The 57,671-nt window shown below is 39.3% G+C and carries 50 protein-coding genes (1 of these 50 running past the window's edge); 22 read left to right on the top strand and 28 right to left on the bottom strand.

The window, feature by feature from the left end:
* Positions 1 to 517, top strand: partial view of a glycoside hydrolase family 2 TIM barrel-domain containing protein gene (locus RMX69_RS00250; RefSeq protein WP_322636086.1) — the final stretch only. 611 nt of this gene lie to the left of the window's left edge; the window shows 517 of its 1,128 coding nt (coding positions 612–1,128); the start codon falls outside the window, past its left edge; its stop codon occupies positions 515 to 517.
* Positions 518 to 920: 403 nt separating this feature from the next.
* Here the strand turns inward: RMX69_RS00250 and RMX69_RS00245 are convergent, their stop codons facing one another.
* The 15 genes from RMX69_RS00245 to RMX69_RS00175 form a co-directional block, all read right to left on the bottom strand.
* Positions 921 to 1,796 (bottom strand): glycosyltransferase, encoded by an 876-nt coding sequence (locus tag RMX69_RS00245; protein WP_289794825.1) that lies wholly within the window; start codon positions 1,794 to 1,796, stop codon positions 921 to 923.
* 42 nt (positions 1,797 to 1,838) lie between these two features.
* Positions 1,839 to 2,819 carry a glycosyltransferase gene (locus RMX69_RS00240; protein WP_289794826.1) on the bottom strand — a complete coding sequence of 327 codons (981 nt, stop codon included), beginning with the start codon at positions 2,817 to 2,819 and terminating at the stop codon, positions 1,839 to 1,841.
* 176 nt (positions 2,820 to 2,995) lie between these two features.
* A complete protein-coding gene (locus RMX69_RS00235) occupies positions 2,996 to 3,733 on the bottom strand; it encodes a glycosyltransferase family 2 protein (RefSeq protein ID WP_289794827.1) in 738 nt (245 codons plus the stop codon).
* A gap of 25 nt (positions 3,734 to 3,758) precedes the next feature.
* The gene (locus RMX69_RS00230; protein ID WP_322636084.1) at positions 3,759 to 5,117 is read right to left on the bottom strand and encodes a hypothetical protein; all 1,359 of its coding nucleotides are present in this window, start codon (positions 5,115 to 5,117) and stop codon (positions 3,759 to 3,761) included.
* Between the two features lie 161 nt (positions 5,118 to 5,278).
* Positions 5,279 to 6,541 carry a glycosyltransferase family 4 protein gene (locus RMX69_RS00225; protein WP_322636083.1) on the bottom strand — a complete coding sequence of 421 codons (1,263 nt, stop codon included), beginning with the start codon at positions 6,539 to 6,541 and terminating at the stop codon, positions 5,279 to 5,281.
* A 38-nt stretch (positions 6,542 to 6,579) separates the two neighbouring features.
* Positions 6,580 to 7,497 carry a glycosyltransferase family 2 protein gene (locus tag RMX69_RS00220; RefSeq protein ID WP_322636082.1) on the bottom strand — a complete coding sequence of 306 codons (918 nt, stop codon included), beginning with the start codon at positions 7,495 to 7,497 and terminating at the stop codon, positions 6,580 to 6,582.
* Positions 7,498 to 7,655: 158 nt separating this feature from the next.
* A complete protein-coding gene (locus RMX69_RS00215) occupies positions 7,656 to 8,669 on the bottom strand; it encodes a glycosyltransferase family 2 protein (protein WP_322636081.1) in 1,014 nt (337 codons plus the stop codon).
* Between the two features lie 137 nt (positions 8,670 to 8,806).
* Positions 8,807 to 9,745 carry a glycosyltransferase family A protein gene (locus tag RMX69_RS00210; RefSeq protein ID WP_322636080.1) on the bottom strand — a complete coding sequence of 313 codons (939 nt, stop codon included), beginning with the start codon at positions 9,743 to 9,745 and terminating at the stop codon, positions 8,807 to 8,809.
* A complete protein-coding gene (locus RMX69_RS00205; protein WP_322636078.1) occupies positions 9,738 to 10,775 on the bottom strand; it encodes a polysaccharide deacetylase family protein in 1,038 nt (345 codons plus the stop codon). The genes RMX69_RS00210 and RMX69_RS00205 overlap by 8 nt, the downstream gene beginning before the upstream one ends.
* Before the next feature lie 4 nt (positions 10,776 to 10,779).
* A complete protein-coding gene (locus RMX69_RS00200; protein WP_322636077.1) occupies positions 10,780 to 11,508 on the bottom strand; it encodes a methyltransferase domain-containing protein in 729 nt (242 codons plus the stop codon).
* Between the two features lie 42 nt (positions 11,509 to 11,550).
* A complete protein-coding gene (locus RMX69_RS00195; protein ID WP_289794834.1) occupies positions 11,551 to 12,486 on the bottom strand; it encodes an NAD-dependent epimerase/dehydratase family protein in 936 nt (311 codons plus the stop codon).
* A 92-nt stretch (positions 12,487 to 12,578) separates the two neighbouring features.
* Positions 12,579 to 13,814, bottom strand: a complete 1,236-nt coding sequence (locus RMX69_RS00190; protein WP_322636076.1) for a glycosyltransferase family 4 protein — start codon at positions 13,812 to 13,814, stop codon at positions 12,579 to 12,581.
* Between the two features lie 92 nt (positions 13,815 to 13,906).
* Positions 13,907 to 15,232 (bottom strand): ABC transporter ATP-binding protein, encoded by a 1,326-nt coding sequence (locus RMX69_RS00185; protein ID WP_322636075.1) that lies wholly within the window; start codon positions 15,230 to 15,232, stop codon positions 13,907 to 13,909.
* Between the two features lie 38 nt (positions 15,233 to 15,270).
* Positions 15,271 to 16,113: an ABC transporter permease gene (locus tag RMX69_RS00180; protein ID WP_289799868.1), complete on the bottom strand. Its 843-nt coding sequence runs from the start codon at positions 16,111 to 16,113 to the stop codon at positions 15,271 to 15,273.
* 55 nt (positions 16,114 to 16,168) lie between these two features.
* Entirely contained in the window at positions 16,169 to 18,352 is a 2,184-nt protein-coding gene (locus RMX69_RS00175; RefSeq protein WP_322636073.1) for a GumC family protein, read from the bottom strand.
* Between the two features lie 836 nt (positions 18,353 to 19,188).
* Between RMX69_RS00175 and RMX69_RS00170 the strand changes: the two genes are divergently transcribed.
* Positions 19,189 to 20,601: a sugar transferase gene (locus RMX69_RS00170; RefSeq protein ID WP_322636072.1), complete on the top strand. Its 1,413-nt coding sequence runs from the start codon at positions 19,189 to 19,191 to the stop codon at positions 20,599 to 20,601.
* A 10-nt stretch (positions 20,602 to 20,611) separates the two neighbouring features.
* Positions 20,612 to 21,628, top strand: a complete 1,017-nt coding sequence (gene galE / locus RMX69_RS00165; RefSeq protein ID WP_322636071.1) for a UDP-glucose 4-epimerase GalE — start codon at positions 20,612 to 20,614, stop codon at positions 21,626 to 21,628.
* Positions 21,629 to 21,793: 165 nt separating this feature from the next.
* Here galE and RMX69_RS00160 read toward each other — a convergent pair whose 3' ends face one another.
* The gene (locus RMX69_RS00160; protein WP_322636070.1) at positions 21,794 to 22,576 is read right to left on the bottom strand and encodes a 2-phosphosulfolactate phosphatase; all 783 of its coding nucleotides are present in this window, start codon (positions 22,574 to 22,576) and stop codon (positions 21,794 to 21,796) included.
* Between the two features lie 142 nt (positions 22,577 to 22,718).
* Here RMX69_RS00160 and RMX69_RS00155 point away from each other — a divergent pair, with 142 nt between their 5' ends.
* The 3 genes from RMX69_RS00155 to RMX69_RS00145 are packed head-to-tail and all read left to right on the top strand — an operon-like array spanning position 22,719 to position 23,693.
* A complete protein-coding gene (locus RMX69_RS00155; protein ID WP_289794840.1) occupies positions 22,719 to 23,060 on the top strand; it encodes a type II toxin-antitoxin system HicB family antitoxin in 342 nt (113 codons plus the stop codon).
* A 5-nt stretch (positions 23,061 to 23,065) separates the two neighbouring features.
* Positions 23,066 to 23,494, top strand: a complete 429-nt coding sequence (locus RMX69_RS00150) for a type II toxin-antitoxin system VapC family toxin (RefSeq protein WP_289794841.1) — start codon at positions 23,066 to 23,068, stop codon at positions 23,492 to 23,494.
* Between the two features lie 4 nt (positions 23,495 to 23,498).
* Complete coding sequence (locus RMX69_RS00145; RefSeq protein WP_322636069.1) at positions 23,499 to 23,693, top strand: type II toxin-antitoxin system VapC family toxin; 195 nt, start codon at positions 23,499 to 23,501, stop codon at positions 23,691 to 23,693.
* Between the two features lie 87 nt (positions 23,694 to 23,780).
* Here the strand turns inward: RMX69_RS00145 and RMX69_RS00140 are convergent, their stop codons facing one another.
* Complete coding sequence (locus RMX69_RS00140) at positions 23,781 to 24,035, bottom strand: tetratricopeptide repeat protein (RefSeq protein ID WP_322636068.1); 255 nt, start codon at positions 24,033 to 24,035, stop codon at positions 23,781 to 23,783.
* Between the two features lie 106 nt (positions 24,036 to 24,141).
* On the opposite strand from RMX69_RS00140, the gene RMX69_RS00135 reads away from it, so the two are divergent.
* Positions 24,142 to 25,323: a class I SAM-dependent methyltransferase gene (locus tag RMX69_RS00135; protein WP_322636067.1), complete on the top strand. Its 1,182-nt coding sequence runs from the start codon at positions 24,142 to 24,144 to the stop codon at positions 25,321 to 25,323.
* Between the two features lie 201 nt (positions 25,324 to 25,524).
* Here RMX69_RS00135 and bioB read toward each other — a convergent pair whose 3' ends face one another.
* Positions 25,525 to 26,532 (bottom strand): biotin synthase BioB, encoded by a 1,008-nt coding sequence (gene bioB / locus RMX69_RS00130; protein WP_322636066.1) that lies wholly within the window; start codon positions 26,530 to 26,532, stop codon positions 25,525 to 25,527.
* A gap of 652 nt (positions 26,533 to 27,184) precedes the next feature.
* On the opposite strand from bioB, the gene RMX69_RS00125 reads away from it, so the two are divergent.
* The 5 genes from RMX69_RS00125 (at position 27,185) to RMX69_RS00105 (ending at position 31,616) form a co-directional block, all read left to right on the top strand.
* The gene (locus tag RMX69_RS00125; RefSeq protein WP_322636065.1) at positions 27,185 to 27,757 is read left to right on the top strand and encodes a GNAT family N-acetyltransferase; all 573 of its coding nucleotides are present in this window, start codon (positions 27,185 to 27,187) and stop codon (positions 27,755 to 27,757) included.
* A 197-nt stretch (positions 27,758 to 27,954) separates the two neighbouring features.
* Positions 27,955 to 28,410: a hypothetical protein gene (locus tag RMX69_RS00120; RefSeq protein WP_322636064.1), complete on the top strand. Its 456-nt coding sequence runs from the start codon at positions 27,955 to 27,957 to the stop codon at positions 28,408 to 28,410.
* Between the two features lie 145 nt (positions 28,411 to 28,555).
* The gene (locus RMX69_RS00115; protein WP_289794848.1) at positions 28,556 to 28,696 is read left to right on the top strand and encodes a hypothetical protein; all 141 of its coding nucleotides are present in this window, start codon (positions 28,556 to 28,558) and stop codon (positions 28,694 to 28,696) included.
* Positions 28,697 to 28,707: 11 nt separating this feature from the next.
* Entirely contained in the window at positions 28,708 to 30,165 is a 1,458-nt protein-coding gene (locus RMX69_RS00110) for a protein adenylyltransferase SelO (RefSeq protein WP_322636063.1), read from the top strand.
* Positions 30,166 to 30,437: 272 nt separating this feature from the next.
* Positions 30,438 to 31,616 (top strand): toll/interleukin-1 receptor domain-containing protein, encoded by a 1,179-nt coding sequence (locus tag RMX69_RS00105; protein ID WP_322636062.1) that lies wholly within the window; start codon positions 30,438 to 30,440, stop codon positions 31,614 to 31,616.
* A 170-nt stretch (positions 31,617 to 31,786) separates the two neighbouring features.
* Here the strand turns inward: RMX69_RS00105 and RMX69_RS00100 are convergent, their stop codons facing one another.
* Positions 31,787 to 33,511, bottom strand: coding sequence for an ABC transporter ATP-binding protein (locus RMX69_RS00100; protein WP_289794851.1), 1,725 nt, complete (start codon positions 33,509 to 33,511; stop codon positions 31,787 to 31,789).
* A gap of 447 nt (positions 33,512 to 33,958) precedes the next feature.
* On the opposite strand from RMX69_RS00100, the gene RMX69_RS00095 reads away from it, so the two are divergent.
* Entirely contained in the window at positions 33,959 to 34,195 is a 237-nt protein-coding gene (locus RMX69_RS00095) for a type II toxin-antitoxin system Phd/YefM family antitoxin (protein ID WP_289794852.1), read from the top strand.
* A complete protein-coding gene (locus RMX69_RS00090) occupies positions 34,192 to 34,569 on the top strand; it encodes a type II toxin-antitoxin system VapC family toxin (protein ID WP_322636061.1) in 378 nt (125 codons plus the stop codon). Before RMX69_RS00095 ends, RMX69_RS00090 begins: the two co-directional genes overlap by 4 nt.
* Positions 34,570 to 34,794: 225 nt before the next feature.
* On the opposite strand, the gene RMX69_RS00085 is transcribed toward RMX69_RS00090, so the two are convergent.
* Complete coding sequence (locus RMX69_RS00085) at positions 34,795 to 35,793, bottom strand: PRC-barrel domain-containing protein (protein ID WP_322636060.1); 999 nt, start codon at positions 35,791 to 35,793, stop codon at positions 34,795 to 34,797.
* A gap of 200 nt (positions 35,794 to 35,993) precedes the next feature.
* The gene (smc, locus tag RMX69_RS00080) at positions 35,994 to 39,632 is read right to left on the bottom strand and encodes a chromosome segregation protein SMC (RefSeq protein WP_322636059.1); all 3,639 of its coding nucleotides are present in this window, start codon (positions 39,630 to 39,632) and stop codon (positions 35,994 to 35,996) included.
* Positions 39,633 to 40,130: 498 nt separating this feature from the next.
* Between smc and RMX69_RS00075 the strand changes: the two genes are divergently transcribed.
* The gene (locus RMX69_RS00075; RefSeq protein ID WP_322636058.1) at positions 40,131 to 40,952 is read left to right on the top strand and encodes a carbonic anhydrase; all 822 of its coding nucleotides are present in this window, start codon (positions 40,131 to 40,133) and stop codon (positions 40,950 to 40,952) included.
* A 287-nt stretch (positions 40,953 to 41,239) separates the two neighbouring features.
* On the opposite strand, the gene RMX69_RS00070 is transcribed toward RMX69_RS00075, so the two are convergent.
* Positions 41,240 to 41,698, bottom strand: a complete 459-nt coding sequence (locus tag RMX69_RS00070) for a BON domain-containing protein (protein ID WP_322636057.1) — start codon at positions 41,696 to 41,698, stop codon at positions 41,240 to 41,242.
* A gap of 467 nt (positions 41,699 to 42,165) precedes the next feature.
* Between RMX69_RS00070 and RMX69_RS00065 the strand changes: the two genes are divergently transcribed.
* On the top strand, positions 42,166 to 43,086 hold the full coding sequence (locus RMX69_RS00065) for a ribonuclease D (RefSeq protein WP_289794858.1): 921 nt from the start codon (positions 42,166 to 42,168) through the stop codon (positions 43,084 to 43,086).
* Positions 43,087 to 43,295: 209 nt separating this feature from the next.
* A complete protein-coding gene (locus tag RMX69_RS00060) occupies positions 43,296 to 44,138 on the top strand; it encodes a tetratricopeptide repeat protein (protein ID WP_289794859.1) in 843 nt (280 codons plus the stop codon).
* A gap of 122 nt (positions 44,139 to 44,260) precedes the next feature.
* On the opposite strand, the gene RMX69_RS00055 is transcribed toward RMX69_RS00060, so the two are convergent.
* Both RMX69_RS00055 and RMX69_RS00050 read right to left on the bottom strand, forming a co-directional pair.
* Entirely contained in the window at positions 44,261 to 45,916 is a 1,656-nt protein-coding gene (locus tag RMX69_RS00055; RefSeq protein ID WP_322636056.1) for a sodium:solute symporter family protein, read from the bottom strand.
* Between the two features lie 9 nt (positions 45,917 to 45,925).
* Positions 45,926 to 46,180 carry a DUF4212 domain-containing protein gene (locus tag RMX69_RS00050; protein WP_289794861.1) on the bottom strand — a complete coding sequence of 85 codons (255 nt, stop codon included), beginning with the start codon at positions 46,178 to 46,180 and terminating at the stop codon, positions 45,926 to 45,928.
* A 799-nt stretch (positions 46,181 to 46,979) separates the two neighbouring features.
* On the opposite strand from RMX69_RS00050, the gene RMX69_RS00045 reads away from it, so the two are divergent.
* Positions 46,980 to 47,603 (top strand): site-2 protease family protein, encoded by a 624-nt coding sequence (locus tag RMX69_RS00045; RefSeq protein ID WP_322636341.1) that lies wholly within the window; start codon positions 46,980 to 46,982, stop codon positions 47,601 to 47,603.
* A gap of 96 nt (positions 47,604 to 47,699) precedes the next feature.
* Here RMX69_RS00045 and RMX69_RS00040 read toward each other — a convergent pair whose 3' ends face one another.
* The 4 genes from RMX69_RS00040 to RMX69_RS00025 all read right to left on the bottom strand — a co-directional run bounded on the left by RMX69_RS00040 (position 47,700) and on the right by RMX69_RS00025 (position 53,400).
* Complete coding sequence (locus RMX69_RS00040) at positions 47,700 to 49,091, bottom strand: hypothetical protein (RefSeq protein ID WP_322636055.1); 1,392 nt, start codon at positions 49,089 to 49,091, stop codon at positions 47,700 to 47,702.
* A 427-nt stretch (positions 49,092 to 49,518) separates the two neighbouring features.
* Complete coding sequence (locus RMX69_RS00035; RefSeq protein WP_322636054.1) at positions 49,519 to 51,189, bottom strand: phosphatidylglycerol lysyltransferase domain-containing protein; 1,671 nt, start codon at positions 51,187 to 51,189, stop codon at positions 49,519 to 49,521.
* A gap of 58 nt (positions 51,190 to 51,247) precedes the next feature.
* Complete coding sequence (locus tag RMX69_RS00030) at positions 51,248 to 52,156, bottom strand: alpha/beta hydrolase (protein WP_322636053.1); 909 nt, start codon at positions 52,154 to 52,156, stop codon at positions 51,248 to 51,250.
* 254 nt (positions 52,157 to 52,410) lie between these two features.
* Complete coding sequence (locus tag RMX69_RS00025; protein ID WP_322636052.1) at positions 52,411 to 53,400, bottom strand: alpha/beta hydrolase; 990 nt, start codon at positions 53,398 to 53,400, stop codon at positions 52,411 to 52,413.
* Between the two features lie 147 nt (positions 53,401 to 53,547).
* Between RMX69_RS00025 and RMX69_RS00020 the strand changes: the two genes are divergently transcribed.
* The 4 genes from RMX69_RS00020 to RMX69_RS00005 all read left to right on the top strand — a co-directional run bounded on the left by RMX69_RS00020 (position 53,548) and on the right by RMX69_RS00005 (position 57,653).
* Positions 53,548 to 54,489, top strand: a complete 942-nt coding sequence (locus RMX69_RS00020) for a lysylphosphatidylglycerol synthase domain-containing protein (protein WP_322636340.1) — start codon at positions 53,548 to 53,550, stop codon at positions 54,487 to 54,489.
* A 708-nt stretch (positions 54,490 to 55,197) separates the two neighbouring features.
* Entirely contained in the window at positions 55,198 to 55,587 is a 390-nt protein-coding gene (locus tag RMX69_RS00015; RefSeq protein ID WP_322636051.1) for an agenet domain-containing protein, read from the top strand.
* Between the two features lie 160 nt (positions 55,588 to 55,747).
* On the top strand, positions 55,748 to 56,200 hold the full coding sequence (locus RMX69_RS00010) for a hypothetical protein (RefSeq protein ID WP_322636050.1): 453 nt from the start codon (positions 55,748 to 55,750) through the stop codon (positions 56,198 to 56,200).
* 4 nt (positions 56,201 to 56,204) lie between these two features.
* Positions 56,205 to 57,653 carry an NB-ARC domain-containing protein gene (locus tag RMX69_RS00005; protein WP_322636049.1) on the top strand — a complete coding sequence of 483 codons (1,449 nt, stop codon included), beginning with the start codon at positions 56,205 to 56,207 and terminating at the stop codon, positions 57,651 to 57,653.
* Positions 57,654 to 57,671: the final 18 nt, after the last annotated feature.

Raw genomic sequence — 57,671 nt, 5'->3', positions numbered from 1 at the left:
ACTCTACGAAGTCATTTCCCTTGCTGATGTTAAAAATAAAAAATTTTTGAACGTAATACAAGCTTATAGAGGAAATCAGACCGATTTTCGATTACCAACAAAGTTAGAATTTCGCTATATGTTTTATTTATCAGTCCTTGCAGGAGCTGATGGGCTGTTATTTTGGATACACTATCTCTCTTCACCTTCCTGGAATGAGTCAGTTTTGTATCCTACTATTAAAGAATTCCGAAATTACATTCCTGCAATTGTTAGAGGAGAAGATTTAAGTAATCCAGTACAAGTAAACAACCCAAATATAGAAGTTAAATTATTTCCTATTCCTAATACTACAAAGTTTTTAATTATAGCTGTTAATCACACTTCGACTAAAATAAACTTCGTAGTAAAACTGACTCAGAGTTTAGCTGGTAAAATAGTTACTTTGAATGAAAAAACTATTAATAACCTATTTCATAATGCAAGTTTCAGTACTCGTTTAAATCCTTATGAAGTAAAGTTGTATCAAGTAAGATAAGTTAATGATCTTAGTAATTAAATATAAAACCTCTAAATTCTCAAAACTTCTTATCCCATATTTCTTAACTCCGAGAAGTGGGGATAAAGAAGTTTGAGCTATGTGGCGTAGTACTGTACTGTATTGCATAATAGCTGGAAGTGCTTTAACCCAAGTTTTTCTAGTCCTCTTCTAGAGGACTTGCACCATTAGACAGGGAATTCTATTCCCTGGCTAGCGGTCTGTATTGCATAATAGCTGGAAGTGCTGTAATTACGTTGTCCCACTTAGAGATACAGTATGATAAATATTTTTTTGCTGGAGATTAACTAGACTAGATATGATATTACACCGATTTTTATGATAATAATTAATACCTGTAGTTTGAATATTTTGAATATATTTAATTATAAATCTTGGATTTCTATTTAACTAAAAATTCACGAGCATCTTGGTGAAAATTTCTCTCTTTTTTAAACTTTTTGTATCCCCAAACTTGCATTTGATAGGGAAGAATACGAAATAGTAAAGACATTACTTTGAGAATATTTAATTTTAGTGAAAGAGTATTGTATTGATATCGTGCTTTAATTTGCTGTCCTAAAGCCGCAGACCGTCTACTGATAACGCCTGTATTTCTATAATAAAGTAAAGGTTCAGATAAATTTGAAATACCAACTCTCAATTTCAATGCTCTTGCCCACAATTCTAAATCACATTCAGAACGAAATTCCATGTTATAAAGTCCTGTTTTAGCAAAAACGCTACTTCTAAACATCACAGATGGATGTATCAAGGGATTTTGATAATGAAACAGTGCATGTATCTCCTGATTACATACAGGCATTATCCTAATTGAGCAATTTTCTCTTGGAAATTCATCCTCAAAGACAAAAGCCCAAGTACCCAAGATATCAATATCTAAATTACTTTCTAAAAAACCTATTTGTTTACTGAATCGCTCTGGATGTGCAATGTCATCAGAGTCCATTCTTGCGTAGTATTTAGATGACGAGTTTAATATGGATATATTAAGCGCATGAGCTAAACCCATGTTTTGAGAAATTAATAGGTGTTTTATATGGGGATAAGTTGCAGTATATTCATTAACAGTTTCCTCCAAATTTTTTGGAATCAAACCATCCTGAATTAAATGAATTTCCTTTGCTGGTACACTTTGCCATAGGATAGAGTCAATAGCAGCACGAAGATGTGCAATATTGCTACCTTGGTAAAAAGGAATACCCACTGTAATGCTTGCTTGTATGTTGCTAGAAACTGTAGGTACTGTATTCGACATGGATGTATTTCACCTGTATATATTTCAAAGACAAAAATGTACTTATAAAATTTCTTGCAAGGTTTTTGAAAGATAAGCTTCTGAATGATTTTCTTGGAAGTATCTTATTGCTTCCCAATAGCGTTTTTCATAATCATTTATGTCCATACTAAATAAATCATGGATACATTTTGACATTGAGCTTTCGTCATTAAAATCAGTAAAAAAGACAAAACTTAGACCTTTTAAATATGAGAAAGTAGGAATATCATTAATAATTAAAAGCTTTCCATAACTCAAAGCCTCTGTCACCACACCACTTTGAGTTGAGAATGAGTAGGGAATCACAACAAAGTGGCTTAAACCAAGTAGGAAACTTTTAGCGCTATTTGAAATGAAGCCAGGAAATCTAATTATTAGTTTGTCGTCGTAGTTTACTTGTATATTTCTCTCACTTCCACCCCGAATAAATCTCGCTTGCTTTGGGTAATCTTTGTTAATTATATTTGCTAGAGATAAAAATCCTTGAGGATTTTTATCTCTATCTGCTCGACCTAACAATAAGAAACTTTTTTCATTATCCCAACTAAACTTAAGTTGCGCTAAATTATTTTGTAAAATATCTTTTGGGAGAGAAAGAAATGATAAATTTAACTTGTAAAGTTTATCATTATTAACGAAGTCTTGTGCTTTCAAAAACGCTTCATTGCTAGGCAATAATATCTTATCTCCTATATAGCCAAAAACGAAATGATATAAAAATACAATATATGCTTTTAAAGGGTTAATCCTTCCTTTTTCAAATTTAGGTTCATGCATCAAATAAGAAATTTCTAAGTTTTTATTTAAAAGTTTACTAATTGTTTTTAAAATTAAAGCTAATACTAAATAATCTAACTGGATTAAAAAGAAAAATACTGATATTTCTTCTTGCTTATTTAGACTCACTAAATGTTTGATTAATAACCAACTTTCTCGTAAAGTGACGGAATACAAGTATTTTACAGAATAACTAGTTATATCAGAACCATTATTTAGTGTCATTGCTTTGTAAAAAGATTCTGAGCAATGATGCACTCTAGGATTTTTCGGTCTAAAAAGATATATTATATGCATGATTCACAACGGTATAGAGGGATAGAAATAAGGTTAATCCTCAAAAAAATATTTAATATGACTGAAGTCTTAGTAAATATTCGCTAATGTAATATTTAATTTATTCATTTTTTGAATGCAAAAGGTGAGTCAATTTTGAGATAATTCTTTAGCATAATCAATGTATTTAAAATACTAATTATAAATTTTTCATGTATTTTATTCGCGTAGATAAAACGTATTTGTGAATGCTCAATAATTCTCTTTTGAGTTTGGCTAGAAATCCCTCCAGGTTCGCGTATTGATATTACTGTAGGCAAATAAAATATTGTTATATTTTTAAGCATTCGCAGAAATAATTCGTAATCCATAGAAATTTTAAGAGACTCATTGTATTTGTAATTTTTATGTAGGGAAGTTTCACAGAAAAAACCCTGGTGCGGTAAAAACATAAAGTATTTTAGAAACTTCGATGAAAGTTGCGGCGGACGATAAAATATAGTTTCTCCAGCAAAACTTGTAGTGACAGTGACACCGATAGCACATTTCCATTTATGTTGCATATAGCTTTGCACAACTTCAGAAATCACTGTTTTGGAAAAGAATACATCTCCAGAGTTTAAGAAGAAAATTAAATCCCCATTACTTTTTTCTAAACCTTTATTAAATGCACTAGATATACCATTATCTAGTTCTGATAAATAAAGATACCTTTTAGAATGGTTATATGACTCTAAAAACTCTTTACTTCCATCATCAGAATCTCCGTCAATAACAATATGCTCTATTATTTTATAGTCTTGTTCTTTAACTGATTGTAAGGTTTTTTCTAATCCTTGGTAATTATTTTTGGATATCGTCACTATTGAGACTTGGCAATTATTCATATTAGTTATGATTAATTAGGTTTAACGCAAACTGATAAAAAAGGTAAAAATATTCACTGATTGGTGTAGTTAGCGGTTCACCATTCCAAAAAGTTAGGTAGCTTTGAGGAACTGTGAGACTAACAAAAAAGTAAATCATCCTGAAAACAATTGCCAATATAAATATAAGAGTATCATAGCTATAGGCATCATCAAGTTTGTCGGAAGAGAGAGCGATAATATAAAAAAAACCAGGTATGCAAAAAAACATACTGGTAATTCTCAAGTTAAATCCATATGTCAAAGACCCAAAATAAAGTAAGAAAAGCAAAAAGAATGTTGTAATCCATCTTATATATCTTCTATTGGTTTTGCTATATACTCTATTTATTTTGCTTAGATCAGTTCTCAAGATAAATATAGAGATAATAATATAATCAAGAATAGGACGTATTTGATTTTTAATCTTATCTCCAAAACTGTAGTCATCACCGCCACCGCCATAAATATCGATTCTCTGAGATACAGAACCATCAAAAGATGACAATAAACTTGTCAAATCTAGCAGTGATTTCATTATTACTGATGAAAATAAAAGTATCGAGCCAAAACAAATAATAATACTAAATCTGTTATTCAAATATTTAGAAAACGATTTTAATGGATTTAATACATTAATCAATTTATATTTGAATAGTCCAGGTAATATGCCAAAAATATACATTAAAGAAGATTTGTGTGTCCAATAGCCAACATATATACAAAGACAAGCAATCAAAAAATTATCAACATAGATAGCAGGTATTATAAATATCCATGAATAAATTTGTCTCATCCAAAATAGTTGAAAATAGTATCCTTGAGTGGTTACATTAATTAATATGATTAAGGGATAAAAATCGGGCATGAATAGCATAGGAAAAACGGTGAAAGCCGTATTCATGCTCAAAGATTGAAAGAATAAAAAACTTAGTTGACTAGGCCCTATTAATACACTCAAATATTTAGGCAAAATGAAAGAGACTGGTTCTAGTTCGATATCTGGAATAGTCAACCCTGTTTCTTTCTGAAGCCAAGAATAAATATCAAGATATACAATTGTATCTTGAAATGGCTCAAAGCTGGCTATATATGTAGTAATTGTAAATAAAACTAGTAAGATTGGAAATATATTAAGTATACGTTTTTGGTTTCCTAGTATTTGATTTTGGGAAATATTAATTTGGCAATATGCAAGTATAAAAACTACACCTAATAAGGGAATAATAGCCCAAATAGCTAGACCAAATATCAAAATAAAATTTTTAAAATTGCCAAACAAAGAAAAAAGTTTATGTATTGAATGGATTTTATCTTTTTCTGGGATGAATTTAAGAAGCATAATTTTTATATATTATAAGTGCAACATTATCACGTCTATAAACTCAAAACCCTTGCACTTTCTCTGGGAGGTTGCTAAACGAATTTGATGATACTCGGTTACGAAGCTAGTATTTATCAAGCTGTGTGGATTCTAAATCCACTGTGGGGGATTTTTCAGCATTACTTTTTTTGTCTATTCATTGCTTCCTTATAAACCGCAACGTACTGCTGTGCGATCCGAACTGGGTCAAACATATATTCTGCATGACGACGGGCTGCTAAACTAAGAGATTTACTTTCCTTTTGTTGTTGTAGAACCCATTGAATTCCTGTTGCTAAATCTTCTGCTTCGTATGGTTGTGCCAAATAACCTGACACCTTATGCTGAATTAAATCAGGCATTCCTCCAATTTTGAAGGCAACAGTAGGAGTGCCGCAGGCTATTGCTTCAACAACTGTATTCGGTAAATTATCTTGTCTAGAAGGTGCAACAAAAACATCAGCGGCAGAATAGAGTAGAGCCAGAGAAATATCATCAGCAAGATGTCCTGTGTATCGAATTGGAAAACCCAATTTAGGAACTTGTGGCGGACGTGACTGCCCAAAAATTACTATTTCAATTTCTATATCTTTTGACTTTTGATTTTCCAGAAAACTGGTAGCTTGTAATAATAAATCAATACCTTTGCGAGGATCATTTGTTCCGCCCAAGGCACCAAATAAAATTAACGATCGCTGTTGAGGTAAATTCAAAAGCTGTCGTGCTAATGTTTTTTCAATCGGACGAAAGCTATCTAAATCTAAGGGATATGGTATTACTGAGACGGGACAATCTGCCATCAATGCACTATTGCGAACGCAATCTGCTAGCCAGTTACTAGGACAAACAATATGGAAAGGATATTTCCAGTTACGTTGCTTGCGTTCCCAAGTCCAACGATTTAAATCGAAACCAGACTCGTCTTGTGGACGGTTGTCTGCTCGATAACCCTCACGCCAGCGAGCATTAAGTCCATCGTTTGTATAGTGCTCTGCTCCACAAAATGCCCACATATCGTGAAACGTCCACACTATCGGTTTCCGAATCTGACCAATTTCACTAATGGATAAAGTCTCTGCACCTACCCAATGAAGATTTATCACATCTGCATCAGAGGCATGGAAAGATTTTACCCAATTAGAAGGAAGAAGTCCAGCCGAATAACGCGTTGGATCAGAACTTTTGATGGTTTTTTTGGCTAATAAACCAATCCCTGTGCGAATTTCTGTTGTTATTCTTCCGATTTTTAATGAATTACCTCTAACTGTTGGATCGTCAGAAGTCTTTGACAAAACTTGCATCCGAGAGTCTATTTCTGCCTGTAACAGACAACGATGAATCCGGTAAGCTGCACGAGCAGCACCTCCAGATAAATCAGAATAACTAGTATGAATAATTTGCATAAGTAGATTCAATGGTTAAACATTAATAGATCGACAAATTATTTTAAATTTTTGAATGTTTTTCTGAGCTTTCTCTGCACACGTTTCAAGAGACTTGGCATATAAACATTTTCTCTTGTGAAGCGATCGGCTTGGCGATCTGGGATCATGAAAGGCGGATGTTGTAATGGAAATTGCACGGCTTGTGTCGGAACATTGGAGCGTGGATCGCCTCGATCTGTTGTATTGGTTCCATCCAGATCGAATCCCAGATTGCTAATCAAATTAACTGTAGGGATAATACTCAAGGCATTTTGTAACCAGGAACAGAGCATCCATTGATAGTCCCAAGTATCAAAACCATCATAGGTAGATTGAAATTGATTTTGCCAAAATTGGACTTCTCTGGAATCTCTGAGAATGTCTTTTAGCCAACCCTCGTCGCGAATGGTTGACCACTTTTTCATTTCTAGATCGTAATGTTGCCATGCCCTACGCCAGGTTGCCCATCCCCATGTTCGGGTATAAATCGAAAAGTAATAGCTATCCTGAATCTGCCGATTTCTAGGATTGCCCAAGGGGGTATTATCTCCAGAAATTGTCATAACCCGCTCATCATGACGGTAATACCTCAATAATTCTTCGCAATAGGGAAAAAATGTCGGATGAGGTAAACAGTCGTCTTCCAGAAGAATAGCTTCTTCAACGATGTCAAATACCCAAGAAAAAGCAGTCGCTTCCCGCTGCTTCATCCCCATATTGATGTCAGAATAATTGGTTAAGACTTCGCAGGGCCAGTCTACGCGATCGATAATCGATCGCGTTTCAGCACATTTTTCGGTCTCTCCTATTCGATTTACACGAGGCCCATCTGCTGCAACTAGGAGTATAGGTGGACGTGCTTGGCGAATTGCCTCAAACACTTTTGCGGTTCTATCTGGGCGATTGAAAATGATGAACGCAACTGGAGTTTGCATTTTGACAATACCTTTCTTTCTGAAAGTTAATACACTAGATAATGCGTTTGTACAGTGCGTAAGTCTTAAAGTCGTAAAACAATAAACAAGCCTGGAAGCACTTCAATGACTGGAGGAACTATCTCATTAGTTTCCACAATTGGTATTATTTAGTTTATTTAACTTCGATAAAATGACAGGGAACGTTTCAATCCAGCTTGAGTAGTAAAGTAAATAAAATATGCCATAACCTTTGGTGAAATGCTGCATTTAAATGCCTCTTTAATTTGTGCGATCGCAGCAGGTAAATCGCCAATCATCAGCATATTTTGGGCTGTTCTGAGAGCGCAGATTGCCGAGTGTTTTTTATTGGCATTGATCAGGCGATCGACTGTTGATTGTGGCAGATAAGCAGGCAAATAAGACTGTACAATTTCCAACCCACGGCGTACCTCTTGGATATTTTTGCCTGTACGCACAGTTTGTCCAGTATTAGATACAGAATGTAGCCGATAAATAGCTAGTGGCTCAACTTCGTACCATACAGGGTATTGTGCGGCAATTCGCACCCACATTTCCCAGTCTTCATAATAAAAACAAAACCGATGGTCAAAACTACCTAACTTTTCATATACTTGTCGGCGAACGACAATAGAGGGAGTTTGAATATATTGTTTGACTATAATTTTTTCCAACCAATTATCAATTGTGCCGCTTTGAGGTTGTAATATCTCAGAAAAGTGTCGCCAGTGCCCTTTCTCATCCATAAAGATGTGACGACAGAAAGCGGCTCCTATTTCCGGCTGGGTATCAAATGTTTGTTGCATCTTGGGATAAAAGCCTTCCCGAACGCAATCGTCACCATGCAAAAGATGGATGAGTTTGCCACGCGATCGCTGTAGACAGGTGGTAAAGTTCTTAACATGTCCAACATTTTCTGGCTGGCGATAAAAACTAACGCGATCGCCTGCTAATTCTTTAACAATAGCTTCAGGATCGTCCTTGGTGGAGTGGTCATCAACCACCTCTATTTGCATTATCTCTGGTCCTGGGTCTTGTGATAACACGCTTGCTAATGTTTCCCGCAGATAGTTTGCACAGTTGTAGGTGGGAATCATCACTGACCATAAAGGTCGTGGTTCTCCATCGGGCACAGGTTGAATAACAGATCGAAAAGGGTATAGGTCATTCATAATAATTGGCTTTTCATTAGTTAATTTGTTTTTTTATTGCTGTAATTAAATATTTTTTCAAGTCATTGTGAAAAACTATCCGTCAATTAGTTTTGGCAGACCGCTAGGTTTATGCTGAGTATGTCTAAATATGAATTTCACAATTTTTTTATCCTCCTCGTAAGAGACTGAGTAACATCTTGAAAAAATTGCAACAAGTAGAACATTCGTGGGTGCTGATAAGGCCATAATGCTTTATTTAAAGCTTGCAAAATCTCAGTATCCTGGTATCCTTGTTCGCACAAATATTTCTCTAACCAGGTTAAGAAAGTTAAGTGGGTAGAATTTGGTTTGAGTGGATTGTATTGTGCTGAAGCTTGTGCAACATAACAGGAGCTTTTTGGGTGTTGTCGATACATATCCCAACAGCCACTTTCTACAAAGACAGATGCTTTGACACAGACTTTGGCAAAGAAAGCTTGATCTTCAAACATTCCTCGGAAGGACTCCTCAAAGCCACCGACATCTTGAACGAGTTTGCGACGTATGAGGACGCTACAGGTGCCTGGTGTTTCGGCTTTGCCTTTCAAAAACAACTTGAGCAGTGTTGGCGGTTTTAGTAGGGTATCAGGTTTTACACCCAGAGTTCGTTGGCGATCGCGCTTCGCATCTTCAGGATTACCCGTCCAGCTAAACCACATCAGAGTGGAGCCATAAACCATACCTGCTTCGGGGTGAGCTTCTAATATTGCTACCTGCTTCTCCAGTTTTTGTGGCAACCAGATATCATCTGCATCTAGTAAAGCAATATATTCACCTTTTGCATGGCGAATTCCCAGATTGCGCGTTGCACTCATACCGCGATTTTGATGACCTTCATGCTCCAAATAGCGCACTTTGTCAGGGTGTTGTTGGGCATATCGCAACGCAATAGCTGTACTCTCGTCGGTTGAGCCGTCATCTGCTAACGAAAGTTCCCAATTGTCATAGGTTTGAGCCAAAATGCTTTCTATTGCTTCTATAAAGAACTTTTCAATACCGTTCAAAAAGATGATGATGCAAGAAACTAACGGTTTGTTATTTATCTGTTCAACCATGAAACCACCTCGCTAATTGCTTGGCAAATTCTTCCCCATTCCAGTTTTCAATCCCGAAGCGAGGCAATTGAAAACTGTTGCTCTGTCGCCATACAATGTCTTCAGTTGTAGTGCAAGCACAATCAAATCCAATAGTTCGAGTCAGTTCCAGGGTTTCTGGAGTGTAATTACCAAATGGATAGGAAAAACTTGTCACGGGACAATTGAGCATCTCCTCTAAAGCAGCTTTGCTTTGCTGGATTTCATGCCTTTGTAATTCTGTTGATTGTGCTGAAAGAAATGGATGGGTAACTGTGTGAGCGCCAATTTCTACTAATTGCTCTTGTCCTAAAGCACACACCTCTTCCGGTAAAAGGGAGCGGTGAGTCTTGCGTACCGTAGATTCGGCATTAGCCCAAATTACTAACTCGTTTAGAGCTTTTAAACATTCCCGTTCCGCTAAAGGTAGTAATACTTGCCAAATTGAGTAATAGAAAGACATTCGAGAACCGGGTTTAGCTTGCCAAGCTTTAGAAGTGCGATCGCTTTGATAGTCTTGTTCAGTGTAATTGGCTGCTTGCCCTAGCTCCCAGTGACAAAGGCTACCATTAATATTCAGAGAAAGTTTCTCAGGTAATGTGCCTGGTTGCAAAAGTAGCCTTTCTAACTCGTCCCACCAAAACTCACGCTCTTTCCCTATGTAGCCAGTACTTACGAAAACCGTGGCTGGAATGCTATAGCGCTCAAGTATTGGTTTGGCATAATGGAGATTGTCTGCATAACCATCGTCAAATGTGACAACTACTGCCCGATCTGGAATATTGCCATCTCGATGCGCTTGCGCGAATTGCTTGAGGCTAAGGGGTTGGTAATATTTTTGCAAAACTTCTAGTTGTTCGGCGAAGTTTTGGGGAGTTACGCACAGACTCCAGGGGTCTAATTTTACCTCAGCGACGCGATGGTACATCAAAATCAGCCCCTTAGAGGATGCTAAATTTTTCTGGAGTCGTCGAATTGTTCGCTGCAATTTGTCACTTCCAGGTATTTTCATTCCATCACCTCATATCAGGTTTCACTGCTCTGACGGTGATAGTTACCTCGTACCTAGGGTCATGATAATCTAGCTTTCCCTTGGGTATATCTTGAACTACCAATCCTTGAAGAAAAGCTGTGGCTGCCAAAGCATTTCCGTGGGTTTCGACTTGAATATTCTCTTTAGGAAAAACCTCCTCAAATAGCCGCTGTGCAGATAGGGCTGTAAAATTCCAACACCAGCAATTGTTCCATTCCTGATCTTTGAGTGGTGTGATTCCCGGAAATGTAGCCAGAACAACACCTCCTGGTTTCATAATTCTGTAGGTTGTTAAGAGCGCTAGTCGCACTTCGTAAATTAGCTGAAGCGTCTGAACCAGTATAAAGCTGTCAAATGTATTTGATGGTATGTGTTCTGCATCTGTTAAATCTGCGATGATTGTTGCATTGGGGTTATCTTGAACGTGCAATACATCGCTTTTAGTAACGCGATCGCCTCCAAATTGCTGAGTATAATAGTTATCTCCAATTTCTAATACGTGACCATGAATATCATTTGAATGGCGACCCAAAAAATTCTCAATATAGTAGCGGTCAATTGGTTTTCCTTGTTCAAAACCCCAACTTGAATTTATAGGTTTTAAGCTTTGCAGACTACCCAGTCGTACCTTATTATATTGAGACTTTAGCCAGTGGTGGGTAGGAGATGGTAATATCTTTTGGACGATTAGTTTTAACTGTTCTGTGTTCATGAAAAAAATTATTTTAATGAGTATGGCTTTTTTAAAGAAGAATTATATGCCCAACAGTTCTGCATAACTCCAATTTGCATAAACACGGACACCCCGTTCTAAAGATAAAAAATCGGTTATTCCTAGACTTCCTAATTTTGTAACATCAGCTTGCCAATTAATGGGGGTTCCAACAGGAACGATTCCATCAAATTCAACACTACCTTTGTAGTCTAAGGATTTAAACACCATCTCCGCTAGTTCTGAAATTGTAACTTCTCTTCCACTTGCAAAATTATATGTTTCTCCTTGCATTGGTGCAGAAGTTGCTACTACTAATAAAGCTTTGGCAATGTCGAGTACATGAATAAAATCACGGCTTTCTTTGCCAGTTCCTTGTAACTTAACTAGGGGTTGATAAATTGCTTGTCGGCAAATATCCCAAAGGACTTGACGGCGTAAACCCGGGCCATAAGCAGAAAAAATTCGGACACTTGCAGTTGGTAAATCATAAACTTTGCTAAATTCTAAACATAGTTGCTCACTTTGTAACTTATGAAATCCATACGGAGAAATGGGGTTACAGCGTTGAGTTTCTCCAATAGGTAATGACTCTGGATTTCCATAAATAGCTGCACTAGAAAGAAAAATAAATCGACATCTAGGCGCATTAATTCGCAACGCATTTAAAATTGCAAAAGTTAAAGCTGTGTTAGATTGAAAGTCAATATCTGGTTCTACAATCGATAAGCCAACAGAGGCACGCCCTGCACAATGAATGCAAACTTTAGGAGAATATTCCTTTAATAAGTTATTTAAAGAGGGGTCGGGTAATTTGAGACGATGATAGACTGTTAAGTTGTGAAGGGGAGCATTTTCAGGAGGCGAATTATCAACGCCTATTACCGACCAACCTTGCTCTGAGAAATACCGAGCAACGTAACGACCAATAAATCCCGCTACTCCAGTAACTAAAACTGATTGATGGAAAGTAGTCATTTTGGTTATGTTGTAATAACTAGTATTTGATGATTGTTGTCAATTGAGATAAATGAATTCTGATAATTATCTCAATATTTAAAGTTAAATATTTACATATCTAAAACAGTTTTTGTCCACCAATCTTTTCGAGTATTAGCAAAATTAAAAGCATCTTCTAAGATTCGGTGACTTAATTGCTCTAAGACTTCTTTTCTCGATAAAGTATCACAAATATAAGCTGCTGCTTCGTCAGGGCTATTAATATCTAAAATTGGTAAGCCAGATAAATATGGTAATGCTTTAAGACAAGGCTCAGTTGCAAAGAAAGGCATTCCATAAGAAACACATTCGACTAATTTCATTTTCACTGAAAAATCATTATCAATAGGACATATAAAAATATCGGAAGTCTCAAACAAATCCTCAAGCTGTTTTTTAGGAATAAAACCAGGAATATGAACGTTATTTTCTATAGTCCAATCTTTGGGTATATTATGAAAATCTGTACCAGTGATCACAATTTTTATTGTATTATTTAGTCTTAATAATCTCGGAGATAATTCATAAATTAACCATTTTACAGCTAAAAAATTGAAATAAAAATTAATATTACCAGCAAAGAAAATTGTCTTTGAATTTGTATAACGCCAGCCGCCGATTTTAGGCGGAAGTATTTGTGAATTGATCGATACTTTTTGATTAGCTAGTAAATATTTGGGAATATCTGCTTCGGACATAAATATACATTTATCAGCCAATTTACAGACTTTTTTTTCAAAATTCTTAAGTCTTAAATAACTAATAAAAATGCTAAATTGGGATTTGTAATTGAACCAATTATGGGGAGCAAGAGCCTTAAAAAATTCTGCCTCTTTATCAGTTGCAAGGTATATCTTTTTTTGTTTAAGTTTCAGGAAATTTTTAAACCATAAAATACTATATAGTTGTTCAACAATAACAACTTGAATCGAGAGTTGTTCGCAGAGTTCAGTTAAATATTCAGAAACATATTTTGCTCGATCAAAATTGTAGTACGTTACATTCTGAAAGCTAAAAGTAGATCGTATCTTATACACTAATCTTTTATATATTTTTACTACTTCTTTTAAGAAATTTTCTTTTTTTTCAGAAGGAGTTAATCGAGTAGTTAAGTAATATTTAACTTTCAGCTTTTCTAATTGTATTTTGGTTTCTAATTGATTACTTTCGTTACAAGTAACAGCAACATAAAGGTTGATGTCTTCTATCTGAGATAATTGATAAATATCATTTAAAAGTGCCATTCCACAACCATTATTAGAGTCTAAAGGATAACTTGTGAAATAAAGAACATTTTGCTTTTCCATGCCTTCTCTCTTATCTATCTTGTATCAAAAGGGATGTTTTTTGTATTAAATAAACATCAGGCTATCTCTAGAAGTCTCTCAGTGAATTATTTCTAGGTTTTTAAATTTAGATTTGAATCGGCGATTGGCTTTGAGAATACTTGAAAGTTACAGGTTACTAACCCGTCACATGTTATACCAAACTCTTCGGATGGAAGTTCAACCACCTCTATTTCAAATGCCGACTCAATATAATCAAAGATAGTATGAAATGAAGAATCGGAAAGCCAAAGACCAATGACATAATTACCTGATTTTAAATGTAGTTTTTCAATGTTTAATTGAACTATATTTTCTCCCTGCTGAAGGGATATTATTTGTCCAAGTGATACAATATCTGCATTTACCAACTTGATGCCAAAATGGTTATACACAACAACTGCAAGACTTCCAATATTTCTTGAAGAATCTGATTCAATATTCAGTAAAAATTCAAGTTCACCATTGGAATAAGCATTAAAAGAAATATCTTTTTTTGAACTCCTATATTGAGCAGCAATAAAACGAGCTTGTCCATTGCCATTGCGAGTTACATTACTTAAATTTATCCACTCGTTGGGTAAAGCTTGATAAGAATAAGAGTTACTAGATAAATATTGAGTTATGACGCTGTTTGTATTCTCGTAACTAATTAGCTGCCCCTTATTTAGTAACAAACATTTAGAACATAGCCGTTGAATTGCTTCAATATTATGACTTACAAATATAACTGTTCGAGCTTGATCGTTGGATACTTCCTGCATTTTGCCAAGACATTTTTTCTGAAAATTTGCATCTCCAACTGCTAAAACTTCATCCACAATCAAAACATCTGGCTCTAAATGTGCTGCAACCGAAAATGCGAGGCGTACATACATCCCAGAAGAGTAGCGTTTAACAGGCGTATCTAAAAATTTTTCAATCTCTGCAAAATCAACAATTTCATCAAACTTGCGTTTGATCTGTTGCCGCTCCATGCCCAAAATCGCGCCATTGAGGTAAATATTTTCCCGCCCTGTCAACTCAGGATGAAAACCTGTCCCCACCTCTAGCAAACTCGCCACTCGCCCCGTAATCTCAATACTGCCATGAGTAGGTTCCGTGATCCGGCTCAAAAGCTTCAGTAATGTCGATTTGCCCGCTCCATTCCGCCCAAGAATTCCAACCCGATCGCCCCGCTTAATCTCAAACGACAGATCCTTGATTGCCCAAAATTCCTCACGATTCGAGTTTTGTGTTTTGCGTTTTGCGTTGTGATTAAAAGGGTTCAAAGTCTTTGCGATCGATTTCGCCCCATCCGCCATGACATCGCGCAACGCCTTATAGCGATATCCCCCCTGCTGATGGCTCAACACATAGCTCTTACTTAAGTTTTCAACCTTAATCACCGTATCTGCCATATATTCTCCAACTGCTAACAACTTTTGAACCTATGTGCTTAAATAATGTCTGCAAACTTGCGCTCCATCCGGCGAAAATAATAAATTCCGGTAATCAGCACTAATATCACTAACGCCACCGACAAGAGAAATCCTGGTAAATAAATGTCAAAATTTTTACCCAAAATTGCCCACCGGAACCCATCAATCACACCTACCATTGGATTTAACGAGTAAAGTAGTCGCCACTGTTCCGGCACCACGCTACTACTAAAACCCACTGGTGAAATATAAAGTCCAAACTGCACAATAAACGGCACAATATATTGGAAATCCCGATATTCTACGTTTAATGCTGCCAGCCATAATCCCGACCCCATCGCTGCCGCAAAGGCGATCGCAATAAACAACGGCAGCGTTAAAATCCGCCAATCTGGTACAAAGTTATACCACGCCATAAAGCCCAACAGGATGATCGCAGAAATCATAAAATCCACAAAACTCACAATCACCGCACTCGTTGGCACAATCAAACGCGGAAAATAAACCTTAGAAATTAAATTAGAATTACTAATTAAGCTATTACTACACTCACTCAAGGCATTGGAAAAGAACTGCCAAGGTAGCATTGCCGAAAACACCACAATCGGGTAAGGCGCACCCGCCGACGGTGCCTTGAGTAAAACACCAAATACCAGCGTAAACACCATCGTTGTTAAAAAAGGCCGCAGTAATGCCCAAGCCAGCCCGATCGCCGTTTGCTTATAGCGCACCAATATGTCTCGCCATGCCAGGAAGTAAAACAATTCTCGATACTTCCAGATATCCTGCCAATACTGCTGCTCGATTCGCCCTGCCTTAATCACTAATTTCTGCCGAGGCTCGAGCGTCTGTTTTCTCATCATGAAAATACCCCTATCCCCAGAGTTATATAGTCCAGTCAATAAATAAACTTCATCAAGCTCTTATCCCAGGCACATTTATCTGACTCAAAGCAGACCTTTTTCCACCGTCAGATCCCCTGGAGTGATAGTAACCAGACGCTTTTTCAGCAGTAACCCCATTTACCACCATTCCTAAAACACGCGATCGCGCTTGCTCTAGCATCATTTTCGTATTCTTAGCAACAGCACGGTCAAGCACTCCAGGATGTACAACTAGCAATATTCCATCTGCCATCTTGCCTAGCATGAGTGCATCACCAAACAAACTCAAGGCAGGAGTATCAATAATTACACAATCATAGTCTTTGACTGCCTCTTGAATTAACAAAGCCATAGGCTGCGAATCTAGCAATGCTGCGGGTTTCGCTAGGATTGTCCCAGCCGTTAATAAATCCAAGTTAACTAATACTTCTTGGGTGGCGTTGCGAAACTCTGCTTGACCAACTAAAACATTACTTAGTCCGACTGGATTAGATAGTTTCCAGATTTCCTGTTGGGAGGAGTGACGCATATCCGCATCTACTAATAGGATTCTGCGCCCCATATGTGCCTGAGCTACTGCCAAATTTGCAGCCACAAATGATTTACCTTCACCTGGAGCTGAACTAACTACGGCAATTACTTTTAGTGGTCGATGGTCGATAGTCAAATCCAGGTTCGTCTGAAGCATCTCAAAGGCTGAACTTGCTCCCGAATATGGATTATCTTTGACTGGTAGTTCGACTAAACCTTCCCCACTGTTTTTAGCTTTTTGACCCAAGAGAGGAATCGTACCGAGTAAAGAATAACCTAAGAACTGCTGGGCTTGCTCAAGAGTTTTGAGGGATCGATCCATAGCTTCTAAGATCAAAGCTACCCCTACACCCAGCAAAATTCCCAAAAATCCACCCAGCGCTAGGTGAAAGGCAATTTTAGAAGGAACAGCTTTTTTAGGAAGTAAAGCCGCAGATATTACCCTGGCATTACCGACATTCTGATTTACTACTACATCGACTTCTTGCGATCGCTTTAGCAGTTCTTCATAAGTAGATGTAGCAACTTGCAACTGTCGCTCTAGCTGTTGCTGTTTTTCTTGCAGTTGGGGTAAAACACTCAATCGTCTTTGAGAAAGTGTATATGCATTCTGCAAAACTGTAATTCGGTTAGCTAATGCTGAACGTTCTACATCCGACTGTACCAGTTGGGCCAGTAAAGTCTGCTTGAGTTCTCCCATCCCTAAATTCTGGGCTGGTACAGATTTTTCTCTACCTGCATTCTCAAAAATTCGCGTCTGTAGCTGCTTTTTGAGGGCTGCTTCTTTTGCTAACAAATTAGCGATCGCCGGATGTTTGTCTGTATAGCGAGTCTTTTCTACTGCTAACTGGTTTTGCACCTGTTGGTACTGTGTTAATACCTCCTGCACAGCTTTTGATTGGCTTAAATTACCCATATCCACAGCTTGCTGCGAATTCAATCTCAATTGACGTTGCAGAAGTTGTGAGCGAGTCTTAGCATCCGTTAAATTTGCCTGGGCTTGGGTAATCTGGTCTGATAAATCCGCGAGTTTGTCCACTCCTTTTGTTGCTTCTTGCTCTAAAGCAATTACCCGACTTTCTTCTTTAAATCTACGCAAAGCTGCTTCCGATCTGACTACCCTTGCTTCAACTTCAGGCAGTTGCTTGCGTAAAAACTTCTTTGCCACTGTCGCTTGGGCTTGGTTAATCTGAATATTGTTCTCCAGGTAATATTTCATCAGCGAATTCACAACATCTGCGGCTTCTTTTGGATTGCTGCTGCTGTACGAAATCGCCAAAATATCTGTACCCCGGACACTTTTAATTTTGACTTTTTCGAGAAACTCATTTATTTCCAAGGGTGTTCCTTGCTTATCTACCAACCTGAGACTAGCAATAGTTTTCTCAACTATTGGATTAGAACGAATAACCTCTGCTTCTGTATCCAACGGACTGTTGATTTCAGTCACACTTCTCAACTCCCCAACTTGTGCCGAGGGACTTGTCAGTGAAGAAACGCGGTCAGTTTTACTGAAAAGCAACTTACCTTCTGCTTCATAAATTGGTTTTTGCTTGATAGCACTTAAAGCTGACAGTCCAAAAATAGAGGCAGTCACCGCAGCTATAATTAGCCAACGCCTTTTTAGAAGTAGCGAGTATTGCTGCAAATCTAAGGAGTTTTGGTCTTCTTGGTTAGAGGGCATGGAGTATGTTACGAATACCTGAAATTGTTTTTACTAATTTTGCTTCACAATTTTGGTAGTCCAAGTATAGTCATTTGGACATAATACATAATTAGGATTAATTACTAATTATCTGTATAAAAAATCATAATACAAGTGACCGTATTCTCTAAAGTGTTTGTTTTTTATTAGATTTCCTTAGATTTATCCCAGAAATATTATCTAAATGTCAAGGTGTTTTTAATTTTTTTTTAGAATTTTAGATTACATTGAAAAGCATTTATTTCAACTCATTAAGCAGAAAAACGTAAATATTTGTAGTTGAGATCGGGCAGAAAGTAGAAGGCAAGATATAGAAGATAACAAGCTTTTAGCCTCATTTATCCTTGTTAACATGGTTATGTTTTTTTTCACCCACTTACTTCTTTTGTATTAATTTAATAACAGCATTTCAACAGCTTGTATAAGATTTTTCCTTATTTTGTTATTTCGTGAACATCTACTTTAGCAGCAAATATACGCTAACTAATAAATTAAATATAAAGTTCAGATTGACTACACTCATGGCATAATGCAAATGTCAAAAGAACAACCTTGAAGCCGTAGTGTAGTTCGTACAGCCAATGCCAGTTAAGATGTATCTCCTACAGATATGCTATACCGACACACAGATAGTTCCCCCTCCTAGTTTGTAATACTTACATCTCCAATTTCTTTGACAAACAGAGCATACGAAAATTTCTTATTTTTGTATGTTTTGGCACAATATGGCCGGTCTTTAATATTCCCTTCTTTGAATCTCTTGCTGGTTTTAACGAAGAAATCGATATCAGGATACTGAAGAATAATAGAAACCAATGACTTCCACAAGTTATGTTAGTTTACCTACCAATACTAGGCTGCCAAATATAGTCCGCAGCCTACCGATATTGCTTTTGTTAGGGGATATTTTTGGGTTGCTAATTTGTTTAGCGATCGCACAATGGTTGCGTTTAGATCAACCCTTACATTGGCTAAATCCGTTACCTTACACATTTGTCTGCATGATACTTGCAGCATTTTATTTAGCAGATGCTTACCATCCAGATCGGCAAATTTCAGGTTTAAGAGCGCCCGCTCGAATTATTATTTGTAGCATTGCGATCGCATTCTTTATTTCTGCCCTAATTTACTTGTCAGGTATTGCCCAAAATAATCCGGTAACATGGCGGAGTGTCTTTTTACCTAGCTTGGGAATCTTTACTATCTGGGCAATAATATTGCGCGTGTTAGCAGTAAGATGGGTGCGATCGCACGCCCTGAAAAGTCGTTGGTTAATACTAGGAGGCGGGGATAATGCGATCAAATTTGCACAAAAATTGCTAGGACTGAATCCTTTAGGGAAATTGACTCTTCTAGCAGAGGAAAACCAAAAAACTATAGACTTACCAAAAAGAAATCTGAGTTATCAGGGAAGCCTGAGCGAGTTGTCACAATGGAGTCAAGAATCCTGGTCTGGGGTTATAGTTACAGCCCAGATAAACTTTTCTACGTCTCAAGCACAACAGTTAATGCAGATGCGGTTGCGAGGCATTCCGGTTTATACATTGCCAGATGTTTACGAAACATTTTGGTATAAACTACCTTCCTCGCTGTTACAAGACAAATGGTTGGCTTTTAGTGATGGTTTTAACCTAATGCCTGGTTACTTCAGTATGAAACTGAAGCGAGCTGTCGATATCATCTTGATACTCTTTTTACTAGTATTAGTTGCACCACTTCTGTTGTTGGTTGCATTACTAGTGAGACTAGATAGCCCTGGCCCAGTATTGTACAGTCAGCAGCGAAGTGGGTTACATGGTAAACCATTTAGAGTTTATAAATTTCGCTCCATGTATCAGGATGCAGAAAAGTTGGGAGCGCAGTGGGCTAGTCAACGCGATCCACGAATCACCAGAGTCGGATACTGGCTACGTTTGTTGCGTATTGATGAATTACCTCAAATATGGAACGTCTTACGGGGTGAAATGAGTCTGATTGGGCCTCGTCCAGAACGACCAGAATTTGATGTCAAACTCAAAGAAGCGATTCCCTACTATGAAGTTCGCTATTTGGTCAAACCTGGAATTACAGGCTGGGCACAGGTTATGTATCCCTATGGAGCATCTATAGAAGATGCTTACGAAAAGCTGTCATACGATCTGTACTACATCAAAAATTATTCCATTTGGTTGGATTTAGCGATCGCCTTCAAAACGATTCGAGTTGTTTTGTTAGGTAAAGGTAGATAAGGAAAAAGAAATGAAAAAGAAAATATTGGTAACTGGCGGTGCTGGTTACATTGGCTCCCATGTAGTTCGCCAACTAGGGGAAGCTGGTTATGATGTCGTAGTCTACGACAACTGCTCTACAAGTTCACCAGCATCAGTACTACACGGGAAACTAATTATTGGTGATTTAGTAGACAGTGGGCATCTTTATCAAGTTTTTGCCCAACATAAATTCAGCGCCGTTTTACACTTTGCCGCTAGTCTGATTGTTCCAGAATCAGTAGCTCATCCCCTCGACTACTACGCCAACAACACCCGCAACACCTTAAATTTGCTGCGCTGCTGTAGCGTTATGGGTGTTAACAAGTTCATTTTTTCTAGCACAGCCGCAGTTTACGGAGAAGTAAAAGACAATCCTGTTACTGAGTCGAATCCTACACAACCCATTAATCCTTACGGACGTTCAAAGTTGATGAGTGAGTGGCTGATCCAGGATTATGCAGCAGTATCTTCACTAAACTACGTAATTTTACGTTACTTTAATGTAGCAGGTTCTGAACCAAGTGGACTATTGGGGCAAATGTCACCGAATGCCACTCATTTGATTCGAGCTGCTTGTGATGCAGCACTCAAGCGCAAGCCAGAAGTCCGAATTTTTGGTACTGATTTTCCTACGCCCGACGGAACTGCAATTCGAGACTATATCCATGTTGAAGATTTGGCGACTGCTCACTTAGATGCTTTGGATTATTTAGAAAAAGGAGGGGAAAGCCAAATTTTCAACTGCGGTTATGGGAAAGGATACAGCGTCCGACAAGTTATTGAAAGAGTCAAGGCTATTTCTGGTGTAGATTTTCCCGTTATTGCCGCACCACGTCGTCCAGGCGATCCTGCCTGTGTTGCAGCTTGTGCTGATAAAATCCATCGGGTTTTGGGTTGGCAACCAAAACACAATGATTTAGACGAGATTATCAACACAACCATTGCTTGGGAAAAACACAAGAGTAACTTGGCAAGTCAAAGGCATATCAATATGGCATATGCATAATTAGAACTTGGCACCTAATTAACCTTGTTTTGGGAATTTAGATAACGTGAATTCGACGGCTGATATAGTGTCCCTATAATTGACTCAATCAAAAAAATTCTTAGAGGTTTGACTACACAAAACCGTCCCTTTTGGAATCGGATAAGCACAGACTTTAACTTTAATTCAAGGCAGAGAAAGGTTCGTCGAACTTACGTTGACATAGGAATTATCTTTAAATAAAGGCACGCAATTACTGATGTTAAAGGCGGCGGATAGTTCAACATCTAACTCAAAACCTCTTTCAATCAACTCTTTACCCGAACTGCATTTTTTCAAGTACCCTGGTAAATCCTGCTGGAAAGCCTGAAATGTTGTTACAGCAACTTCGGCTTCTGGTGATAGACTGCCATCTAAATAACTGAGAATTGCCCCAGCACCAATTAAATCTTCAAATGCAGGGCGGAGGCTACCATCTTCTTTCCACCTCTCACCGGCAGGAATCACAGCGATTTTACCACCATACTTTTGAGCAAACTGCGCCACAGCTTGGCAATTTCGCAAGCAGCCAGCCAAAGTTGGTGTATTTCCTGTATGTAAAGTCAGGAAAGAACCGTTAGGTGATGGTAAAACTAGTCTGGTTCCAGCAGGAATTTCAGCTACCGATTTTGGTGAAAGAGAATATCCAGTTGTAGTCCAACGTTGTCTATGACTTGCCAATTCTGCTTGTACTGACTTGGCATAATCTATGGCTGATTCATCTCTATATGCGTAGGGAAAAATTATCGCGCCGTTGTTGGTGGCAATTTCCACGCAGGTAGAAAAAGAGAGAACATCAACTATCACAACTACATCACTGATAGGAGCAAGTTGAGCAACTCCTTGCGGCCCCCATTCACAGCGTAAATTAAACTCTGATTGGTTGTAAATCATTGGTGCGATCGCAAAAGACAATATGATAAAAATCAAACCATAGATAAGTAAGGCAGTGTAAATTCTTAAAGGTTTGTAGTCATCTACGAAACGCTACGCTAACACGTACAAACTCTCAAGTTAGCAGTAAGTGGGTCAGCAGTTATAATCAATATAAAACTTCAAGGTTCAAAATATTATGAATTTAACTGTAAAAACTTATCCTAACAATACTGTACCCAAGTTAAATTATGATGTGGTAATTGAAAATCAACCAGATGGCGGAATTAGTGCGACAGTGCTAGGCTTACCAGATTTTAAAGGCTTTGGTGTGACTAAAGAAGAAGCGCTAGAGAAACTAATTCAACTTTTACAAGAACGAGAACCAGAAATAGTGACTTTGGAAATTGAACCTCCCCAAACCGAACATCCTTGGATGAAATTTGCAGGAATGCACAAAGATAATCCTCTTTTTACAGAAGCTCTGGAATATATAGAATCTGAACGGAGTCAAATTGATTTGGATAATGAGACAAAGTAAGTATTATGTGGATATTAGATACAGACCATCTGTCGTTATTTCAAAATAGTCATCCACTAGTCACACAACGCATAAGACAGCAGAATCATGAAAATTTGGCTATAACAGTGATTACATTTGAGGAGAAAGTTAAAGGATGGCTGAATGTTATCAACAAATATAGTAATCAACCGTCTAAGTATGACAAATTAATATGGGGATACAAGGGATTATGGGATGAAATAGAATATTTCAAAAATATAAAATTACTTGAATTTGATACTAAAGCCTGTAATGTTTATGCTGAGTTAGTTAAGCAGAAAATTCGCGTTGGTACTCAAGATTTACGCATTGCTGCAATTACGTTGTCGGTGAATGGGATTTTAGTAACCCGCAACCGCAAGGATTTTGAGAAAGTTCCTAATTTACGTTTAGAAGATTGGACTATATCTTAATTTTGTGCGATCGCTAGTATTTGACGAGTATGCTATTAATTGTTACGAAGACTTAATTCGTCAAAGAATCCGCATTGGTACTCAAGATTTACGCATTGCGGCAATTACGCTGTCGGTGAATGGTATTTTAGTAACCCGCAACCGGAAGGATTTTGAGAAAGTTCCTAATTTGCGTTTAGAAGATTGGATTACATCTTAATTTATACCAAGCATAATTAAATTTATTTATTAATAGTAAAAAACTTAAGAGCAATTTATAAAAATGCTTAAATTACTGATTACCTGGCTATTGTTGAATATTTTTGAGGATTTCCTTAGCTTCTTCGTTTCCTAAGCTTGCAGCTTTCCGAAAATCTTCCATTCCTTGATACATATTCCTATTCATACTATGACTAGCGCCTCGTAAAAAGTAGGCTTCGTCATTATTGGGATTTATCTTAACTGCCTTGTTACAGTCATCTACAGCTTCACTATAATTTTTCAATTTAAAATGTGCTGCACAACGTAAAAAGTAGGCTTTATCATTATTGATAAACGCCAATTTACTGACTTTGCTGTTGGATAAATATCAGGAAATAAACAATAGTAATCTTTGCTCTAATCAGCCACTATCCGCTAAACTCAGAAATACTGCGTTATTCCTCATCATGTCCGATTCCCAAACTGTTAGTGCTGCTGTTGCCAAACTCTACAATACCTACCCCTTTCCGCCCGAAGCTTTGTTGGATGAACCACCTCCAGGCTACAACTGGCGCTGGAATTGGCTAGCTGCTCATAACTTCTGCACAGGCCAAAAACCCCAAAGGCAAGATATTCGGATTTTAGATGCAGGTTGCGGTACTGGTGTGGGTACAGAGTACTTAGTTCACCTCAATCCTCAAGCTTCTGTTGTGGGAATTGACCTCAGTACTGGTGCTTTAGCTGTAGCCAAAGAACGTTGTCAGCGTTCAGGGGCTAACCGCGTTGAATTTCACCACCTCAGTTTGTTTGATGTGGAACAGTTACCGGGTGAGTTTGATTTAATTAACTGTGTTGGCGTTTTGCATCATACCCCCGATCCCATTCGTGGTATTCAAGCTTTGGCGAAAAAGTTAGCTCCAGGCGGCTTGATGCACATTTTTGTCTATGGGGAGTTGGGACGCTGGGAAATTCAACTCATGCAAAAAGCGATCGCACTTATTCAAGGTGATAAAAAAGGCGACTATCGCGATGGTGTCCAAGTCGGGCGACAAATATTCGCTTCTTTACCAGAAAATAACCGAATTGTCAAATACGATAAACAACGTTGGTCACTAGAAAACAACAAGGATGAATACTTTGCTGATATGTACGTTCATCCTCAAGAAATTGACTACAACATTGAAACGCTGTTTGAATTAATAGATGCTTCGGGATTGGAATTTATTGGTTTCTCGAATCCGAGTTTCTGGGATTTAGAGAGACTTTTGGGCAAAGCACCAGAGTTAGTAGAACGGGCAAAAGAATTGAGCGATCGCCAGCTTTATCGCCTGATAGAATTATTAGACCCAGAAGTAACTCATTACGAGTTTTTCCTCGGTCGTCCTCCTTTAATTAAGGCGGACTGGTCAGATGATAACGCTCTACTAGCAGCGATTCCCGAACTGAATCCTTGTCTTGAGGGATTTCCCAGTCAATGTTTCTTTAATTATGATTACCAGATAGTTAATTTATCTGTAGCAGAGTTTGAGTTTATGCAAAGATGTGATCAAAACTCCGCAGTTGCAGAGATATTGACAAATGTAGAACTGGGATTGGATGAGGTAAGAACCCTTTTGCAACAGCAGTTGATTTTATTGACACCTGCTTAGGGAATTCAAGTAAAGAATATCGGCGTTGCTGAATCAAGGGATGATTATTGTAGGGTGGGCGACACGAGAACCCTGACATACAAGGGACGGGCAAGATGCCCATCCCACAAAACTAGCAAAATCATCCCGCAAATATGCAACGCCAGAATATCTAATTATTTATTGTGGGATGGGCCTTTTGGTTATCCCACAATTAGATATTTACCCTACAACAGCCGGACTTGTTACCTTCTCCTGTCTTTGGGAAGGCGGACGCATTCCCAAACCAAGTAAATTCAGCATTTCTCGGTCAGTATCGTAATCTGGACAGGGAGTTGTCACCGTCAACATCTTGTTGTCGTCGCTAGAAAAGATAGAATTGGCTCCTGCCATAAAGCAGAAAGCTTGCTCAACTTGAGAAAGTCTCGCCCTGCCGGCACTAAGACGCACATCGGAAGCTGGCATTAAAATTCTGGCTGTGGCAATCATCCGCACAATATCCCAAATGGGGACATCAGGCTGATTTTCTAAGGGTGTGCCTGGTACTTGTGAAAGAATATTAATCGGTACGGACTCTGGATGCGGATGTAAATTTGCCAGAGTTTGTAACATCCCAATCCGGTCATCAACAGTTTCGCCTAAACCCAGGATACCGCCAGAACAGACAGTAACATTTGTCTGCCGGACATTCTCAATTGTATTCAAGCGATCGCTATATGTTCTCGTGGTAATAATTGTGCTGTAATATTCCTGTGAGGTATCTAAGTTATGGTTGTAGGCGTAAAGTCCGGCTTCTTCTAATTTCCTAGCCTGATTTGCCGTCAACATCCCCAGAGTGCAGCACACCTCTAAACCCATTGCAGTCACATCCTTGACCATTTCCAGAACTTCCTCAAATTGTGAGTTATCCCGGACTTCGCGCCAAGCTGCACCCATACAAATGCGACTAACACCAGTTTCTTTAGCTTTTTGGGCAATGTTAACTACCGTTTCCTTTTCTAGGAGTGCTTGCGCCTTTACCTCTGTTTTATAGCGGGAAGATTGGGCGCAGTAGCTACAATCTTCTGGACAACCCCCCGTTTTAATCGATATAAGCTTGCAAACTTGTATTTTTGTTGGGTCATGATATTGGCGATGCACGCTAGCAGCTTGATAAATAAGCTCTAGCAATGGCGTGTTGTATATCGCCCGAATCTCTAATTCCTGCCAATCGTAGCGTATTCCCACCACATTACTATCCTTCTTGTAGACTGGGTTAAATCTTGAGCTGTTTTTTACTTGAATCTGCTGCGGTACAACGTTTAGGCAAAGCGATTTTATCGAAATTATGCCCTGCACTGTGCTTTATCACCCTTAACTCTCAATCTTTCCGCTCTAGATATTAGACATCAGCTTATCAAGATTTTGGTTGAATGGCAGATTAAGAGCAAAAATACTCACCCCATCTTTGTGTAAAGGGCATTGGGCATTTATACTTCTCGGTTAAGGGGAAAAGGAAAAACCTTTAACCCAAACCCAGTACCCTTTTCCCAAAACCCGATTCCGAATTAAAAATGCCTAACCGAGAAGTATTGCATTGGGCATTAGGCACTTGTACTGAGTTTCGACACAACGACTACGCTCAGTGCATCGCTGCGCGGTAATCGAGCGACTTGTGCCGAGCGAAGTCGAGGTAAGTCGAGATTCAACTACCGCTTTGCCCTTGGCGTGGTAAGAAAGCTTTATCAAAGTGCAGCCTCTCCAAAAGTTGTATTAGACATTAGCAAGACTTATGTAACTGGAGTGCGAATTCTATTCCCCCTAGCTGCTAAACCACAGGTTATGAGAGAATTTATAAAATTTAGAGAATGTTTTGGAAGAGATCCCGCAGATTAAGCAATTTATGATATCAGAACTGCCAATAATTGCAAGCGATCGCCTATTATTACGAGCAGCGATCCATGAAGATATACCCCAAATTCTCAAATACTTTATTGATAACAAAACTTATCTCACTCCATTTTACCCTCTTTGGGCTGATGGTTTTTTCACTGAAGAATATTGGCAATATCAGATAGAGAATAGTTTTCTAGAATTTATCAATGGGCAATCGTTAAAACTATTTGTTTTTACCAAAAAAAATCCTACCGTAGTTATTGGAACGGTTAATTTTAGTAATTTTGTCCGAGGAGCCGCTCATTTTTGCTATGTGGGATATAGCCTTGCTGAAAATAAACAAGGTAAAGGATATATGACAGAGGGGTTAAAATCTGCAACTCAATATCTATTTGAAGAGTTAAATTTTCACCGAGTCATGGCTAATTATATGCCTCACAATCGGCGCAGTGGTAATGTACTCAAAAGACTCGGTTTTGTCGTTGAAGGATACGCTAGAGACTATTTGTTAATTAATGGACAATGGGAAGATCATATTTTGACAAGTCTTACAAATGCTCTTTGGAAAGTGCCTAATTAATACTTTTATATCCAGATAAGAATGGATTTAATATATCAATTGTGAATATCTACAAATTCATAGTAAATTCATAATAAATACACAACAACTCCACAAGCAAATGCAATAGTAATATTTGTTCACTACAATGCTTAGTGATTAAGGTTAGCTTTAGCCGATGTGTCGAATTTTATTAAATAGTTGAGGAGTTTTTTTAAATGCTCATTAATTCTAGAAAGTGCTTATCTGTATTTTCGACTATCTTCGCTTTTGCTACCATCTTAAACGGAGTTGTTTTGGCAGCACCAGGCCCAAATTCTGCCACCACACCAGCCTTAAAAACTCAGACTAGTGCTGCATCACACCAGCCAATCAAACTCACACAGCAACAGCGGCTACAAATCCAAATTGCTCGCCAGCAAAGAGATAAAGATATTGAGGCTCTATTAAACCCGTCCCAAGATACTAAATTTAAGGCAGCACTGCAATCGCGTCAGAGAATCAGAAAAGTGCTAACATCTTTGGATCTGAATCAAGATCAACAGAAACAGGTTCAATCAATTTTGCAAGCTTATAACCTGCAAGTGAAAAAAATTCTAGCTTCACAGGTATCACAAACAACATCAAAGCCAGTAGGAATTGCTGCACCACCATCAGAACCAATTAAAAAATAAAAAATCAGTTTTATTTAATTAAGATTAAGTTTCGGGAGACTGGCGGATTTTATCCAAACTTCGGTTGAGCCAGTCTTATTTTTTTATTTGCAAAGCTTTATCAAAACAGAATTCAGGAGTCAGGTGGTCGCCGAGCGCAGTCGAGGTGAGCCAGAATTCAGTTGGGTATTTTGTGCGTCTGGCAGATTTTGATAGCGATGCTGCCATATTTGAGATATGGGTCGCTTTTTACGTCTATGCTGATGATGCTGAAGCCAGAGGTAGTATTAAAGGAAGAATGAATTAGCTTTGCTCGTAATGACTCTGGCTGAAACTCCAAACGACAAGAATTCTAGCAATCCTTTTCTCACCCTCAACTACGAAACCGCCTTAGAATCTCTAGGAGGCGACTACTACGATGAGGTTGCGGCGGCAGAATTTCCTCAACACCTCCTGCGTTGGCGTAACGATGAACTATTACCCCGTTTCGGTCTAGACCCCCAAGTAGTCAAAGACGAAGATTTCATCGCAGCCTTTGGTCAATTTCAGGGGCGCAAACCGTTGTTAGCACTGCGTTATCACGGCTATCAATTTGGTGAATATAACGGACAGTTGGGTGATGGTAGAGGCTTTCTCTACGGGCAAGTACGCGCCAATGATGGCGAATTATACGATTTTGGCACTAAAGGTTCTGGGAGAACGCCCTACTCCCGTGGTGGCGATGGTATGCTCACGCTCAAAGGTGGGGTGCGGGAAGTTCTGGCTGCGGAAGCGCTGCATTACTTGGGTGTACGTACTTCGCGCTGTCTGAGCATGATTGAAACAGGTTTACCACTCTGGCGGGGCGATGAACCTTCGCCTACCCGTTCATCTGTGATGATTAGAATGAGCAGTTCTCATATTCGCTTTGGCACTTTTGAGCGACTGCACTATTTCCAGCGTCCAGATTTAACTAAGAAGCTGTTAGACCACGTAATTGAGCAGTATTATCGACACTTAAATGCTGAAGAAGATAAATATGCTCTGTTTTACGCCGAATTAGTTAAACGGGTTGCAGAACTAGTAGCACAATGGATGGCGGCTGGCTTTTGTCATGCAGTGTTGAATACTGACAATATGTCGATTACTGGAGAGAGCTTTGACTATGGACCTTACGCATTTATTCCGAGTTATAACCCATCCTTTATAGCTGCGTATTTTGACTATTATGGGCGCTACTGTTACGGTAATCAACCAAGTATTTGCAAGTTGAATTTACAAATGCTCCAAGAACCTTTAAAGGCGATTATTGATAAGGGCGAAATGGAAGCTAGATTAGAAATGTTTGATGAGCATTATCAAGCTGAATACAGTTCTTTGATGTTGAAAAAGTTAGGTTTTTTGGAGTTGTCCCATCCACAAGCTGAGGAACTGTTGAATCTAACAGTTGAATTTTTAAAAGATAGCCAAGTTGGTTATCACCAGTTTTTTTATGAGATGGCTCGTACTTTTTCATCGAAATGGCGAGATGAACCAGGTTTTGTGATGAATAATTCCGATATTGTGCCAGTACACGGTGCATCGGGAATATTTGATGATTGGTGCATACTATACCATCAAATTTTGAACGATTTTGATAGCGATCGCACCAATATAATTTCCCAAACTCTAGCTGTTAATAATCCCAAAACGGTATTATTAAGACCTGTGATTGAAGCTACTTGGGAAGCAATTGCCCAAGAAGATAATTGGCAGCCTTTTTATGAGTTGATACAGCAAATTCAGTCTAAAAAATAGTACAATCAAAGCTATTTTTTCATTGCGGTAGACTGATTAATATCATATCTGCCGTAATTGACACGACTAATAATTTAATAAGAGACGTTGTAATGCAACGTCTCTAAAAATAATGCTGAATTGTATAAATACAAAAATCTGAATTTAATTGCGAGAAAATACGTAGGTCTCTTTTCCAAGATAAAAGTAAAATTTTATTCAGCAACTCCTAAAAGGAGAGAGGTCAAAATGTATTGCTTCCATTCGAGAAGCGCTATATAGCATCTAAAAAAATGAATGAAATATATATATCGTATGCATGGAAAGACAACAAGAGTGAATTGGGTAGTCAACGTGAAGAATTAGTCGATAAAATTTGTGCAGCGCTTATTTCTGAACGTTATAACTTAATTCGCGATCGCAACTATTTAACACTAGGCAAAAGTATACAGAATTTCATGGAGGAAATCGGGCGTGGTAACTATGTGATTGTTGTAGTCAGCGACAAATATTTGCGATCGGAATACTGTATGTTTGAAGCTGTTAAAATCATTAAACACAAGGGTTATGATCAAAAAGTTTTTCCAGTTGTTTTACAGGATGCCAATGTATATACCAAAGAAGGTAAGAGCGAGTACATAAAATACTGGAAGCAACAGAAAGAAAAACTAAAACAACTCATCGGTTCAGAACGAACTTCTCATGAAGATTCAGCAATGCATGATGTTGCTGAAAAAATTAGAGAGATTTCCCAAAAAATTGATGAATTCATGTTTTTTATCTCGGATAAATTAAGCATCGATCCATCTCAGAACTTTAATGCATTTATCAATCAACTTACTGATACTATTAGAAATGATGCAGTTCAACTCAGAAGCAAAAAGAGCATTTTGGTCGCAGGAACAGGAGACTTTAATATTCCTAATGAAATCAATTGGTGCGCTCAAAAGCTTGGGGAGAAAATAGCCGAATATAACTATAACCTGATCACAGGTGGATGGCAGGGAGTAGATTATGTTGTAGCTGATAAGTTTGCCGAAAAAATCACGCAACAAAATATCCGCCTAACCGATAAGTTAACACACGTTGTTCCACGAGGAAAACAACCTGTATTTAAGGGTGGAAAAATCGAATACACCGAGTCAGGTATTAATGAATGGCTTGATTGTTTACGACATTCAGATTTGGTTATTCTTCTGGGAGGTGTTGGCGGAACTTATGATACTTATGTATATGCTAAACAAGAAAAAATTCCGGTGATTCCTATTGTATGCACTAATGGCGATGCCAAAAAAGTGTTTGATGAAATGCTGACAAATTGGGATAGTAAATTAATGGGAAATATCTCCCAGGAAAAATTTAAATCACTTAATCAATATATCAATGATGAATCAACAGCAGAAGATGTAGTCAATGATGTCATGGATATTGTGAACGAAATTATTTTTGCAAAAACTGTGCTAAATCCCTAAAGGGTCAGAATTCAAGAGTCAGAATCCAAAATGAATTTTTTTAACGAACCGCATAGACGCAAAGGGGCTATTCTAAGAGTTTTCTGTTCACGCTAGCGTCTCCCCTTCTCCCAAAGGGAGAGGCTAACGCCAAGGGAGAAGGAGTACCCGCAAAGTTAGCTTCCCCACTCCTAACTAAACTGTTGGGCATAAAACCGCGCATAGCGACACTCTAGAGCTAATAATTCTTCATGGGTTCCCGATTCGACAATTTGCCCCTGTTCGAGAACTAAAATACGATCGCACCTTCTAACTGTCGATAAACGGTGAGCAATAATAAACACTGTCCGTTTTTCCATCAATCTTTCCAGCGCTTCCTGTACCAGTGCTTCTGACTCAGAATCTAAGGCTGATGTCGCTTCATCAAGAATCAATATTTGGGGATTGAGGAGAACAGCACGAGCGATCGCTATTCTTTGTCTTTGTCCCCCTGATAAGTTTACCCCACGTTCGCCTACCCAAGTCTTATAACCTTCTGGTAGTTGGCTAATAAACTGATGGGCGTTAGCAATTTTCGCTGCCTCTTTAACTGCTTTTATGTCAAAAATATATTGTCCAAAAGCGATATTTTGAGCAATCGTCCCCGAAAACATAATGGTTTCTTGAGGAACAATCCCAATTTGTCGCCGCAGACTATGCAGTTTCACATCCCGAATATCAACATCGTCAATGAAGATTTGACCAACTTCGGGGTCGTAAAAACGGGGTAAGAGATTCACAAATGTAGTTTTACCAGCACCAGAAGCACCCACAAGCGCGATCGCTTCACCTGGCGATACTAATAAACTGATATCTTTTAAGACAGGTTCACCTGGTTTATAGGCGAAGGAAATATGACGATATTCTACCTTGCCATTGACTGGAGCCAGAGCGATCGCATTTGTCTTTTCAATTACCGTCGGCTGAATTGCCATCAATTCAAAAACGCGGTCAACAGATGCTTCACCCTGTTTAAATTCGTTGTAGTTGTTAGTAGTGTGACCAATGGGATCGATTAATAGCGCCGCCGCCGCCAGATAACTGAAAAAATTCGCTACTGTTAAGTTACCTTGGGAAATTTGCCACGCTCCCACAATCAGTAACGCTAACGCACTTAAGGCTTCGAGAAATCCGATGATGGGAATCTGAATTGCTTTCAGGCGTTCGGTTGAGTATTTTGCTTTGAGACTGCGTTCTGCTTCATGTCCAAAGCGGGCGATTTCGTAATTTTCGGCAGCAAAAGCCTGTACCAAACGAATCCCGTTGAAAACTTCCGCGAGAATGGCTGATAAACCCGACACGCGATTTTGACTTTTTAAAGAATACTTGCGTAAACGTTCACCAAACCAGCCAACTAAAATACCCATCAGCGGCGCAATTATGATTGTTGCTAATGTCAGTTGCCAATTCAGATAAATCATGTAAATCGGAATTGCCAACAGCTGCAAAATACAGGGGATAAAGTCGTGAAATACTTTATTTACCACTTCGCCAACGCGGTCAACATCTTCTGTGAGGCGGTAAGATAAATCACCAGCTTTTGCTGTTTCAAAATAGCTGAGATTTAGCTTTTGCAGATGTGCGTAGACTTGCTGACGGAGATGAAAAGCAACTCTTAAAGCAGCTTTCGCCATGTACATATCTTGTATAGACTGAAACAAGCCTCTGACAAGAAATATTAAAGCACAGCTACCAGTTATTTGAGCGATCGCTACTACATTACCTTGGGCAAAGGGAGTTGCCAATTTCCCGGCGAGATTAATTAATACTAAAGTCGCCAGCACGTATCCCAAGATACCAATCAGTCCCCTGGCGATGGTTTGCCACTGGAGTCGGATATAAGGCAGCAGTTGCCAGTAATTAGAACGGGTTTTCAAGCTCGAAAGTCCACAGCGATATTTTACTTTGTTTGACGCTAGCAGTTTTTAGTGAGTTTCTGAACACTTAACTAATTAGTTACAAACTGTTTTAGCGTTGATCCTAGAGTTAATTAGTTCATAAGTACTAGTAGGCTGTCAAGAACTAATTGACGGATAAATTCCTTGTAGAGACGGCGATTTATCGCGTCTCTCTAACCTCCCAAAAGTTTTGAGAGGTTAGTGGTGTTCAGATCCCCGACTTCTTTAAGAAGTCGGGGATCTAGCAGCCCCTCAAAATTAATAGGACAGAGTACTAGATAGATCCATTTAATTGCGGTGTGACAGTTCTGGGTGTGGAATCCTGGATTTAATCTTGTTTTGAATATCGCACCGCCCTCATCACTAACGCCGTCACAAGTAAAATAGATGTGCGTCAAGTCCCCATCCCTAACCCCAGAACCCACCATGACACAAATCACCCTTTCCGATCTCCCCGAAATCATCCAAACCCTACTCAATCAAGCCCAAAAAACAGGCGAACCCCTCACTATTACCCAAAACGGTATCCCCTTCGCCATCATTTCCCCCATCAAGAAAAAATCCCTCCTGGAAACCCTTTCCACCCTTGAACCACTGGACGAAGACTTTGCCGATGTGGACGAAGGATTATTACCATTAGATGATATTGAGTTTTCAAAATGAGCTATTTATACTTGTTAGATACAAACATCATTTCCGAACTAATTAAAAACCCCAGAGGAGTGGTATTTTCAAAAATTCAAGATGTCGGAGAAGACAAAATTTGTACAAGTATTATAGTAGCTTGTGAATCAAAATTTGGAGCTAAAAATAAGAACTCCCAAAAGCTCATAGAAAAACTTGAAATAATTTTGGATAGTATTGAAATACTACCCCTAACTCATCCTGTAGAGCAATATTATGGAGAAATCCGCACTTATTTAGAACAACAAGGTAAACCGATTGGAGCTAACGACTTATTAATTGCTGCCCATTCTTTAACCCTTGATCTAACTCTCGTTACCGCCAATATGCGTGAATTTATCCCGTGTTCCTAATTTAAAAGTAGAAAACTGGCTCGAACCTAGCTAAAATCAGAAACATCTAAAAAATTAGCCCTCTCCTTGTTAAGTAAGGAAAAGGCTGAATTAATCTTAAAATACTTCCTAATTTTCCAATTGAATTACGAATTACGTTAGCGCAGTGGTAGCGAGTCCACGTACCCTTACAGGGAAGCAAGCTACGCGCAGCGTCTCGTAGAGAGCGTCATTACGAATTACGAATTAATATCCGCCTTCTTCTTCGTATTCTGGCTGTCTTTCCTTAACTTTCTTAGGAATATTCACAGGCTTCGGTGCATCTTCCCAAGCATCGCCGTCTACGTCGTCATAATCATCGTATTCGTCAACGTATGGCTTGCTATAGGGTTGGGCTTCATACTTTAGCGGCTGCGGTTGTTGATACCTGTCGTTGCCTGTTGCCTCGCTCCAGTTATCTTCTTCCTCGTCTTCTTCGTATTGAATAGATTCATACTGCCGCGCCTTCATTACCTGACGCTGTGGCCTTTCCTCTTCTACATAGTCTTCATTCCATTCTTCTTCCCGCGCTACGGGTTCGGGGGCGCGAACTTTTTGCCTGGGTGGCTGTAATGGCACTCCACTCGGTAGTTGATTACCTGGTGCAACTTGGCGCGGTGGAGCATAGCCACCGTATTCTTCTTCTATATCTCGCTCCCACGGTGCTTTGCCGATACCCAGGCGCTCTAGTAAACCAACTGTTAACTGGTTGACTCGTTCTTCGGCTCCCTCAAACACAATCAACCGATTGGGGCCAGTGCTGACAATTTCATCTACTGAGAACTCGTAAGTACTCAGAAATTGATCGGGAATTTGGGGCAATCCTAAAGAAGCAATGACTATAGATTCAAGCTTCCCGGTTTCGCCGTTGAACTTGAAGCCCCGAACTTTGCCTAAGACTTCACCTGTTTCTGTAATTACTTCCCAGTTAATCAAATTACTGAGAGATTCAACTTCGATATCTTCAATGACATCTTCGTTATCAACCAGGATGACATCACCAATCTGGCTGATGTTGTTGAGGTACATATAGCGCGGTATGCCCGAAATGGAGATCAGGCTGTCTCGCAAACCAAGAGCCACAACCTCTCTTTGATCGATATCAACCCAGACTTGACTGATAATGCCTAGCCGCTTGCCGTTGTCGCGGGTAATCACCTGGGTATTTAATATGTCGGAACGCCTAATTATCTGTTCGGAGGTCATTCTATACCGAGTCCTGATCTCGAATCCGGTTTAACGCGACGTGCAACTTCTTCTTGCAACCCCACTTCCATTCCTCTATCCCAGTGAACGAGAGGCTTTGATTTTTGCTCTCTTTCCCTGGTAGGCAAGGGGTTCGGGGTTAGGTTTGAGAGAAAGTCACACATTACGTGGTTTATCTATACACTATTATTAACAAAAACTCAAGCAGATGTATTGGATGATTGTAACTTAATCCCCAAAACTTGAGTGTAAGCTCCTCGTGCTTGAGTAACGCCAATTGTGCGTTCGGCTGATTCTATCATCGGACGACGCAAACTAACAACTATAAATTGCGCTTGTTGTGACTGTTGTTTAATCATTCTAGCTAATCGCTCTACGTTTGCTCCATCTAGGAACATATCTACTTCGTCAAAGGCGTAAAATGGCGATGGACGGTAGCGTTGCAGGGCAAAGATAAAGCTCAAGGCTGTGAGTGATTTTTCTCCCCCAGACATGGAAGCTAGGCGCTGTACGGGTTTGCCTTTGGGGTGCGCGACTAAATTCAATCCACTGCTAAAGGGATCTTCAGGATTTTCTAGTTGCAAGAAGCCGTCGCCGTCGGAAAGAATAGCAAAAATTGATTGAAAGTTTTCGTTGACAGCATCGAAAGCTTCTTTAAAGGCAAGTTGCCGCAATGTGGTAAAGTTTTCAATCCGTAAAAGTAGTTCGGTGCGTTCCCCTTCTAGTGTCTCTAATTTTTGCGTGAGTTCTTGGAGACGGTTTTGAGTGCGTTCGTATTCTTCCAACGCCAGCATATTTACAGGTTCCATTGCCTGTAAGCGTTTGGTAAGCGATCGCAATTCTTTCTGCAATTCTTCTAAATCTACCTGATCTGGAACTTCTGGCAAGGGATTTGGTAATTCTGCTCCCACATCCCGCAATTGAGTTTGCAGTGCAATTAGTTCCTCGCGCCGTTTCTCTTGGGTTTCTTGGAGTTTTTGGATTTCCCATTCCAATTGTTGTTGACGTAAAAGGTGCGATCGCACTTCTAGTTCTGTAGCGTCGCGTTTTTGTTTCTCTTCGCCCAAATTTTGCTCCATTTGACTCAACGATAAACGGGTTTGGCTGATTTGGTCGTCTATCGTTGTGATTTGTGTGGAGACGCGATGAATCACGTCTCTACAAGAGATTTGTTGGGTTTCGTATTCGGTGATTCGCGTTTCTGCTTCTTGGATTTTTTCTTGCAAACGTTGTTGCTGATTTTCTAAATTTTTTAATCTTTGTTCGGCTTCTCGTAATGCTGTCTCCCGTTGTTGCAATTGTTGCTCTTGGATTTTAATGGTTGCCTGGATTTGTTGCCATTCACTGGGGGTTTGGGATGCTTCTAACTCGGCTAAGGCGTGTCGCAATTGTTGCAATTCATTTTCTTGTCCAGGTAATTCCCGCTCTAAAATTTCTAATCGAGATTGAGCAGTGGCTAACTTTTCGCTGTTTTGGGCGAGTTGCGATCGCGTCCCCTCTAATTGCGCTGTTAAACTCTTAATGTCTTTCTGCAACTGCTCCAATTGCAACTGCTGTTCGCGCCGCGCCTGACGCGCTTCTGTGAGTTCTTGGGTGAGTTTTTTGCTTCTGGTTGACAAAGTAGCGATCGCTTCAGTACAACGCTCTAAAACCCGCTCAATATCCACTAGGCGAGTTTTTAAAGCGATCGCTTCATCAGATTCTCCCGCTTCAGCATTGCCAAAACGTAATGCTGAACGATTGCTGTTACTACCACCAGTCATTGCACCGCTAGTTTCTAAGAGTTCCCCGTCTAAGGTGACGATGCGATACAGTCCTAAATTTTTCCGCGCCGCCTCCAAGCTGGAAAATACGACAGTGTTGCCGAAAACATAGCTAAATACATCTTTGTAACGGCGATCGCAATCGACTAAGTTCACAGCATAATTAACGAAGCCGCTAGCGAAACGTAGCGTTGCATCTTGAGTAAATTTGGGAGCGTGAATTTTATTCAGCGGTAAAAAAGTCGCCCTCCCTGCACGTTTCTGTTTGAGAAGTTCAATACCCGCTGCGGCGATGCTGTCATCTTCCACCACAATATGTCCCAAGCGCCCCCCAGCAGCCATTTCCAAGGCTAGTTGATGGCGGGGTTCCACTTTTCCTAACTGCACAACTAAGCCACAAAGTCCAGGTATGCCCGATTGTAAAATGACTTTACTCGCTTGGGTTCCTTGGACTTCTTGCTGTGCTTGGGCTTGCGCCTCGATTTTATCCAACTGGCGTTGTTTTTCGCGTTGTTCAGACAGTAACCGTTTTTGAGTTTCCTGTTGAATTTGCAGTTCTTGTTCTGTGGCTGAGAGATTTTGAGCTAAATTTTGGATGGGTTCGCTAGAGGCGTTAAATTCCGTTTCAACTCCACTACACTGAGTTTGTTTTTCTGTTAACAAGGGTTCGTCGCGTTCAATTAACTGGGTTTGCTCTTGGATAAGCTGCTGTAACTGATTATTGCGTTCCCTGAGTTGTGCTTGTTCGGTGCGTTGCGGTTCTAGGGTGTGCAGTAAAGCTTCAATTTGACGGTTGAATGCTGTTTGTTGCTGCACCCACGCTTCCGAAGCCGAGGCGATTTCGGCGGCGGCTTCGCGGGAGGTTTCTAAGGCTTGGTGGGCTTCATTCCTTTGGTGTTGGGAAGACGCGATGAATCGTGTCTCTACAATGTGTGTTTCGGCAATTTCTTCTAGGGAATGACGATGTTTTTGAATCTCTTGCTGAGTCTGAGTTAGACGTTTGGCGGTTTCTTGGGAAGCTGTTTGTAATTCCGTTAGCTGACGCTGGAGTTGTTTACGTTCTGCTTCTTGGGTGGCGAGGGTAGATTGTACCGCCAAAAGTTCCTCTTCTCCCAATGCTTTGACGTGGGCATTGAGTTGTTCGAGTTCCGCAGTTTTTTGAACGATTTGGGAATTTAGGTTTTTGAGTTGGGTAGTGAGTTCGGTAAAATTGCGATCGCCTGTTTGAATTTCGTGAACTAACTTTTCTTGTTGTGTTTGCAAGGATCGCCATGATAAAACAGCTTCCCAGGATTGTTTAGCCAGAAATTCTGTGCGGAGTTTTTGATATTTCTCAGCTTTAGCACGATCTTGAGAAAGGCGATCGCGCTGTGCAGTTAATTCAGTCTCAATAATCCGACAGCTATCTTCCTTTTCCTTTACTTCATCTAAAGTTGATTTGGCTTGGACAATTTTGCGATCGAACGCCGCCACCCCAGCTAATTCATCAATAATTTCCCGTCGTTCCCGCCCATTCATCGAGATAATGCTGGTGACATCCCCTTGCAGCACGACGTTATAGCCTTCAGGATAAACCCGTAGGTTACTTAGTTCTTCATGCAACTGTGTCAGCGTGCAAGCTTCACCATTGATATAGTAATTCGAGGTGTAAGTCCCTTGGTGAGTGACTCGCAGCCTTCTAGTAACACTCCACTCACCCAATTTTGGATTTTGGATTTTGGATTTTGGTTCTTCCTCCGCCTCCCCTGCCTCCCCTTCCTCCTCTACTTCCTCCCTTTGCGCTTTTGTGTCTTTATGTGAGATTTCATCTGACAAATCAAACGTCACAGTGACACTAGCTTCAATAGAAGCGCGTCCTTTAGACGTTTGGGTGTTGTTTACCAAATCTGGTAGGCGATCGGCTCGCATTCCCTTAGAACTGGAGAGTCCCAGGCAAAATAGCAGCGCATCTAAAATATTCGATTTACCCGAACCATTTGGCCCAGATATGACAGTACACCCCGGTAGCAAAGGGACAGAAGTAGTGCCACCGAAGGATTTGAAGTTCGTAAGTTCCACGCGCTTGATGTGCACCATAGGCGCTGGTTCCCTGGGCTAATGAAGAACAAGTGTATCAACTAATTAAGAATTCGCAAGAGGGTAAGGGGAAGAATTGGAAATTATAGTAGACGCGTTGCAGTGAGTCTGCAAGCTTCACCCAAAAGGCTTACCGCAGGCGATCGCTCAGTGTACGGCAAAAATTTTGATGTCGCAAACTGGCCATCAAAATTTTCTCAGAGCAGATAATATCATGTCCGCCTAATTACTCGTAATTCAAAAATTTATCTCAAGATATAACTAATTTGAAATAGGCTCAAGGCATTCTCATACCGTAATGTGACCTGCTAAGGAACAGAGGGGAGTAAGGAAAAAAAATAACTCAACCAAATGGTAGAGGATATTAAAAGCACCAAATGAATTTATAATATAGTAATCTTGACAATTGAAAAAACCTAGAAAGAAAGTTCTTTTTACTACCTCAATTTGCTGTCTGTGATTTGGTTCTTAACCCCAAAATATTTGTAGAACTTAGTAATGAAAAAATTAGTTAAAGGTTTGCGCGAATTTAAATCTAGCTATTTTTCGACACATCAAAAATTGTTTGAGCAACTTTCACATGGTCAAAAGCCCAGAGTATTATTTATTACCTGTTCTGATTCGCGTCTCGATCCAAATCTAATTACACAAGCCCAAGTTGGTGAATTGTTTGTCATTCGCAATGCAGGTAACATTATTCCACCGTATGGGGCAAGTAATGGCGGTGAAGGCGCGACAATTGAATATGCTGTTCAAGCTTTAGATATTCGCCAAATTATTATTTGTGGTCACTCTCATTGCGGTGCCATGAAAGGATTAATGAAGTTACATAATCTCAGCGATGAAATGCCGCTCGTACATGATTGGCTTAAATATGCAGAGGCAACTCGAAGGCTAGTTATAGACCATTACAGTCACTACGATGAAGAAGAATTGCTAGAAATTATGATTGCCGAAAATGTTCTTACTCAAATTGAGAATTTGCGGACATATCCAGTGATTCACTCTAAGCTTTATCAGGGGGAACTCAGCATTTATGCTTGGATTTATCACATTGAAACAGGAGAAGTTTTCGCATACGATCCCCAGAAACACGCTTATGTTTTGCCCCAAACTCAGCTTGCAGATTCGGAAATCGATGAGTCATTCAGGGGTCAGGTTCTAAATACCAATGTAGTAGTGCGTTCCCCTCAAAACCCGCAGGATGATGTTCAACCTTATGAGAAACAGTCTGTTTCTCCATTTGAGTGGTTTCCAATGAGACGACTTTCTCCAGAGCAGATGGAGCGAATTTATCGAGGTTCAAATAATGGAAGTTGAAAGATGAAAATATAGAATTTCAAACATCTCTTAGAGGATTGGGGTGGGGTTTTTGTACCTTACAGCTATTTTCAGGTAAATAAACCACGCGGTAGGGACACAGCAATGCTCATTGGTGTCAACTTAACGTGAAAGCCTTTTCAAATCTCGTTTCCAGCCTCTGGGCTGGAAATACAATTCAAAAGCGGCTCTGGCGCCAGCAAGGGAAGCAGAGCCTCTAGGATGGCATTCCCAGTCGGAGACTGGGAACGAGACAAAGATATTAACTCAAAGCTTCAGTTATTCTTTTATGGCTTTTTAACAGTATCAACTTTTGCTTCTACCTTCACTATCTTTACACCTTGAACTTCTTTAGCCAAGATTTCAGCTTTCTTGAGTTCTTCAACAGAAGCGGCTGTACCTTTGAGGATAATTTCACCCTCTTTGTTTTCAACTTGTAACTTGTTGCCTGGTAAGCCTTTATTCAACTTTGCGCTAACTTCAGTTTTTAAATCGCTCTTAGCTTTTGTTGCTGCCGTTTTTTCAGCATCGGTTTTAACTTTCGTACCTGTATTAGCTGCTAAAGGAGTAGCTTGTGTTTCTGGAACTTTGGCAGTTTGATTTGTCTCTGAAGCTGGTTTTGCTGGTGCTTGAGCAGCTTCATTAGTTGTACTAGGAGTTTCTGAACCAGTTTTAGGAGCCTCTTGGCAGCCAAAAGTACCAACTACCAAAATGCTACTAACTACTAATAGAATTAGCTTTTTCATTATCTATCTCCGAATTGAGTACTTGAAGCAGTTAATTGAGGTGTGTGTGATGGTGAGGGGCAAATTTAAAAAAACAATTAAAAGTGAAGTAGCAAAAGTGCTTAAGCAATAGCTCAGGTTGCTGAAAATTGAAATTTGGACGATTTCTTGAAGCTAAGATTTTGCGCCTAGTTTTGAGAAATGCCAATTCAATTTTTCTGACGGCTGCTAACCAGGATGCTTTTACACCCAGTCTGTGGCTCTCTATGACTTTAAGGTAGATGCTGAGTAGCTGTTTTGATGGTAGACTACGCCACTCCACAGTAGTGACTCGATGTTATCAGATTTGAGTCAATTTGGCGATGTCTATAACGAATTCCAAACTTCAGCCTTTTTGCAATCCTGTATAAGCATTCTTACCAACAAAATGTTACTTTATAAAACTATGGCTTACTTACAATGCCTTAAATATTAGGAAATATTAGCCAATGCCCTACCTTACTTCAGCTAGCGAAATTCGTGCCATTGTTGCTGAATATACAAATGCTAAAACACTGTGGATAGATACAGAAGTCGCTGACTATAAAAGTCGTAATCCCCGATTATCGCTGATTCAGGTATTAGATAATCCTCAAGATATGAGCGGCGATCGCGTCTATCTTTTAGATGTCTTAGATCAGTCTAATATTATAGCTGAATTTATTGATAAAATTATGATAAATTCTGCCATTGAAAAAGTTTTTCACAACGCGAGTTACGATCTAAAATTTCTCGGTAGCAAGAAAGCCAAAAATATTACTTGCACTTTGGAAATAGCCAAAAAAATTCCCTACTATCTTTTACCATTACCCAACTACCAACTCAAGACAATAGCGACAGCACTTTGTAGCTTTAATAATATCGATAAACAAGAACAAACAAGCGATTGGGGAAAACGCCCTTTGACTGAAGAACAGATAGAGTATGCTTACCTAGACTGCATTTATCTTGCTCAAATTCACCTAAACTTGTTAGGCTTACAAGCCCAAGCCAACCCCGAACCTGCAACGGAAGACTTAATATCACTAAGTACTAGATACTCGGAACTTGAACAGCAATGGAAGTCGTTGAATTCAGAATTTGAGCATTTGCAAGAACGTATGAAAAAAGCTATGCAAGCTCAGAATGTATCTGAAACTTCTAATTATAAGCTGACTAGTTATGAACGGACTACAATCAAAGCTGCATTTACAGAATTAGCCAGACTAGCACAAACTCAAGATATCAATTTAGATTTTCCAATCACACTAACTCAGAAGCTCCAAAAGGATTTAGGGGAAAATCTGGAACAACTATCTGTAGATATTGACAAAACCACCTCTTGGCGACTAACTTCCAAAACTCAAGAGAGTGAAACAGAGGATGAGTAAATTGTTCATGTTGCTACAAATTTCAGAATTGGTAGAGTTATTGTGAAGAATAAGTATTGAAATTTAATAAATATTTCCTCCTTTATTCTCTGATAAATCTATAAAATTTAAAGGCCTATCAGAAGTTAGAATAGTTAGTGAGTTAAAAAATTAAAATCTAGATTTTGGTACTAATTCCGTTCTGGTGTTATGGCAGTTGATATTAACTTATGAGACGGCGTTTATTTGGGCAAAAGCGAACCAGGGTAAATACTTTATTTACCATAGCTATTTTTACTACATTGACTGCAATTAGCAGTGTTTCTTGTAGTAAGAATGACAATGTATTGGTGACAGAAATAGGAGTTAGTCAACCTAGCCGTCGTTCAGCTACAACATCCAGAGGTGGGGAATTTTATCTTCAGGGAAAGAATCAGCATTTAAACGGCGACTTGCAAGCTGCGATCGCTTCTTACGGTAAGGCAATTAGTCAAAATTCTCAATATGGCGCTGCCTACAACGCGCGGGGACTAGCCTACTTTGATTTGGGAGACAAGGAAAAAGCGATCGCAGATTACAATCAAGCACTCCGCATCAACCCTAACGACGCCGAAGCCCACAATAACTTAGGAAATGCCCGCGCCTCACTGGGAAACAACAGAGAAGCAGTTAAAGATTACAGTGAAGCAATTCGCCTGAATCCCAACTATGCCGAAGCTTATAATAACCGAGGAAATGCCCGCGCCAGCAATGGAGACAAAAAAGGGGCAATAGACGATCTCGATCAAGCGATTCTCCTTAACCCCAAATATGCGATCGCCTATAATAACCGAGGAAATGCCCGTGCTGCCAATGGAGATTTCAAGGGTGCGATCGCAGATTACAATCAAGCCATTCGCCTAAATCCTAACTTTGCTCCTGCCTACAATAACCGAGGAAATGCCCGCGCCAGCAATGGAGACAAACAGGGGGCGCTCAAGGACTTACAACAAGCAGCAAACATTTTTCAAAGTCAAGGTAACAACGATTTATACCAACAAGTGATGAATAACATCAAAGAACTTGGGCAGTAGTGGGATTGAGGAGCAGGGGAGCAGGGGAGACAAGGGGGAATTATTGAACAAGTCTCTCCCTTGTCTACGTTGTCTCTTGTCCATGCCCAATGCCCCATGCCCCATGTCCCATGCCCAATGCTCTATTCTTCAATCAATGGGGTGCGCAGGTTTTCTACCATCGCTTGAATTTCTGCTGGAGGAGGTGGTGTTAGGCGCGAAACTACTAGGGTGACAGCAAAGTTGATTAGCATCCCCAAAGTACCAATTCCTTCTGGAGAAACCCCAAAAAACCAAGGTTGCATACCGCCAAACTTGACGCCGACAATGTAGATAATCGTAAAAATTAAACCCGTCAACATACCGGCGATCGCACCTTCTGAATTGGTGCGCTTGTCGAAAATTCCCAAGAAAATCACCGGAAAGAAACTAGCGGCGGCTAAACCAAAGGCAAAAGCCACCACCTGACTCACAAATCCTGGCGGATTCACCCCAAAATAGCCGGCGAGAACGAGGGAAAAACCTACCATGATCCGCCCGACAAACACCCGTTTTTGTTCTGAGGCTGATGAATCTATGATCCGGTAGTAGATATCGTGGGCGATGGAACTGGAAATTACCAGCAATAAACCTGATGCTGTAGACAAAGCAGCAGCCAAACCGCCAGCCGCTACCAAGCCAATCACCCACGCAGGCAGTTTAGCTACCTCTGGGGTGGAAAGCACGATGATATCTGGGTCGATCTTTATTTCATTAGTCTCCTTATTTGGAGTTAACTGGAAACGCCCATCCTTATTTATGTCATCAAAAGCCAACAGTTTAGTTTTTTCCCACTTGGTCGCCCAGTCTAGCTGCTGCACTTCTGCAACCGTATGATTGTGCAGGGAATCGATCAGGTTGTAGCGGGCAAACATCGACAAGGCTGGAGCGGTTGTATAAAGAATGGCAATAAATAGCAATGCCCAACCAGCAGAAAAGCGAGCTGCACGCACGCTTGGTACTGTGTAAAACCGAACTATGATATGGGGTAAGCCAGCCGTGCCTACCATCAAAGCAATGGTAGTGAACAGCACATCTAGCATCGACTTGTTCACAAATGGCTCAGTATACTGCTTAAACCCCAGGTCAACCTGAATTTGATTGAGTTTTTCTCCAATATTACTGAAGGTAAATGCTAGTTGGGGAATAGGATTACCAGTGAGAAACCAGGCGATCGCGATCGCTGGAATCAGGTAAGCAAAAATCAACACACAGTATTGTGCTACTTGTGTCCAGGTAATGCCTTTCATCCCCCCTAACACAGAGAAAAAGCCCACGATCACCATACCGATGATCACACCTGTATTGATATCTACTTGGAGGAAGCGGCTAAAAACAATCCCCACACCCCGCATTTGTCCAGCAACATAGGTGAGAGAGACGAAAATAGCTGCAACTACTGCCACCAAACGGGCGATATTAGAGTAGTAGCGATCGCCTACGAAATCTGGCACTGTATACTTACCAAATTTCCGTAAGTAGGGAGCTAGCAATAATGCCAGTAGTACATAGCCTCCCGTCCACCCCATTAAATAAATAGAACCGTCGTAACCCAAAAAAGAAATTAGCCCCGCCATTGAAATAAATGAGGCTGCGGACATCCAGTCGGCGGCGGTGGCTGCACCATTAGCAATTGAGGGTATTCCTTGACCTGCTATAAAGAAGTCTTTACTATTTTCGACTCGTGATTGCCAACCAATATAAATGTAGACGACAAAGGAAAGTCCAACTAATACAATAGTCCAAATTTCAACTGACACGCTTTTTCCTCACTTCTTGATATTGTATTTGGCGTCTAGCTTGTCCATTTGAAAGGCATAAATAAAAATCAAAGCCACAAATACTAGGATTGATCCTTGTTGCGCCATCCAAAAGCCAAAGGGTACGCCAAAAAACCGTATTGCATTCAAAGGTTGAACCAACAAAATACTGAAAACTAGGGAAACCAATGCCCAGACAATTAAAAGATTACGAATTAAAGCAGTATTAGCACGCCAATAAGAACGGCGCTGATCTTCATCCATTGTTGTTCATTATGATTGCGTTAGTGCATCAAAATAATACCAAGAAGCCGTTAATATCCTGTCTAATGACTGTATTAATTTTTAAATTATTTAGTAAATAATATTTATTGCAATGGTATTAAATATCACTAAGCAATAAATGACTAAGAATTACTCTCTGGTCAGTTATGAACAAAGATTGGTTAATGAAGCTGAAATATTTAATAAGTGATTAATAATACGATAGCTTTATATACTAGAAATTTAATATGCATTACGTGTTTTTAACTATGATATAAATGCCATTAAATGCTAAAAAAGACTATTTAAATTCATAAAAGCAATTTATGAGCATAAAAATGATTAAATCTTCTTTACCAAATATACGAATAATTACTATAGGCTTTTACGTAGTTATTTTAATAACATTTATATAACGGGTTTATTACTACACTAGTGAAATATAGTAATTTATGATACAAGCGCTGTCTTAGCCAGCTTTCCGATATATTGCAGTCGGTATAGATGAGAACTTATATCATCGTGGCAAGAAAAACTGATTTTAAGCAGATACCTTGCTTTGTGATGTTTACTAAAGGTTACGCCTATGCTGATTTCAACTACCTGATTCCCTTCATTTTCAACAACCAGTGTCTCCAGAGATTTTTTAACCAGTCTTGGAAGCCGTATAAAAGTAACTTACCTAATTTATTTACGACCTCGATTTTCAAAGCTTGTAGTTTTGAAATTGGGTAACTTTTTCATGCGTGTCTTCCAAAAGCGCGGATTTCAGCTTCAAACATACCATGAGCCAGAATATATGTTTATTGAAACACTCATCACAGAGCCGATTCATTTTTTTAGAATCGTTGCCATTGTCATATTTTCCATCACTTTGCATGAACTTGCTCACGGCTGGGCTGCGATGAGTCAGGGAGATAACACTCCACAGCAGACTGGTCATCTGACGCTGAATCCTGTAGTTCACATGGGCAAAGAATCAATTATCTTTCTCTGTCTTATGGGTATAGCTTGGGGACAAATGCCTGTCAACCCATCTAAGTTTCGCTCTGGTAAGCTAGGCAATATTTTGGTATCGGCAGCTGGGCCATTATCAAATCTGGCTTTAGGTGTTCTATTTATTATGGTGCTGAAATTTCTTTCTAATCCAAGTCTTTCAGAATTTTTAAGTGAAGATTTTTTTTACTTAGCAGCTCGGATTAATTTGACATTATTTTTGTTTAATCTTTTGCCAATTCCACCACTTGATGGATTTCATGTTTTTAGTGAAATTTTTCCTAAGCTAAAGCCACTGCAATATACCCAATTTGGACTTTTTGCAATGATGCTTATATTCATAATTCCAGAATTTGGGATAGGACTGGCTAGCTTTGCTGATTTAGTTATACAGTCATTGCTTGGAGAAGAGTCAGCAGCTTTTTAAGCAAAAATAGATTATTTATATAGTAATCCTATTTTATTTGTGATAATTATAAGCCATAGATCCCCGAATTCTCAAAGAAGTCGGGGATTTTTTGCATCACAAATGATTTAGGTTAGCCATATTTTTGCTGTAATATTCAGTCTTGGTATAAATGGTGATAATACTATCACCAACTGCAAAAAAACTACCTTCTTGCTCATCTTTAGAAAATTGCAAATTTGGGTATTTAGCAACAGCTTCATCAGCAGTCATGGCTTTGGCTTCCATTTGATATGGCAATAGTCCAGTAGAACCAATATAAAATACCAAGGGAGATATTTTATATTGGTAGATATTTTCTGCATATTGTTCTAACTTTTTATTTGCCACTGTTAAAGCTGCAACCATTTCTTCTTTATTTATCTGCTTACCAGTATGTTTATCCTGCAATAACTGCGCTAAACTATCAGCACCAACTTTCTGAAGAATACCTCCAACAATACCATTTTGCTCAATCCCAAGAAAATCATCAAAAATTGGTTTCATCAATTCGTCAACTTTTGTAATCTTGGTGCGTGATGAAAGTAACCTATGCCTAACAGCAATATTCTCATGAAATGCCATCTCAAAACTTGGTTTTATGATAATTTCTCCAGTTTCTTGGTCATAAAAACGATACATTCTATTGAGAAACTTGTTAGCAGAAGGTAACTTACTTAGGTTCAGTATATCTTGACTGCCAATATCGATTTTATAACTCAACTTTGATTCAAGAGTACCATTAGCTAAAGCTTCGCTGATGTCAGTATATTCATTGGTTGTCGGAAAGTTGATGTAAGTATTCTTAGACAGATAGTGCTTTTTAAACTCATCTAACTGTGCCTCTATAAATACATCTGATTCCTTTCTCAAGTGAGCGCAAATAATACTAATTAGTATTTTAATTTCTGCTAGTTCATTGAATAGTCCATCAATACTGTTGTAACGACTATTAGCAGCTACAAGTGGCAAGTTATCTAACTGAATTGTATATTCTGCCCGAAAGTCAAATTCTTCTGCGTCCAGTATGCCTTTTTGTTTGAGTAAGTCAAAGGCTTTCTTACTGCTAATTTTGACTTGTAATGACTTTACATTGATTTTGCCGTCACTTACAATCGTGTAATTATTAAAGGTGTTGAGGTCATTTATTAACAAGCCTGCTATTTCAATAGTAGGAGTTTGGTCTTCAAATTTGGCAAGTTTAACTCTACGTTTGACAAGCATATTGATAGTAGCAGTGTTGCGGCTAAACTTAAACTCGCCCATGTCAACGTACTCAGCATTATCTATATATTCTGTTGTTAACCAAGGTTGCAACAGTTCTCCATTTTCGTTTCTAACACCTCTAATACGCTTAACACCTGTTCTTTGATAATGTTCTTGTAAGTGCTTGATATTGACGATAATATTGTTACGGTATTGTGCAAAAATTTGGATTAACTCTACTAGACAAATTTGATTTTTTGCCATATTGCCACCTTCCAGATAAAGGTCAAGAATCTTTTCAAACTACTGTGACTGAAGTCTATTACTTTGACCAAAGAATTTGTTACAAATGTGTAAATTTGAAGGGTAAAGTAGACAAGAATTTTATTACGAAACTTTGTACACAGTTTTGTAAATTCGTGGATAATTGAGGGTTTAAGTTTAAACGCTTATGCGTTTCATCTTCCTGTAGGGTAGGAACGCAAAGTTTGGCTACGAACTTAGGCAAAGTTATATTTTGCGTTGTATACTTATCCGATATTTATAACTTATAGTACAATTGTATCATATAAATGCCCAGTTGTGTAGGCATAGCCCACTGTAGGCATCGATTGATATATCTGTTCCTAACCGCCTGAAATATCCAATTCAGGGGAACAGCAAGGAACCAGCACATTATTTTTTCGCACATTTAGGCTCCGGGTTTGAAATAATCAAAAAGGCGATCGCCTGAATCTGCACGAATCAATGCTACAACTACATCTGGTAAGGCAGCTAAACTGGGGTAAACCAAGTAACGCGGTTCCCAACGGGGACGGAACTTGTCTTTGTAGGCGTGCAATCCCTTGAAGTTGTAGAAGCGATTCAAATGCTCGTAAAGATAGTGCAATACTTTCTCCAAGCGGCGCGATTCGGGGTTATCTCCAACTCCCGCTAGCGCAGAAAGACCGAAATTAAAGCTGTCGTAGCCATTCTCTTTAAAATGCTGGAGCAGGGAAATAAATAGAAAGTCCATTGTGCCATTTTCAATGGAAGCACGATGTCGCATCATGTCAATAGTCGCTTCGTTAAGTTGGTACTCTCGAATAATGTTGGCAAAGGCGCTAATCTCACCTTCAGGATTATGCACCACAGCAATCTCGCACTCTCGCAGGTAAGCTTCGTCAAACCAACCCAAAGAAAATTGTTTTTCTGAACCTTGTACCATTTTCAACCATTCATCACTCACAGGTTTGAGTCGGTGCAATAAATCATTGGCGATGGGTGGTTGGTAAAAGTCGATTTGGTATCCTAACTTAGTTAAACGACTGATTGATGGTCTAAAGTTTTTACCGGCTTTACCTTGTAAGGTAAAACTTTTTAAGTCAACGATCGCTTCCTCTCCAATCTTGAGTACCTTAAACCCCAATGACTTGTAAAGCTCTACATCATCGGGCATAGTTTGGTAAAAGCCAGGATACCAGTCATTACGCTGACAAAACTGCCAGAAAGCAATAATTGTCTCTTTGCGGTCTTCAATGGGGCCAATGGGATCTCCTAATGCGATCGCGCCCCGTCCTTTGGGAACATAAGCAATTACACTATTACCCGAAGGACTGAAATAATAACTTTTATCATTTAAGAGTGTGAGCGCTGCTAAAGAAGAACATCCATATTGCTCGACAATTTCTTTAACTCTGCGTTGCTCATTTATAGTTGTTAGATTGCGCCAAAACACAGGTTGCAAGAGCATTACTATTGCATAAGTAATAGTACCTGCGGCAATAATATAGATAGAATTAGCAAAAAATTCTCCAAATCGGCTCTTTGGTTGCAGTCCCCAATTATCTTCGGTGAAGAACATCGCCAAAGTCTGAACTATCGCTTCGCGCCAGTTAAAATTTTCTGAAAATTTGCCGTCTAACAAGTAAAATCCAATCGTTCCGTATGCCAGGGTAAATAATAAAGCGCCTATCAGCACTCTGACTCCCCGTGCAATGGAAGGACGGTCTGATTGCGCCGTGAAAGAATGGCGCATCAAGATTAATTGCACTAGTAAAACTCCAGAGAGTAGACTTTCTTCATAGTCCAGTCCCTTCAGCAAGTGGCTGCAAATGGAAATTACTAGTAAAGCAATGGTCAGTAACCAGGCTATTCTTTTCCGGCGTAATAAATTAGTAGCAAGTGTTAATAAAATAAATCCAGTCAATGCTGCAAATATATGACCACTGGCACGAATTTCAAATGGTAAAAATTCCTTTAACCAGTGAGTCCGCCCATAGAGGTTAGGTGTCACTGCTGATAATAAATTTACTACTCCGACTAAACCTGTTAGGAAAACTGCACTCCAAAGTCCAATCCGAGTTTTTAAATTCTTAGTCATTTTTCGTTAGTAGTTAGGAGTGAGGAGTTAGGAGTTAGGAGTTTTTAATTTTTAACTCTTAACTCCTAACTCCTAACTTTTTAAACTGTTCCCCTACATAGGAGAGTGAATCTTTAAGATGTTTGTGAAAGTAGTTCCAACCTACATTAGCACCAGACAAACCATGACCTCCAGGAAATGCATAAAATACGTGAGCAATGCCTAATTTATTTAAGGTTTCGTTGAAGGCTTTGGTAGAAGCTAGCAAATTAGTATCGTTCACACCCGCATCTAGGTAAACATGCAATCGCTTTCTGTCTGTAACTGGTAGCTGTTGCACAATTTGTTGAGGACTATTTTGTGAACCGCTGTCATCAGTAAAGTAACCGCTATGGCTAAACAAAATCTGAAAGTTGTTGAGATAGCGTAATCCGATATTAAATGCACCCCATCCTCCAGAAGATAAACCTCCTAGCGCCCAAAATTGGGGTTCTTCCAAAGTGCGGTAGCGCGACTTGACAATTTGTACTAATTCTGAACCAATCAAAGTTCCCACTTTGCCATTCGGGCCATCAAAGTAATCGGGGTCGTATAAAGGACTAGAACCGCGATTATCATTACCATCAGGTGTAATCACAATCGATGGCGGTAATTTTCCACTTTGATAAAGTTCATGCAATACGTCTAAGAGTGCATATTTATTAGCATAAGCACGAGCATCATCATGACCACCGTGTAGTAAGAATATCACAGGGTAGCGCTTTTGTGGATTGTTATTATAACTAGGGGGCAAAATCACGCCGTAGTTACGAACTGCACCCATCGCTTGGGAGTTGAAGGTTGCTAATTGAAACTTTAGCCCAGTATTTGCCGCTTTTTTAGGTGGGTCTAGTTGTGGCGCACCTAAGATGAATACATAATAATAACCTGCGCCAGTGAAGAGTGCGATCGCTCCTACTAAGCCAATTAAAAATTTATAAATCTTCATATTATTTATATTTTTTTAAATAAAAAATCACCTCCATTAGAATTTACTATAATGAATCTTTTGAAAAATGGCAGTATAGTTTTTCACCTTGGATTTTAAGTATCAATTGCTCGGAAAAATAGTATTATTTCTACTAATAGTCTATCAAGTTTAAATTCATGTGTAAACAAGTTCGTAGTAAAGACTTTAGTTCTTGATTTTATAAGCAATAAAGTGCTTACTACAAACTTTTTATTACTAGACTTAGATATGTACTATGGATTGTCAATTATTTTGAGCATTTTTTTATGATTAATACTTAAATTTTTATCAGCCATATTTGCTGTTTCAGAAGCTCGAAATTGTTCGCCGACAAATGTCAATGAATTTGCTAAATGTTTCCGCCAGTATTGCCAAGTGTGACTGCCAGGAAACTCACGAAATGAATTATAAATTTTCAGTTGATTTAATACTTTGCTAAATCGCTCTGCTTCTCTGATTTCATCAATGTCTGATGTACCAGAATCCAGATAAATTTTCAACCTTTTTTGAGCTTGTATAGGAATGGTTTTGATATAAAATATTGGGCTATTCGCTGGGCCACTTTTATCATTAAAATAACCACTATGACTAAATAAAATCGAGAAACGATCTAGGTTGTGTAATCCCACATTGATTGCTCCCCAACCACCAGAAGATAAACCACCTATCGCCCAAAAATTTGGATTATTTATTGTACGATAACGGCTTTGCACAACTTTTACTAACTCATCGCCTACCGCTGTAGACACTTTACCGTTAGGGCCATCGATATATTCGGGATCTCGGTAGGGACTAGAGCCACGTTTGTCGTTGCCATCTGGTGTAATGATGATGCTGGGTGGCAACTTACCTGTAGTATAAAGCTGTTCTACAGTCTTGAGAGCTTGTCCCTTATTCTGAACAAACCAATCACTGGGATTACCATGTCCACCGTGGAGGAGAAAGATTACAGGATACCTTTGTTTTGGGTTTTGCTCATAGCCAGGAGGTAAAGAAACGCCATAAGTGCGACTTGCACCCATTGCTTGACTATCGTAGGTTTCAATTTTGTAGGTTAGGAGAGTTGCTGAGTTGTTAGTATTGCGCTGAGTTGTAAGCACGGAAGGCGTTGTTTGTAAATCCTGCTGTTGTGGTGATTTTGCGACGACACCTTGGGAAAAATTACAGCCAACTAGGGTTAATACTGAAAATAGCAAGAGAATTTTAGATTGTTTGTAGTTCATTTTTGAAAGGCATTGAGCATGGGGTAGTTAGTTGTTGCTTGCCTTCAAAAGCTTATGCAAACGGTATGTCAACCCTGTGTCAACAAGATGGAAACTTTACGACTGGTTGTAAATTAAAAGTCAAGAGTTAGGATGAGTTTCTTAATGATGCTTAAAAAGCTGCGACTCAATTTCAGTTCTTTGTTTGGCTTTTTGCTGCTGCTGCTTTCCCTGTGGGCGATCGCTAACGAATTACGTGAGTATAATTATCGTGATATCCTCAACTCTCTAGCTGCTATTCCCAAAAGTCGCGTAAGTTGGGCAATTTGGCTGACAGCTTTGGGCTATGTAGTGATGATTGGGTACGATATCTTAGGTTTTAACTACATTAATCGTTCTTTAAGCTGGAATAAGATAGCTTTCACTAACTTTATTAGCTCTGCATTTAGTAATACCATCGGTTTTGCCTTACTGACTGGTAGTGCTATCCGTTATCGATTTTATGCTAGTTGGGGAGTGTCAGCAGTTGCGATCGCTCAAGTAATTGCTTTCGCCAATTTCACCTTTTGGTTAGGGATGTTTGCTGTTGCAGGTTTCTTATTTATCATCAACCCCCTGAAGATTCCCACTCAATTACATTTACCTTTTGCTACTGTACGTCCCATCGGCGTAATTTTTCTGCTATTAGTTGCCGCTTATTTACTAGGAAGTATTTTTATTAGACAACCATTAATAATTCGTGGACATGAATTTAGATTTCCTTCTTTTACAATATCTCTGGCTCAAATAGCAATTTCTAGTTTTGACTGGATTCTTGCGGCAGCAGTTCTTTATGCTTTACTTCCTAGCAATATATCTTTGTCATATCTAGACTTTTTGGGCATTTATTTACTAGCGATGTTTGCAGGTGTGGTTAGTAATGTTCCCGGTGGTTTGGGAGTATTTGAAACTATAATTTTGCTGATTCTCTCCTCAAAAGTTTCGGCGGCGGCAGTTTTGGGTTCAATGTTAGCTTATCGGGGAGTCTACTATTTCTTACCTTTGCTAGTAGCAGCAGGTTTGCTTGGACTTTATGAAATTAGATTTAGAGCCAGAAACTTACAAAAATGAATCAACTATAGCAGGAGGCAGGTGGTCACTGAGCGTAGCCATACCCCTCCCAGCGTCTCCGACACGAGAAGTGAGGCAGGAGGTAAAAGTATTACTATTTCTAGCTTTCATGCTTTCAAAATGTCCTAACCTGTGTGACTACGGCTATATAAAGTCTAGTTTCAGTATGAACACTAATAGATCCCTGACTTCTTGAAGAAGTTAGGGATCTAAGAACTTAAAGTAAGGGACTTCCAAATAAAAAAATATCCTAACTTTTCTTGTGGGATAGGAATCTTGCCCGTCCCCAATATTAGGACGGGCAAGATTCCTATCCCACAAAATGGATAATTTAGTTCTTGGAAATCCCTAAGAGGATGTTTGAAAAGTTTTCTTCTCGGTAACAAAATGTTCTAGATCCCCCTAAATCCCCCTTAAAAAGGGGGACTTTTATTCCGATTCCCCCCTTTTTAAGGGGGGTTAGGGGGGATCAGTTAGTGCCTAAAATCACAGCCAACCACTTTTCAAACAGCCTCTAAGTAAAGTCAATAACTACTGCTAATTTAAAACGCGATATCTTCACAAATAGCCGTGAAAATTCCTAATTTTTGCTGAGGCGATCGCTAAACAAATCCCACAAAAATAGTAACAGTTAGTTGCAAATTTTGAAGTAGATTTCCAGAAATCATTATCAAAATTTGGTTTTACTGTTTGAGGATAGAAATAATCATGAAAAACAAAGTATTGTTTGGCGCTATATTCATGGCAACTTGGGTAGGAACATTAATTCCCAGTGCTTTTGCTGCTTCACCCTGTTCTGTAGGACAAAAGGCTGAGGTTCTTTGGAAGGAAAAATGGTATTCAGCAACGGTACTTAAGGTTAATGATGAGAAATGCTATATTACCTACGATGGTTATGATAGTTCCTGGAATGAATGGGTTGGCACTGCACGCTTTCGGGCATCATTTCAAGCTGGAGATGCAGTGAGAATTTTGTGGAAGGGTAAATGGTATCCAGGGCAGGTTTTAGAAGTTAGTAACGATCTTTATAAAATTACTTATGATGGCTACGATAGCTCTTGGGATGAGTGGGTTGAACCTGCAAGAGTAAGCAGATAGAGAATATTTCACTTTTATAAGTTTCAAGGGACGATTTCATCTGTTGGAGTCGTCCCTTTAATTTGTTTTATAGTTTATTCTGTTATTTGCTCTTCGTTAGGTGTTTGGAGGCTGTTAAACTGAGAACCATAAGTAAAACCTCGTATACTTTGGCAAAGTTATGGAGCCAGTATCACTGACAGCAGCTGCGATCGCAACTTTGGTAATCATCAAAGCCTTTGAAAAAACTGGGGAAATCATCGGCGAAAAGGCTTGGAGCGAAGGCGAAAAGTTGTTAGTTCTGTTGAAACGCAAGGAACCTAGCACGGCAAAGGTTATTGAACAGGCTAAAACACAACCTTTAGATTATGGTCAAGCTTATCTTATTGGGCAACAGGTAGAGGAAGCGGCGAAAAAAGATCCTGAAATTGCTCAAGCTGTCGAAGCTGTAGCCAATGAGGCACAAACGCAGATTAATCAAATAGTTATAAAAGGAATTCTGGTAAAAGGCAAGGCTAAAGTCGGCAATATAAATTTGTCAGCCACAAGAGACGGTTCAGTGAATCAAGAAGCGGTGGTTGATTCTGAATTTGGTGGCGATCTTGAGCTTGGTAATGTGGACATGAAAGCCTAAAATCATGAGCAAAAATCACAGCCCAGAAGAAATTTTACAGAGCATTCTCCGAAATGTTCAAGTAGGCGGCAATCTGACTACAGGCGATATTACCCAAATCCTGAATTTACTGGTTATTATTCAACAGCCAGACGTTTTCAAACCAAAGGAAATTCCTCAAAATATTCCTCGTGGTAGCATAGTCAAGTTTGTCGGACGTGCTGAGACTTTAGTGAGTCTGCACGAAAGGCTACAACACAGTTCTCAAGTGGTGATTGCTGCTATTGAGGGTATGGGAGGAGTCGGAAAAACAGAGTTAGCAACTCAGTATGCACTGATTCACCTGCTACTCAACACTTACCCTGGTGGTATCTGTTGGTTACGCGCTAGAGATGAAGATATTGGGCTTCAGATATTGCAGTTTGCCATAGCTAAGTTAGGACTAAAACCACCAGAAGATTGGGATTTACCACAGCAAGTTGATTTTTGTTGGTCACGCTGGCACGCTGGTGATGTGTTGGTAGTGCTGGATGATGTCAACGATTATGCCAAGGTTGAAGACTATTTACCACCACAATCCCCCAGATTTAAAGTACTAATTACCACCAGGTTACAGTTAGATTTTCCTCAGTCATTCACTCTAGATGTTTTAAGTGAGTCCGCAGCACTAGAACTTTTACAAGAGTGGGTAGGAAGAGAAAAAGTCGCACAGGAATTAGAAGATGCCAAAGAGATTTGTCAACGTTTAGGTTATTTGCCTTTGGCGTTGAACTTGGTGGGGAGGTATGTGAAAAAGCGGAAAATCTCTTTAGCAGAAATGTTGCGGCGATTAGAAGAAAAAAAGTTAGCTCATGAGTCGTTAGCAAGGGATGAAAAAGACCGCACTTGGACGCTGAATGTCAAACGGGGTGTTGCTGCTGCTTTTGAGTTAAGTTGGGAAGAATTAAGTAATGATGCCAAGGAGTTAGGTGTTTTACTGAGTTTATTTGCTTTAGCTCCGATTCCCTGGAGTCTGGTAGAAAGTGTCGAAGCTAGGAAAAATATTGAACAATTGGAAGGTAGTAGAGTTGAGTTAGAAGATTTGCATCTGCTTCAAGGTGAGGACAGCTACCAACTACATCAACTGATTCGGGAATTTTTTCAACTCAAGCAAGCTGAGTTCAATCAAGTGGAAGAATTAAAACGATCGCTTTGCCGGGTAATAGCAGCTGTTGCCAAAGAAATTCCTGAAGCCCCAACGCTTCAGCAAATCACCTATGTCACCCCTGCCATACCTCATCTAGCAGAAGTAGCAAACAATCTCATCCAATACATCAGCGATAAAGATTTAATTGGGGCATTCACCGGTAACGCTCGATTTTATGATGGTCAGGGATTGTATGACAAAGCAGCACCCTGGTATGAGCAGTGTCTAGAAGTTACCAAAAAACGTCTGGGAGAAGAGTGCGATTCGTTGATTAGCAAATCACGGTAATCAGTCCGTAAATAACTA

The organism is Nostoc sp. EspVER01 (genome assembly GCF_034530635.1).
Classification (GTDB): Bacteria; Cyanobacteriota; Cyanobacteriia; order Cyanobacteriales; family Nostocaceae; genus Nostoc.
The sequence above is the reverse complement of the archived record's forward strand: the minus strand, read 5'-3'. Positions and strand labels throughout refer to the sequence as shown.

What these genes read in the sequence shown, in the direction of transcription:
- RMX69_RS00245 (WP_289794825.1), bottom strand. Translation starts at nt 1,796, where the DNA reads ATGTCGAATACAGTACCTACAGTTTCTAGCAACATACAAGCAAGCATT.
- RMX69_RS00240 (WP_289794826.1), bottom strand. Translation starts at nt 2,819, where the DNA reads ATGACACTAAATAATGGTTCTGATATAACTAGTTATTCTGTAAAATAC.
- RMX69_RS00230 (WP_322636084.1), bottom strand. Translation starts at nt 5,117, where the DNA reads ATGCTTCTTAAATTCATCCCAGAAAAAGATAAAATCCATTCAATACAT.
- RMX69_RS00225 (WP_322636083.1), bottom strand. Translation starts at nt 6,541, where the DNA reads ATGCAAATTATTCATACTAGTTATTCTGATTTATCTGGAGGTGCTGCT.
- RMX69_RS00220 (WP_322636082.1), bottom strand. Translation starts at nt 7,497, where the DNA reads ATGCAAACTCCAGTTGCGTTCATCATTTTCAATCGCCCAGATAGAACC.
- RMX69_RS00215 (WP_322636081.1), bottom strand. Translation starts at nt 8,669, where the DNA reads ATGAATGACCTATACCCTTTTCGATCTGTTATTCAACCTGTGCCCGAT.
- RMX69_RS00210 (WP_322636080.1), bottom strand. Translation starts at nt 9,745, where the DNA reads ATGGTTGAACAGATAAATAACAAACCGTTAGTTTCTTGCATCATCATC.
- RMX69_RS00205 (WP_322636078.1), bottom strand. Translation starts at nt 10,775, where the DNA reads ATGAAAATACCTGGAAGTGACAAATTGCAGCGAACAATTCGACGACTC.
- RMX69_RS00200 (WP_322636077.1), bottom strand. Translation starts at nt 11,508, where the DNA reads ATGAACACAGAACAGTTAAAACTAATCGTCCAAAAGATATTACCATCT.
- RMX69_RS00195 (WP_289794834.1), bottom strand. Translation starts at nt 12,486, where the DNA reads ATGACTACTTTCCATCAATCAGTTTTAGTTACTGGAGTAGCGGGATTT.
- RMX69_RS00190 (WP_322636076.1), bottom strand. Translation starts at nt 13,814, where the DNA reads ATGGAAAAGCAAAATGTTCTTTATTTCACAAGTTATCCTTTAGACTCT.
- RMX69_RS00185 (WP_322636075.1), bottom strand. Translation starts at nt 15,232, where the DNA reads ATGGCAGATACGGTGATTAAGGTTGAAAACTTAAGTAAGAGCTATGTG.
- RMX69_RS00180 (WP_289799868.1), bottom strand. Translation starts at nt 16,113, where the DNA reads ATGAGAAAACAGACGCTCGAGCCTCGGCAGAAATTAGTGATTAAGGCA.
- RMX69_RS00175 (WP_322636073.1), bottom strand. Translation starts at nt 18,352, where the DNA reads ATGCCCTCTAACCAAGAAGACCAAAACTCCTTAGATTTGCAGCAATAC.
- RMX69_RS00170 (WP_322636072.1), top strand. Translation starts at nt 19,189, where the DNA reads ATGACTTCCACAAGTTATGTTAGTTTACCTACCAATACTAGGCTGCCA.
- galE (WP_322636071.1), top strand. Translation starts at nt 20,612, where the DNA reads ATGAAAAAGAAAATATTGGTAACTGGCGGTGCTGGTTACATTGGCTCC.
- RMX69_RS00155 (WP_289794840.1), top strand. Translation starts at nt 22,719, where the DNA reads ATGAATTTAACTGTAAAAACTTATCCTAACAATACTGTACCCAAGTTA.
- RMX69_RS00150 (WP_289794841.1), top strand. Translation starts at nt 23,066, where the DNA reads ATGTGGATATTAGATACAGACCATCTGTCGTTATTTCAAAATAGTCAT.
- RMX69_RS00135 (WP_322636067.1), top strand. Translation starts at nt 24,142, where the DNA reads ATGTCCGATTCCCAAACTGTTAGTGCTGCTGTTGCCAAACTCTACAAT.
- RMX69_RS00125 (WP_322636065.1), top strand. Translation starts at nt 27,185, where the DNA reads ATGATATCAGAACTGCCAATAATTGCAAGCGATCGCCTATTATTACGA.
- RMX69_RS00120 (WP_322636064.1), top strand. Translation starts at nt 27,955, where the DNA reads ATGCTCATTAATTCTAGAAAGTGCTTATCTGTATTTTCGACTATCTTC.
- RMX69_RS00110 (WP_322636063.1), top strand. Translation starts at nt 28,708, where the DNA reads ATGACTCTGGCTGAAACTCCAAACGACAAGAATTCTAGCAATCCTTTT.
- RMX69_RS00105 (WP_322636062.1), top strand. Translation starts at nt 30,438, where the DNA reads ATGAATGAAATATATATATCGTATGCATGGAAAGACAACAAGAGTGAA.
- RMX69_RS00095 (WP_289794852.1), top strand. Translation starts at nt 33,959, where the DNA reads ATGACACAAATCACCCTTTCCGATCTCCCCGAAATCATCCAAACCCTA.
- RMX69_RS00090 (WP_322636061.1), top strand. Translation starts at nt 34,192, where the DNA reads ATGAGCTATTTATACTTGTTAGATACAAACATCATTTCCGAACTAATT.
- RMX69_RS00085 (WP_322636060.1), bottom strand. Translation starts at nt 35,793, where the DNA reads ATGACCTCCGAACAGATAATTAGGCGTTCCGACATATTAAATACCCAG.
- smc (WP_322636059.1), bottom strand. Translation starts at nt 39,632, where the DNA reads ATGGTGCACATCAAGCGCGTGGAACTTACGAACTTCAAATCCTTCGGT.
- RMX69_RS00075 (WP_322636058.1), top strand. Translation starts at nt 40,131, where the DNA reads ATGAAAAAATTAGTTAAAGGTTTGCGCGAATTTAAATCTAGCTATTTT.
- RMX69_RS00070 (WP_322636057.1), bottom strand. Translation starts at nt 41,698, where the DNA reads ATGAAAAAGCTAATTCTATTAGTAGTTAGTAGCATTTTGGTAGTTGGT.
- RMX69_RS00065 (WP_289794858.1), top strand. Translation starts at nt 42,166, where the DNA reads ATGCCCTACCTTACTTCAGCTAGCGAAATTCGTGCCATTGTTGCTGAA.
- RMX69_RS00060 (WP_289794859.1), top strand. Translation starts at nt 43,296, where the DNA reads ATGAGACGGCGTTTATTTGGGCAAAAGCGAACCAGGGTAAATACTTTA.
- RMX69_RS00050 (WP_289794861.1), bottom strand. Translation starts at nt 46,180, where the DNA reads ATGGATGAAGATCAGCGCCGTTCTTATTGGCGTGCTAATACTGCTTTA.
- RMX69_RS00045 (WP_322636341.1), top strand. Translation starts at nt 46,980, where the DNA reads ATGTTTATTGAAACACTCATCACAGAGCCGATTCATTTTTTTAGAATC.
- RMX69_RS00040 (WP_322636055.1), bottom strand. Translation starts at nt 49,091, where the DNA reads ATGGCAAAAAATCAAATTTGTCTAGTAGAGTTAATCCAAATTTTTGCA.
- RMX69_RS00035 (WP_322636054.1), bottom strand. Translation starts at nt 51,189, where the DNA reads ATGACTAAGAATTTAAAAACTCGGATTGGACTTTGGAGTGCAGTTTTC.
- RMX69_RS00030 (WP_322636053.1), bottom strand. Translation starts at nt 52,156, where the DNA reads ATGAAGATTTATAAATTTTTAATTGGCTTAGTAGGAGCGATCGCACTC.
- RMX69_RS00025 (WP_322636052.1), bottom strand. Translation starts at nt 53,400, where the DNA reads ATGAACTACAAACAATCTAAAATTCTCTTGCTATTTTCAGTATTAACC.
- RMX69_RS00020 (WP_322636340.1), top strand. Translation starts at nt 53,548, where the DNA reads ATGCTTAAAAAGCTGCGACTCAATTTCAGTTCTTTGTTTGGCTTTTTG.
- RMX69_RS00015 (WP_322636051.1), top strand. Translation starts at nt 55,198, where the DNA reads ATGAAAAACAAAGTATTGTTTGGCGCTATATTCATGGCAACTTGGGTA.
- RMX69_RS00010 (WP_322636050.1), top strand. Translation starts at nt 55,748, where the DNA reads ATGGAGCCAGTATCACTGACAGCAGCTGCGATCGCAACTTTGGTAATC.
- RMX69_RS00005 (WP_322636049.1), top strand. Translation starts at nt 56,205, where the DNA reads ATGAGCAAAAATCACAGCCCAGAAGAAATTTTACAGAGCATTCTCCGA.